Raw genomic sequence first — 57,671 nt, 5'->3', positions numbered from 1 at the left:
CATCGCGAAACGAATCTGCCGAATACTCGACGCGCCGTTTCCTCCGGTGGTCAACGAGAATAGTACCGCCGAGATCACACACATCGAGTTATCCTCGGAGAAGGCAAGGAAGCAGTTGGATTGGACACCGTCGTATGGGTTCTTCCAAGGGCTGGATCGCACGGTCAACTGGTACCGTGACTACTTCTCACAACTCCAGTTACAGGCATCTCCACTCGTCGAGGGCTGAACCGGCCGACTGCTCAGTCGGCCGGCCCATTTTCCAGCGTCCCTCCGGGACATCGCCCAGTAGGGCGCTTGATTCGGACGCCTCTATTTCCTGGAGTCGTCTCGTGAACTCTGGACGGGCGCAGGGATCGGCAATGGGGCACGTTGCAGAGGTTTGTGGTGCATGGCCAGCAACACCGCTTTCCTAGGGCTCGCCTGGTAATCACCGCGAAAGCTCTTATAGTAGATCATCACTTTCCTCACATACTCCCGCGTTTCCGGATAGGGTGGAATCGCGCGATACCGCTCCACGCGATGCTCCCCCGCATTGTACGCCGCGACCGCAAACCGCACGTTCCCATTAAACCGATTCAACAGGTAGCGCAAATGTCGTGCGCCGCCTCGAATGTTGTCCCCCGTATCATAGAGGTTTTCTACCCCGTGTCTGATGGCGGTTTCGGGAATCAACTGCATCAATCCCACGGCCCCGGATCTCGAAATGACGGTGGGATTGAAGTCCGACTCCGCCTTGATCACCGCAAGGAGCAAGGCCGGATGGAGTTGGAATTGGAAGGCATAGCGTTGAACCGCTGCCTCGACCTCTTCTGCTGAAACCCGTGATGAGAAGCGATGCACCTGCGAATCAGCCCGCCGAAATCGTTGCTCGGTCGGGACATTCGTCATTTCGAAGACCCCGTTCGGCCCGACGGAGCCATAGATCTCGCTGTCTGCGGAAGCGGACTCCCCGGCCACCAACGCTCCTGCCAGCGCAAGAGGAATCGCCCAGGTGGCGCTCATCAGTCCTCCCTCGGCACGCTCAACAGCATGGCCTGCGCACAAGACTTGCCGCTCGTGTTGGGTCGATGCTCTGTCACCCATTGTGTCCTCCCATTTCTCCCACCGGCACACCATTACCCCGGGGGAATCGCCCGTCTCGAACCTCAGACCAGAGCGCAGTTTTCATGCCATCGACCTGACGCGTACAAAATCGGGCAGCACCAATAACTTCATGCGGTTATCATGTTCACACACCGCCCCTCCGTTTTCCGGAAAGAGGACCCGGACTGTTTGCGTCACCACTTGGCAAGATTTTGTTCGTTGGCTCGTTGCTATCGATTGCCGAAATGTCCTGCCATTGATAGGCAAGCAGGTCACACACACATCAGTCCCCTGTCTCAAGAGAAGGGGTGAGGGATCGCCTCCTTCCGAAACCCTGCGATCACCTGGACGAGCGCAGGGCGCGCGTGCCCCTCGCGGAGATGCAGGCTGTTGTTTGAACCTGCAAAGTGACGTGTTAGAATCGATTCCGAACGGACACCTTGATAACCTGATACGTGCAGCCACAGAGAGACACCCGCGCTGAATTCGCCCACCTGACCTTCATCAGCACGTACGATGCGCATTGCACAATCGACACTCTTGGTCTGCGGCTTACTGAGGATTTTCCAGCCGATCTTGGGTGCACAAGACGTAGTTCACCCTGATGACCCGACTGACAGGATTCCTCCCCGATGATCAAACTGCTGTTAGTTGAAGATAATGCTGTCGATGCCCAGCTCACACAGGACCTCCTGGCCGAATGGTCTCACGACCAGTTCGAGATCACGCATGCCCCCGTCCTGGCGGAAGGTCTCGTCAGATTGAGCCGGGAACGGTTTGATGTCGTCTTGCTCGACCTGTCACTGCCCGACACCCATGGATTGAGTACCGTCACCCAGGTCTTAGCAACCAGTCCCGGCGTACCGGTGGTGGTGCTGAGCGGACACGACGACCATCCGCTCGCGCTCAAAGCAATTCAGCACGGGGCGCAGGATTATCTCGTCAAAGGAGAAGGCGGGACTGATTTTCTCGCACGCGCGATTCTCTATGCGATCGAGCGCAAACGGGCGCAAGAACGCCTGACCTATCTTGCCCAACACGACCAGCTCACCGGACTGATCAACCGCGCCCTCTTTCGTGACCGACTGGTCCATGCCCTGGCGCGCAGCAAACGCAAAGATCAGCCCTTAGGGATCATGCTGCTCGATCTCGATCGATTCAAATCCGTCAATGACACGCTGGGGCACGATGTCGGCGATCAGCTGCTGAAAACCGTAGCCACGCGACTGGTGGCGTGCGTCCGTGAAGTGGATACGATCGCACGGATGGGCGGGGATGAATTCACCGCAATCCTGGAGGGCATTTCCGGAGTGGCCGATGTACTAGTGGTGGCCAACCGCATCGTGGAGTCCATCAGCACGCCGTTCGAGATCGGGCCGCATCGCATCTCCATCGGGGTGAGTATCGGCATCACGCTCTACCCGTCAGACAACGAAGACATCGACGAACTCCTCAGACATGCTGACAAAGCCATGTATACCGCCAAACACCAAGGCGGGAACCGCTATCACCTTCACTCAACGACCGAACAACCGCCCTCCAACGCCCCCGCTCCAGCACAGTAACGACGCACCGCTGAAAGCGACGCGCTTCCCACCGTCACGTCACAACGAGTACTGCTCCAGGGCGCCCACTTACCGCCCGATCTCGGCCAGCGGCTCCTCCGTCACGACCAACGACCCTCGTGGATTCGGCAACAACACATTGGATCCGGCCAGATCCTCACGAAGCGGGGTCGGATGCGTATCCGGAGTCATGACCAACCCCCAGTGCTGATTGTCCCGACAGGTATTGTCGAGCAGCAACGCCTCCGCATGGTGGAACAGCAGAATCCCACTGAGCATGTTGCTGTGGCACAGGTTGCGGACACATTCCGGGTGGCTTCCTGGATCTCGCACGGCTAGACCGAAATGATGGTTCCCATAACACTGGTTTTGCACCAGACGAGGCTGCGCGCCCGCAAACACAAAAATGCCTGACTCACGGTTGCAACAAACCTCATTGTCGAGAAGCGTCGCACGGGCCTCAGGACCGTAAATCACCACTCCGGACAACACGCCTTCGGTCGCCCGACATTGGGTAATCGTGCAGACGGAGTCCAGGACATTGATGGCGGAATGTTGATCGCTACCCACATACCGGAAGGTAATGCCGCTGATCATGCCCGATGGCACCCGCTGCAGGTAGAGCGGTCCGCCACGCCGACTGTAAATCTGCACCTGATCACGCCCGGCGCCGATGAGCAGTACGGGGCGGTCTGCGACAAAGACCTTGTCTTCATAGACTCCGGGGCGCACATAGACTTGATCGATCTCGCCGGCCTCTTTCAGCGCCGCGCTCGGCCTGATGTACGCATGGGGATCCCGGCCGTCGACGATTAACGTCCGGCCCCCTTTGGGATTGGGAGGCGGCTCGCTGAGCGGTTCCTTCGGTCTGTCCACTGACCCTGGTTCTTGCGGTCTTTCCATGCCGGTTTTGTAATCCCTTCTATCCTTCAGACCGGCGAGCCATACCCCTGACCGGTCTGACACTAACCGACAACAGCTGACAGCGGGGGATCTGTCAACCTGCTCCCGCGCCGCCCCTTACCTGGCGTTTTCCGTACACTACTGTCTGCTTTCGGCCCCTGCTCTCGCGGGAGTTCCATACTACAGCGCCTTCGATTCCCGATGAACCCCCGAATTTCACAACAGATTCGCCCCTCACGTGCGGCTGGTGCGTTTCTTTCATATCGGCGGGGACAGCACCACCGTGTGAACCCGGACGCTGCTAACCGGGAAGAAAGAAGGGCACCCATGACTCTGGCTCATATCAACCTCGGTTCGGTACGAGGCATCTGTGTCGGCTTGCTGTTGCTCGGCAATCTCACCGCCGCACCACAGCTGTTCGCCGAGCCCCCCCAAACGCCTGATGCCTCACGGCGCCTCTATGATCGCATCATGGAAGAATTCCACCACAAGGACTATGTTGCAGCGCTTGCCGGATTCCGGTTCTTCCTTGAACTTCACGAACAGTCGTCCTTGTCCGCCAACGCGCAATATTGGCTTGGCGAGTGTCAGTACCGAATGGGGCGTTACAAGGACGCGCTGGGGTCATTTTACGATCTCATCTCCTACTACCCGATGAGCCAAAAAGCGGCCGCCTCGACCCTGAAGATCGGACAAATTTATACCAAGCAGGGCGATCGAGAAAAAGCGCAAGCGATGTATGAACGGGTGACCGATCAGTACCCCAATACCGCAGAAGCTGAGGTGGCGCGTAAAGCCTTGGAGACCGCCGCCGCGAAGCATGAACCGGTCGCCGGCGAGCCTAGCTAATCAGGCCCCCTCCCCTTGCGGTCCATGCCTGCGTTGCGGTCACGGCGCCGCTAGTCCGGGTCGGCCAGATCCAACAGCGTAACCAGACCGGGAACGGTGTAGGCATGCAGCGGGCTCAACCGCACGAGTTGCACCCCGGCCGCATGAAGCGCCGATTCAAAGAGTGACTCATGCGACCCGTCAGGGGCCTCATCCGGAACCGGCCGCTCGACCTGCACGACCTTCTCGACCAAGCGACTCCCCGGATGCACCAGCACAAAGGTCGCACGCTTCAGCGCAAGTTCCCGTAGAGTCTCCACAGGCGGTGTTCCCGAAGGGAGACGCAAGTCCAACAGGCTCCAAAGAGGAATTTGCGTGAAGAGTAAATAGCGGTCTTCCACCGCCAACCGTAACAGGTTGTAGAGTTGCGCTTCCTGGTCGGTCATCAAGGGCTTGGCGGCAAAGCTCATACCGGCAAGCGCCCCCGCCGGGGACGAACCAGAGGCGCGCCTCCGCCCAAAACTCTCCCACGCCAGGCTTCCAAGAAAAGCCAGCGCTCCAATACCCAGGATAGGATAGAGTAATTCCACGACGTTCCGATCGAATCACCGGGCGGGACGCGCCCATTTCGTCAGCATGTGAGGCGTTCCCGGAACGACCGCACCGAGCAACACGGGGTGATGAGCACCCGTCACCTGCGGGACATTGGTGCATTGTCCGAGATACGTGTCATGAGCCAGCAGGGCAAACGCCGTCGCTTCAAACGCCTTACTGCTCCATCCACATTCATCAAACGTCAGCACCGGCGTCGGCGCAAATACCTGCCGGAGGGACGCCATGATCGCGCGATTGTACACCCCGCCACCCCCGACGATCACATCATGGATCTCGCCGGTAATCCATCGCCTGGATGAACCAATCGCCTCCGCGGTCCACGCCGCACACGTTGCGAGCAGATCATCTACGGACAGGCGCGCCTTCCGTTGCTTCGTGATGAGCCGACGCACAAACGGCGCGCCGAACTCTTCCCGACCGGTCGACTTGGGCGGGCGCCGTTGCAGAAATGGGTGGGCCATCAGCTCGGTGAGCAGAGGCCGGCTCACCGTTCCCTTGCGGGCGCGTCGCCCACCGGCGTCGTAGGGCAGATGCCCCTCTGTCGCTTCGTGCACAATCGCATCCAACACCATATTCCCGGGGCCGGTGTCGAACGCACGAAGCTCGGCCACCCCACCGCCTGGGGGCAGATAGGTCACGTTGCTGATTCCGCCGATATTAACCACCAAACGCCCCCGACGTGCATGACCGAAGGCCACCGCATGCGCATACGGTACCAACGGAGCCCCCTCGCCACCCGCCGCCATATCACGCGGCCGAAAATTTGCGACGGTCGTAATGCCGGTGCGTTCGGCGATGACAGCCGGCTCACCGATCTGCAGGGTGGACCGAACCAACCCGATGCCTGGCTCACGCCTCCCCTTCGGCAAGTGGTGTATCGTCTGTCCGTGGGATCCGATCAGGTCGATATCCGCCGGCTGATGCTTCGCCCGCTGAATCACGCGGAGCGCGGCTTTGGCGAAGAGTTCGCCCAAGTAGGCGTTCATGTGGCAAATGTCGTCCACGCGCCCCTGGAGCGAGAGTTCAACAATCCGCTGCTGGAGTGAGCGGGAGTACGGCAGGGATGTAAATGCCAGGGGAGTGATCCGGGGCTGCCCACCGCGCCGGACAATGCTCACTAGCGCCGCGTCCACCCCATCTGCCGATGTCCCGGACATCAGTCCGACAACTTTCATCGCGCCCCTCCTCCGGCACACAACCGCGAGACATTTATTTTCTCTTCGGTTCGCTACGCTAATCGAAACCCCGGCAACGGGTCAAGCATGGTACGCATCGCCCGCGTACGATCTCCGCCGGTCTTCGCGTTGACTTTGCAGAAATCGGGTGTTACCGTCCGCCGGATGTTTCGCCTGAGCCTCCTGACCATGTTGCTTGCATATGCGCTGCCCTGTGCATGGGGCACCTCCGCCACGGCGTTTGCTGCATCCGCCCCCGAGCCACTCAATGTGGTCGTGACACTCCCGGTTCTGAAGGATTGGGTGCAACAGATCGGCGGCTCGCATGTGCGCGTCATCTCGCTCATGACCGGGTACGAGAGCGAGCATACCTATTCGCCGAAACCAAGCGATCTGGTCGCGATTCGCAAGGCCGCGCTCTTATTCGAAGTCGGGGCCGGACTCGAAGTCTGGGTGTCCTCGCTGGTGAAGAACGCCGGTAATGGTTCGTTGCGAGTGGTGACCACCTCCAAAGACATTGCGCTGATCCAGGATCATCCTGAACCGGCAGGGACCACTCACTCGCACCAACACGCATCGGGGAACCCTCATGTCTGGCTGGATCCGGCTGCCGCAGCCACGATGGTCCAACACATTTCGGATGCCATCGTGGCCGCAGACCCGGCCTATGCCACCGACTATCGGACCAACACTGCGACGTACCTTCAGGCACTGGCCCGCGTGCAGGAAGACACAGTGGCCCGGCTCCGCTCATTGTCGAACCGGACTGTGATCGTCCACCACCCGGCTTGGCCCTATTTTGCCCGGCGTTACGATCTGCACATCGCCGGCACGATCCAGACACAACCGGGGGGAGAACCTTCCGCTCGGCATCTGCACACCTTGATCGAGACCATTAAACGAGACCACGTCCGCGTGATTATCTCCGAGGTACAACTGAATCAGAAGGTTCCACAGTTACTGGCGCGGGAAACCGGCTCGCGCATTGCCGTCTTGACGACCTTGCCCGGAGGGTTACCCGGAACCGAGACCTACCTCGACATGCTCCGCTATAATGTGCTCCAATTGGCCCAGGCACTGGAGCAGACTTAACCGCCACGCCTATCCGGACAGCGACTGACGAACCAGCATTTTCACCGTATACCGCCGCGCATGACCCATCCCATTATTCGTTTCGACCATGCCACCTTCGGGTTTCCCGGCGTCGTAGCCCTGGAGGACATCTCCCTGACCATTCCGGAATCGGAATTTGTCGGCGTGATCGGTCCGAATGGATCCGGCAAGACCACCCTCTGCCGCGCCGTGCTGGGACTGATGGCTCCGCTAAGCGGCACACTCCGCGTTTTGGACTGTGCCTGCGAGGAACTCCGCTGTCACCATCGAGCCCTCATCGGCTATCTGCCGCAAAAGGGCATGATCGACCGGAACTTTCCCGTCACCGTGCTGGAAGCGGCCATGATGGGCCGATACGGCGCACTCGGCCTCTTCCGTCGACCGTCACGAAAAGATCGAGACATCGCCCGGCAGGCGTTGGCGCAGGTCGGCATGGATCATCACAGAGACTCCGCCTTGGGCGCCCTATCCGGCGGACAGCAGCAACGGGTGTTCATCGCGCGGGCGTTGGCGCAGCAGCCTCGGATACTCTTGTTGGACGAGCCGACAACCGGGCTGGACCTCACCGCCCAGCATAGTGTGGTGGAATTGATCCAGCAGCTGCATCAAGAACTGAAGCTAACCATTCTCATGATCACCCATGACATCAACATGATCCGGTCGCGGGTGGACCGGCTGGTACTGCTGAAGACAAAACTGTTTGCCGCGGGGCCGCCGCAAGACGTCCTGCAGCCAGACATTCTGAGTCAGGTGTACGGGAAAGAACTGGTTATTACCGACAAGGACTTCGTCATCGTTGAGGATTACCATCACCACTGAAGAACCGACGATGTATCGGCCGGCGAAGGTCTATTCGCATAGACCTAACGCCGCTATTGGACCAGTCATCGAACTCACTCATTCACGAAATCACCACGGCACCACAGACCAAGATGCTTGAACTGCTCGCGTACGACTTCATGCAACGCTCACTCCTGGCCGCCGCACTGGTCGGCGCCGTCTGCTCCGTCATCGGCGTCTTCGTCGTCTTGCGCGGACTCGCATTCGCAGGGGCCGGGACCGCCCATGCCGCGTTTGCCGGTGTCACCCTCGCCTATCTCCTTGGCCTTCCGCCGCTCAGCCTCGCAATTGTGTTCGGCCTGGCAACGGTCTGGATCACGGGCTGGGTCGAGGAAAAGGGCCGCATGAAACTGGACGTGTCCATCGGCATCCTCTACACCGCCACCATGGCGCTGGCCATTCTCTTTCTCGGGCTCATGAAGTCGTACAACCCGGAGGTCTACGGCTACCTCTTCGGCAGCGTCCTTTCCGTGACCACGGAAGAGCTCATGACCATCGGCGGGTTGAGTGTGGTGGTGTTGGGAACGATCCTCCTGCTCTCGAAAGAACTGTACTTCATCGCGTTCGACCAAGAGATGGCCGCAGCGTCCGGCGTGCCTGCACGGCAAATCTTCTATCTCCTCCTGACACTGGTAGCGCTCACCGTGGTGATTGCGCTGAAAACCGTCGGGGCCATTTTGGTGTTTGCGATGATCCTGATCCCCGCTTCCACCGCCTACCAGCTCACGCACAGCCTGACCCAGATGACGCTCTATTCGATGCTCATCGGCATCTTCTGCGCCGTAAGCGGCGTGCTGCTCTCCTATGCCTTCGATCTTCCTTCCGGTCCGTCCATTGTGCTGTTGGCCACGAGCCTCTTCTTTCTCGCGGTCTGTTGTTCGCCCAAACGGTTGCACCGAATTCAGCCGACATAACACAACCGGGCAGGGCTATACTGCTCATGTACAAGGACAGGCAAGGCCAGTGATCATCGTCAGGGACGGGAGAGTGTTTAAACGAAACCCGATGGAGGCGGATGGACTACTCGACTTGGGGATCCGATTTCTTCCGGGACCAGACCATACCGGTCTGCTCTTTTGCGCTGAACCCCAGTCGCTCATAAAACCCGGGCATGCGCGTGCAGAGCCAAAACAGTTCAACCTGCTGAAGGGTGGAATGCTCGAGAATCCGTCGTACGATCTCGGTGCCGATCTTGCGCCCCTGATAGTCGCGATCGACGATCACGTCCCAAATCGACGCCCGGAATACATAGTCCGTCAACACGCGGCCGAAGCCGACCAGACGCGGGCCGTCCCAGGCCGAGATGACCACGTCGGTCTTCGCCAACATGGCCTGTGCCTGCTCCAGCGCACGATGCTTGGCCCAGGGAGCCTGCCGGTACAAATGAATCAGTTGTGCAGCGTCGAAATCGTTGCGGTCGGAGAATGTGATGGGATGCTGATCGGTCTTGAGAGCGGGAGGCATCTTGTACTAAATTAATCCCTCCGAACGGGGTGAGTCGGTTAACCGTAGTGTAAGGGGAAGACCATGGGAACGCAAGTGCGAAGCTGTCCGAAATGTTTTCAATTGATGTGGCTCAAACAGGATCACTACGACGTCCTCGACGAAGAAACGGTCCGCGCGAAATGTCCGCACTGTGGCGCGACCGTCCGCTTCCAGCTGGTCACCGCCGGCGCCAATGCTGCCGGCCCGAAGATGGGACATTGACCGTTCCCGCCATGTTTAATGGCTGAATAGCTCGATTGAACATGGCCGCTATGATCGTCACATCCCCCGCCCCGCCCCCTCCAGTTCCGGCTGGCTGCCCGGCAGAATCTTGACCAACGTTGCGCGATACTCTCCCATCCGCTTCTCCTCGGCCGGACTGACTTTGATCTCTTTGTCCCGATGCATGCGTTCCACCTGATCAAGAACGGCCAGCAACGGCTGTACCACACCCAGCACATTGCCAACCTCGAACGCTTCGAGCGACTCAATGAGATACTCCTGCAGGCTCTTAAAGGGAGACCGCCCGCTCTGCTCACGAAATCGCAGGAGGGCCTGCTCGAACGCGTCAATGGCCTCCGGTTTCGGTTTGATCCCGGTCGGCACCGATGCGAGATGCACCACCGCCGGCAATTTAGACGCGTACCCTTTGAGCTGAGCGATCAACTCACCGATCCGATCAAGCACGGCACTGGTTTCCATCGTTCGTCTCTCCTCACCTTTGCCGATCGTCATGTTCGGCATCGTCGTCATACTGGCTCAGACCGATCGCCGGCAATGTCTAGTGCCCCGTGGCTGCGCGCAGAAGATCCTGCACGTGCTCCATATCGGGCGGACAAGGCACATCGAACTGATGGTACTCCCCGCCGGTGGGATGCGTAAATCCCAGCGTGCGCGCGTGGAGCATGACACGTGGAATAGAAACCCCCGCAACCGACATCACTTTGGTCCCGCCGTAGGTCTTATCCCCCAAAATCGGATGATCGATCGACGTGAGGTGCACCCGCAATTGATGAGTGCGTCCGGTTCTGGGAGACAGACGGACATGGGCCGCGATCTTGCCGTACCGCTCATCAACCTGATAGTCGGTCGCCGAGGCTTTCGGCTTGGTCGTCCGCGCGGAAAACTTCTTGCGCTCTTTCGTATCGCGCCCGATCGCGAGCTCAATCAGGCCACGCCCTTTCTTGGGGACCTGCCAGATCAAGGCTTCGTACTCCCGGGTGATGGTGTGGAGCTTAAACTGCGCAGCCAGCGCGCGATGCGCCTGGTCCGTTTTCGCGATCACCATAACGCCTGAGGTTTCTTTGTCCAATCGGTGGACGAGTCCTGGGCGTTCCTTGCCTCCGATGTGCGACGGAGTGACTCCAGATGTTGCAAAATGATGCAGGAGCGCGTTCACCAACGTGCCGGACCAATTCCCCGGTGCCGGGTGCACCACGAGGCCGGCCGGCTTATGGAGTACCAATAAATCCGCATCTTCATGGAGAATGTCAAACGGAATGGCCTCGGGCTTGAGATCAAGCGGCTCAGGCCGCGGCACCTCCAACCTGATGCGGTCGCCTGGCTTGATCTTCTGGCTTGGCCGAACCGTTTGGCCATTGATGAGAATGCGCCCTTCTCCGATCAAGCGCTGCAGTGCTGAGCGAGAAAAGGTCGGGTCGCGGTTGGCAAGGAAGACATCGATCCGTTTGGACGATTCTCCTCCGGTCACGACAAATTCAACCGGAGTACTAGTAACCCTATTCACGTGGTGACTGCCTGACGTAGACCGACATGCAAGGACATAGGCTGCCACACGGGACCGTCAAAAACAAGGTCGTTACTCAGAGCCCTCATGCTCTGCACATCTCACACACACGTCGTCCACAGCCCATCCACATCTTACACTCATTCTTCGTCTCATTGAGCCCCAACACACACGCGCTGCTGCATGTTCATTTCTGTCGGTGGTGCGTTGAATTTGACACCATGGCCCTGTGCATTCCTCAGGTGCCTCATGATGCGACACTCACTCAATGGAAAAAATTCATGCTGTTAGCGGAACACTGAGGTGGCGTTCTATAGGCACCCGAATTGCTTCTTCATAGGGCGAGTGTGACGTACCACAACAAGGAGCTTGCGACGAATCAATGGCTACTGATTTTATCCACAGAATCCTCAGATCGCTGCGAGGCACGCCTGCTCCCGGCCCAGTCGTTCCACACTCCATTGTGGACAACCAACCCAGTCCTGAGGTATCGATTCCTCCGCGTGAGCGACGCCTCGATACTCGGTTTGCCGTCAAGACCCCCTGTCGCTACGAACTTGTCGCAAGGCAAGAAACAGAGACCTCCGCCATTCTCGGGTACGCCTATTCGTTGAATGTCAGTACAGACGGCATTCTCCTCCTGCTTGATCAGAAACCTGCTCGTCGACAATTGCTGAGCATTCAGAATCCATCGCTCCAACGACAGCGCTCGCTGACTCTGTTTGAGGTGCGATGGACGACTCATCTCCCGGTTGGAACCACCCACCCGCGCTACCTGGTCGGTTGCCGTCTGGCATTCGGTCGATTTCCGTACTTTCTCGTTCAACGTCAACACTTGGACCGTGATATCTCCGGCCTCTTGCTCTAGCAACCGAATCGTTCGGAGCGGCTCCCCAGACAGGCTTCCATCGTTCTCGAGGCAGACGAGTTACGGCGCGGCCTGGGCTTCATACCTCTAGAAAGAAGCAGGGTTAGACACGAGAGGGATTGCAGAAGAAATCGTGGTGCGGCCTGTAATCGCAGCAGGGAGTGAGGCCCCCACCTGCCGCAGCCTGTCACGCTGCGAAACGATCAGTGTCGCGGACCGTGTGAACGGCTGGAATCGAACTGAGAGGGCAAGACCGAGCGCTGTCCTCCACAAAGCGAATACTCAGCGTTCCGCCGGATCGTGCGAGATAGGTTGAAATGCCATAGATGAATAACGCAATGCCGGTCATCTCCAGCGGCTCCTCAACGCCCACCAGTAGCGCATAGGAGAGATCCGTCCAGGTATGGCTGACATAGTGATACCGCGCTTCGAGCATTTCGATGCCCAGTGCTCCAGCGACATACAGGCTTCCGGCCGACACAAACGTCCATCGCGTGGTGACCGGCAACCGCGTCAGGAATCCGAGATAACACAGACCGACCAGCCCGACAAACGCAGCGCCCACGATCACCCAGGAATAATAGAAGATGCCCGTGGGATGGAGTCCGTCGAATGCCGTCATCATTTCGTGAATCTGCGCCGCCTCATCAAGAGAGAGGTAGAAGAAAATCAGGGCAAGACCGGTCCAATGCCGTACATCTCTTCCTCCGGCTCGTCGCTCACGTCCAGCGACGACACTCAGGAGCAGGGCACTAAACAAAAGAGCCACGGCAGAATACCAGGCAGGGAGATTGGCTTCGTTGACCAGATTGAATTGTCGTTCGAGCCCCCATTGGTGCGTGTAGCCGCCCACATGCTTCAGATATTGACTCACGAAGTGGGTGATTGTCAGGCAGACGATGATGCCGGCCAGGATACGCAAGAGAGTTTTTGGTTTCACGTCGAGCGTCATGGGAACAGGCTTTCAACCTCCGTACATGAAGACACAGCGCTCCCGCTGGCGATTACTGGAAGTATAGCACTCGTCTCAGAACTGACTCACACTGACTGGGGGCGGAGCGCACCCCGCCCTCGGTCGCGTACCGTGTGGGGGTTCAGCGAGAAACGAAGGCACGAAGGGTCTGAGCCAGGGCCGTGAAATCCTCCGGTGGAGGGACGCCAAACTCCCGGTAGTTTCCGGCCACGGGATGCCTGAATCCTAAGGTACGTGCATGCAGCATCACTCGCGATACGTCCTCACCACCCCACACGCCCACCCGCTCGCCCCCATAGGTCTTGTCTCCCAGGATGGGATGACCGAGGCTTTGAAGATGGGCCCGGATCTGATGCGTCCGTCCTGTGTGGGGGTGCAGAAGAAGATGCGCGGCCAGTACGCCAAACGTCCCTTCGACCCGGTAATCTGTTACCGCAGGCTTAGGATGACACGTCTCGGCAGACGTCCGTTTTGCATTGTGTCGATCCGGGCCAAGCGCAGTGGCGATCCGACCTTCCGATTCAATCGGCACGCCCACAACCAGGGCTTCGTAGCGACGAGCAATGGAATGCTCTTCAAACTGCGCCGCAAGGACACGATGTGCGTCTTCTGTTTTGGCCACCACCATCACGCCAGACGTGTCTTTGTCTAAACGATGTACGACTCCTGGCGCCCCCGTCTCACCTCTGCGTGCGCAATGATCCAGTAATGCATTGAGCAGCGTGTTGGACCAATGGCCCGGGGACGGATGAACCACGATCCCGGCAGGCTTATTCAGCACCAGGCACGTATGATCCTCGAACAGAATCTCCAGCGGCTTCGCCTCACCATCGATTCGCAACGGTGCCGCCTGGGGAGCATCGATGAGGATGACATCTCCCGCTTTGATTCGCTGGCTCGATTTGGCGAGCTGATTATTCACCCGCACCCAGCCGGCAGTAATCATCCGCTGCAAGGCCGCGCGCGAAAGCTTCGGTTCACGGTGAACGAGGAACACGTCCAACCGTTTCGGTTGCTCTCCTGCGGAGATGATGAATTCCGTTTGCATAGGGTCGTTACGCTACGGCAGGGCGCCAACCGAATGCAATCCATGCTGCTCCCCCCATAGATACGCACCTCAATACGTGCATTCTCCGCATTGGACACCCCCCGGACTCAAGAGTAGGATGAATCATCGTATGATCTTGCGGGCACGCTGGTTCGTACGGGCAAGGAGCTGAGGCGATGCCTTCGGTACCTTCCCACGACCGGTTATTTTCTCAGGAGGCCAGCGGTAGCACCGGCACTCCGGCTCACCACTCCGACCCCTTTTTCAGATTCACGTTCATTTCGTTCTCCTCGTTCACTCAACGATTGGTCTCGTTCATTTGCGCGCGGCACCCCGCACTCAGAGTCCAGATCGCATCGTGCAACTCATCGCTCACGGGAGGCGACGGCCAGACCGAAGCACCCGTGCGCCTAACAAGGAGGTTCCCATGACATCCTCACTTACATTGCGGCGGATCATGACCTTCCTGGGAGTCACATTGGTCGGTGCGGCCGTCCTGTCGCCGAATCCTGCCCTGCCCGAGAACGCACCGATCACCCTACCGATTGAAACGGTGGCTCACTACATACATGCCGTGATTGAAGCAGACCGGGATGTGTATACCAGACATGTCGTGGAACGTTTGCAAACGAAGGGTGTCGTCGTGGCGTCGGAGAATTGGGAACAGAAGAATACCTTGCCCCTACCGGCCCAGTTCCTGATGGAGTCCGGACGGTATATCGCCAAGAAGGGCCTCGGCATCCAATACCGATTGATCAGCTTATGGCCGATTAACAAACATAACGTCGCCATGAACGAGCTGGAGAAGACCGGCCTCGGAACCATCCTAACGCACCCCACTCGCCCCCACACAGGATTTGTGAAGGTCGGCGAGACACGCTATTTTCAAGCCGTGTATGCCGATCTCGCGGCGACTCAGGCCTGCCTCGGTTGCCACAATGCGCACCCCGACAGCCCAAAACGTGATTTCAAACTGAATGATGTGATGGGGGCAATCGTGATTACTATCCCGGTCGGGCAATAACGGCGCGAATGTTCAGCGCTCTGAGCCCAGGCGACTCGATAATACCGGCAGGAGGGACCAACGCTCCTGCCGGTGAGAACCGGTCTGGTCGTTCAACCTAACCGCCTGTCGAGTCACTCTCAGAGAGGGGTATGGATTAGGGAGTCGGTGCGGTTCTGATTTCGCGATGTTTCAATCGATCAAGCTCTGCGTCCTTGTCAGCAAGTCGCCGCTTCAGTACTTCGATCTCTTCTTGTAGTTGAAGAATGATCCCTTCCGACTCCACCTGCCCAGAGCTGGATGCTCTCGGCCGAGGGGCATCAGACTCACGTGCTGAAGCAGGGACGTGCGATCTGCCCTCCTGAAGGGAGGCCGTCGCCGAGCCTGTCTGCGTCAGATAGGACAGAAATGCCGTATGATCGAGAATCATTTCGCTTGCGGAGGCTCGATGCCCAGCCGACCAATTGGCTTTAGTCCCAACGACAAATCGAGGTGAGTCGAACGCCAACACGCCACCGCTGCCTTGGACGGAATAGAGGGGATTTGCCCGGACGCGCGCAAGGTCTTCCGAATTCTCCGCAAGCGAAAGATGGTGGTTGGCGATCACCAGATGGAATTTACCACTCTCCACAAACATGGCCCCTGACGTAGTCGCACGACCGCCCGCTTCTTGCCCCAGAAGCACAAAAACGATCCATTCACGGGTGGTTGTCTCTTGGAATGCTGTGCGAACAGCGGGAAGAAGACGGTTGATCTCTTCAAATGCAAACACCGGCCGCGGCGGGCGTGCGTTATCCATAAGGCCGACTCGTTCTTGAAGGACCAATCGGCTCAAGATGGCAGAGAGGTCCTCATCCCTCCAAGCAATCGGATGGTCGTATCGAGGAGAGGAACTGCCAACATCTTGCAAAGAATCGATCCGCACAAACCAGGACGAGTCCTGTTGGATAAGACGACTCGTTAACGTGGGGCCGGCACAGCCAAGACAGAGGAGGAGGACGAGACCGATGACAAGCGGATCAGAATTAACGAACTTGGTACCAAACACCTGATATCCCCCGACGGATCAGGGAGGTGCAACATCTGAAGACTGCGCGAAGTATCGAGAAGAGAGGTTAGGCGTGCCCTGACTTCTTGGCACGATCAGCGATCTTCTTTCGGAGACGGGCCTTTTCGAGGCTGATCTGAGCTTCTTTCACCTCGGAAGGAAGTCCACCAGCCTGGAGTCGCTGCTCGGCCTTTTCAACGGCTTCTTGCGCACGACCGACATCGATATCTTCGGCCTTCTCGGCGATCTCCGCCATCACCGTGACTTTGGATGGCGTCACCTCAGCATAGCCCCACAGAATCGACATGTAATGCCATGCTTCGTGAGTCTTATACCGAAGTTCTCCAATTCGCAGGCTGGAGAGAAGATGGCAATGTCCCGGCAAGACACCGAACTCACCCTCACTGCCTGGCGCGATGACTTCATCGACCTCCTGGCTCAAGAGCAACTTCTCCGGTGTCACGACTTCTAATAAAATCTTTCCAGCCATTGTCCTTTTCCTGCTCTCTAACGAAAGGGCTACCGGTCAGGATGCCCTGCCGTACGCGCATCGGCCGAGCACCGTCTGAGCGTGCGCGGTCTGCGAGCACAAGGGCACCTGACTGCTAGACCTTCACTCCCATCTTTTCCGCCTTCGCGACTGCCTCCTCGATGGGACCGACCATGTAGAAGGCCTGCTCAGGCAGGTGGTCGTATTTCCCTTCGAGGATTTCCTTGAAGCTCCGCACCGTATCCTTGAGCTTGACATACTTCCCCGGCGCTCCGGTGAACGCTTCGGCCACATGGAACGGCTGGGAAAGGAAGCGCTGAATTTTACGCGCGCGCGCCACGGCCATCTTGTCGTCTTCAGACAACTCATCCATACCGAGAATGGCGATGATGTCCTGCAAATCCTTATACCGTTGCAACACGGACTGGACACCACGAGCCACCTTGTAATGCTCTTCTCCGATGACTTGCGGGTCGAGAATGCGCGACGTGGAGTCGAGAGGGTCGACCGCCGGGTAAATACCCAACTCAGCCAACTGCCGTGACAACACCGTCGTCGCATCCAAGTGCGCAAAAGCCGTCGCCGGGGCCGGATCGGTCAAGTCGTCGGCCGGCACGTAAATCGCCTGCACCGAGGTGATGGATCCCTTCTTCGTCGACGTGATCCGTTCCTGCAGCGCGCCCATTTCCGTGGACAGGTTGGGCTGATAACCGACCGCTGATGGCATACGACCAAGCAACGCGGACACTTCCGATCCCGCCTGCGTGAACCGGAAGATGTTGTCGACGAACAACAACACGTCCTGATTTTCCTCGTCGCGGAAGTACTCGGCGACCGCCAGACCAGTCAAGGCAACCCGGAGACGTGCTCCCGGTGGCTCGTTCATCTGGCCATACACCAGCGCCGCCTTGGACTTGGTATAGTCGTCGGGATCGATGACCTTGGATTCCTGCATTTCGTGCCAGAGGTCGTTACCTTCACGAGTGCGCTCGCCCACGCCCGCGAATACCGAGAATCCACCGTGGTGGAGCGCGATGTTGTTGATCAGCTCCATGATGATGACGGTCTTGCCGACGCCGGCTCCGCCGAAGAGACCGACCTTACCGCCCTTGCTGTAGGGCTCTAACAGGTCGACCACCTTGATCCCGGTCTCGAGCACTTCGGTCTTGGTGTCCTGATCTTCCAAGCGCGGCGCAGGCCGGTGAATCGGGTAGGTTTTCTTCGCTTTGATCGGACCCTTTTCATCGACCGGCTCACCCAACACGTTGATCAGACGACCCAGGGTCTCACGACCGACAGGCACAGAAATCGGGGCGCCGGTATCCTGCACATCCATGCCGCGAGTCAGACCGTCAGTCGTCGACATCGCGATGCTGCGCACGCGATTTTCACCAAGATGCGAGGCGACTTCGAGCGTGATCCGCACGGCCGGCTTGCCGGCAGCCTTATTCTCTTCCTGCGTCACCTTGAGCGCATTGTAGATATTCGGCAATTGACCGGGAGGGAATTCCACGTCGACCACGGGGCCGATGACTTGAATAACTTTTCCTGTGCTCATAAGGCTCCTCTTGTCGTCAATGATGCACCCGGCACATTACCGTGATGCAGCATTCCTCATTCCACAATTTATTTCAGGGCTTCTGCGCCGCCCACGATGTCCATGAGTTCTTTGGTGATCGCCGCCTGGCGGGTCTTGTTGTAATACAAGGTGACTTTCTTGATGAGCTGCCCGGCATTGCGAGTCGCACCGTCCATGGCAGCCATACGGGCCCCGTGTTCCGCCGCCGCTGACTCCAGGAGGATACGATAGGTCTGAATTTGAAAATGCTTCGGGACCAAGGCATTCAGGAGTTCGCTCTCGTCGGGCTCATACAAGTAACTCCCCCCAGCTGCGGAGTGCTCAGCGGCAGTGGGCGCCGCACCGAATTCGGCGGCCGCGTCGATAGGGAATAGCTTTTCAACGATCACTCGTTGCTGGATGGCAGACTTGAACTCGTTGTAGACAACATAGAGTTCGTCAAAGGTGCCTTTCACAAAATTTTCGGTCAAATCCCCACCGATGTCGATGGCGTGCTCGAAGCTCAGTTTATCGAAGATCCCCGTCCACTCCTGTCGGATCGGCCAGGAACGACGGCGGAAATAGTCGCGCCCTTTTCGGCCAATGATGCTGAGATTGACCGAAAGCCCCTGCGCTTCGCATTGCCGGATGAACTCTGAGCTCTTCCGCACAATATTGCCGTTGAATCCGCCGCAAAGTCCGCGATCGCTCGTGACGACGAGAATTTCGATTTTCTTCCCCTCGCGCTTTTGAAGGAGAGGATGGGACGTACGATTGACGCGCTGGCTGAGATTGCTGAGCACCCCGCGCATCTTATGGGCGTAGGGCCTCGCAGCCAAGATGCGATCCTGCGAACGCTTGAGCTTCGCGGCCGCAACCATTTTCATGGCCTTCGTAATTTTCTGCGTATTCTTGAAGGCGGCGATTTTCCGCCGGAGAGATTGTAAGCTCGGCATTCTTGTACGCTCTCAGCAATCAGCGCTCAGGCTTCAGCTCAAGGCTGAAGGCCTGATGGCTATTTTGCTCCGTAGCCCATTTTCTGTTTAAAGGTCGTAATGATTTCTTTCAGCTTGCCGCCGATCTTGTCATCAATTTTTCCGACCGTGGCAATGTCTTTGCGCATGTCCTGGTGATTCTGCGCCACGTAGTGGAGCAAGTCGGCCTCGAATTGCAGGACCTTGTCCACCGGCACGTCGTCCAGGAATCCATTGACACCGGCATAAATCGACAGCACCTGATCGGCAACCGGCATCGGCTTGTATTGCCCTTGCTTGAGCAATTCCACCATGCGAACTCCGCGGGCCAGCTGCATCTGGGTAGCCTTGTCGAGTTCGCTCCCGAACTGCGAGAAGGCGGCCATTTCACGATACTGGGCAAGATCCAGACGCAACGTACCGGCGACCTGCTTCATCGTCTTGATCTGCGCGGATCCGCCGACCCGGGACACCGACAAGCCGACGTTAATCGCCGGACGAATACCGGAATAGAACAAGTCGCTACCGAGGTAAATCTGTCCATCGGTAATAGAAATGACGTTGGTCGGAATGTAGGCCGACACGTCACCGGCTTGCGTCTCGATGATCGGAAGGGCCGTCAGGCTACCTCCACCGAGCTTGTCGCTCAGTTTCGCTGCGCGCTCCAACAACCGGGAGTGCAGATAAAACACGTCGCCCGGATAGGCTTCACGACCCGGCGGACGGCGTAGCAAGAGAGACAACTGACGATAGGCCACCGCGTGCTTCGACAGGTCGTCGTACACAATCAATGCGTGCTTACCGTTGTCGCGGAAATATTCACCGATCGCGGCGCCGGCAAAGGGAGCCAAAAACTGCATGGGCGCCGGATCGCTGGCCGTTGCCGCCACGACCATGCTGTACTCCATGGCGTGATTTTCTTCGAGAGTTTTCACCACGCGCGCCACTGTCGAACGCTTCTGACCGACGGCGACGTAGATGCAGAAAACCCCGAGGCCCTTTTGATTGATGATGGTATCGACGGCGATGGCGGTTTTTCCGGTCTGCCGGTCTCCGATGATCAACTCACGTTGACCGCGACCGATGGGGATCATGGCGTCGATCGCTTTGATGCCCGTCTGCAGCGGCTCACGCACTGATTGTCTGGTATTCACACCGGGCGCCACGACTTCGATACGGGAAGAGTGTTGTGAGTTGATCGGGCCCTTGCCGTCGATTGGCTGACCGATCGCGTTTACCACCCGTCCCACCAAGGCTTCACCGACCGGAATTTCCGCAATACGACCCGTACGTTTAACCGGATCGCCTTCCTTGATTCCGACATCGTCGCCCATGAGCACCGCGCCGACATTGTCTTCTTCAAGGTTCAACGCGATCCCATAGAGGCCGCCCGGAAATTCGAGCATTTCTCCGGCCATCGCGCCATCCAACCCGTAGATTTTCGCAATGCCGTCTCCGACCTGAATCACGGAACCAGTCTGGCTGACATCGACCTGTTGGTCGAAGCCCTTGATCTTCTCTTTAATGATGGAGCTGATCTCTTCTGCCTTGATCTGCATGGCTACTCCTTGGTCAACACACGCTGCATGGCGCTTAGTCGGCCCCGGACCGTGCTGTCTACGACGGTGCTGCCCAGGCGGATGTGGAGGCCGGCGACATGTTCAGGTTCTGTATGGAAGGTGACATCGACGTCGCGCTTCAAAAGATCGCGCAATCGGGTAGTGATTCGCTCCTGCTCGGTCACAGGCAAGGCATGCGCGGAAGACACGAGGACCTGTTGCGTCCCCTTGGATTCATCCACGAGCTTGGCGAAGGCCTCGGCGATGTCCGGCAGGAAACTGACTCGATTTTTCCGCACCAATTGATCGAGAAATCTTTTTCCGACCGGTGGGCACCCCAATCGAGTGGCCAGTTCAATCAGCACACCCAATTTGGTGTCTTCCGGGAACACAGGAGAGGCGATGGCGTGGCGCAACGCAGCAGACTGCGTGAAGGCCTCTCCGAGCCCGTGCAACGCCGCGCGGGCGGGCTCGATGCTGGGTGTATCAAGAAGTTCGAACAGAGCTTTTGCGTATCGACGTGCGACGGCTGTCTTAATCACAATGGACTATCCGCTACGGTTAACCGTGTTTTGATAAAACGGGAAGCTTGCGTGCGGTGGGCACGACAAAAAGCGCGCCAAGTTAGCATTCAATAGCGGGTACTGTCAAGAAGAGATGCGTAAGATCGGAGCGTAAGAAGGATGGGAGTAGGGCACAGACCCGCCCCAGTCCTGCCCGACGTACGATAGCATTAAGTGCACCGATCGTCTTGATCAGCGAAGGGGTGGGAGGAAATCGGACAAGGCTCACTACCTAGGGTCGCTGAATAATACCGCCGCCGAGCACACGGTCACCTTGATAAAACACGGCGGACTGCCCGGGACTAAGCGCGCGCTGCGGCTGATGAAATCGGACCTGAATCGTGCCATGCCCAGACGGCAGAAGTGTGGCGGGACTGGATGGAGTGGCGTAGCGAATCTTCACTTCCGCCTCAACCGGCTGCCGGCCGATGGTGTGATCAAAAAGACTGAAATCGGCGACCTGACAATCCGACTGCACCAATTGATCTTCCGCGCACAATACCACCTGGCCTGACTCAGGCACGACCTTCTGCACATACAACCGCTGCCCCACCGCAACACCCAAGCCCCGACGTTGACCCGGGGTATAGAACGCGATGCCCTCGTGCCGGCCTAAGACCTTGCCGTCCACACCCACAAAGTCTCCGGGCTGCTTCGCCTCCGGCATTTCCTGCTCAATGAAGGTGCGGTAGTCGCCATGACTCACGAAACAAATCTCTTGGCTTTCCTTGAGCTCCTCCACGGGCAATCCAAGCGATTCGGCCTCTTGCCACACATCCCGCTTCTGCATGTGGCCGACCGGAAAAAGCAGCTGCGGCAGCCAGGCAGGATTGATCCGATAGAGAAAATAACTTTGGTCCTTGCGCGCGTCGAGGGCCCGGTGCAGCGACCACTGCCCATCGCTCTGCTGTACGCGGGCATAGTGTCCCGTTGCCACATAGTCCATGCCTCGCTCTTGCGCTAAGGCATACAAGGAGCGCAATTTCACCCGTTCATTGCACCGCACGCAGGGATTGGGCGTGGTGCCGGAGGCATAGCCGGCAACAAAATCATCGATCACGCCCTGCTGAAAGACTTCTCGACGATCGACTACTTCATAAGGAATACGTAGACGCTGGGCGACATATCTCGCGATACCGATCTTGCAGCACCCCCGCTCTTCCCAGCGCTTGGATACGGCGACCTGGTCATCCTCATGCTCCCATACTTGGAGCGTGACACCATGGACCTCGTACCCCTGCTGCACGAGCAGAGAGGCAGCGACGGAGCTATCCACTCCGCCGCTCATCCCGAGCAATACGGTCTGACCTGTCATAGATGATACCGGAAAACCAATGGGCCGAGTACTTAGGTCTCTTGCGTTTTGACTTTGCCGCGATGGGCCACGAGGTCGCGCACGCCGGGATCCTGCGGAGCACCGAACTCAGAGGACTCATCCTCCGTCCACTTCTCAGCGCCCATATTACTCATACCGTGGAAATGCGCGCCTTCCTCAATCATGATCGCCGGGCTCTGAATATCTCCGATGAGAATCCCGGGCTTCTGAATCTCCACCTTCTGAAGCGCAGTGACCGATCCCTTCACGCGCCCGCTGATCGAAACGGACCCGGCGGCAATCACGCCCTTGATGATGGCGCTTTCTCCGACGATCACCGCTCCGCCCGTATGCACTTCTCCTTCGACACGACCATCGATACGGACGGTCCCATCAAAGGTGACAATGCCCTTGAAGCTGGTGCCCTTGCCAAGGAAGGTAAACTTATCGTCCTCCGCGACAGGCTGTTTTTTGGTCTCACCCCACATCGGCATCCTCCTTCGCACACTGCACAACTGCTCACGGTCGGGGCGCAGACTGATTGAAACCTTGCTGTGCCCACCTCTGGCTTACAAGGCACACCGCAATCTGTCCAACGAATTCGTCGTTGAGCCGAGTTATCCGTTGACCAACTTGACGCCCTGGCCTCGCGTGGCGCCCTGCCCCTGCGGCTCGCGCGTCCCCGACTGGCTCATTTCCAACGTACCGTTGAAAACCACCCCTTCTTCCATCGCGAGCAACGGCGCCTTCACGCCGGCATTCACCACGGCAGGTGCGCGCAGCTTGACCTTTTCCCGCGCGCTGATGTCACCGGTGATCTTCCCCTTGCACACCACGGTACCGGCCGTAATCTTGGCGGTCAGGACCGCATCCTCTCCGACCAGCAAGACACCCTCCGTATGAATTTCTCCATCCAGATTGCCATCGATTCGCACAGTGCCGTTATAGGAAATGACGCCCTTGAAGCTAACGCCTTTCCCGACAAAGGCGTTGATCTCTTCGTTCCCTTCACGCGGTGCCGTGGATTCCAGATTGTCCATTTCAGTTCCCTCACTTTGTCCGGCTTGACGCTTTCCTTCTGGCTTGTCCTTACTAATCCATGCCATTTCTTACACCTCCCACAAATAACAACAACTTACCTCCCGACCGGAGGACGTGCACGCTACCGTCGACTGATCTCACTCCCAGCTCTCAAATTCTGACGGCATTCTACTCCGGTCAAACAGAGAAAATCTGCTCTGAAAATGTGGCGGCTATCCATTAAGCAACCGCTCAACTACCCCGTCTAATTCTTCCGGCGAAAAATAATGAATCACGATCTTACCGCCCCGTCGCCCCTTCTGAACATCCACCCTGGTGCCCAGACGTTTCTGCAGCCGCTCTTCAAGATCGGACCGTAATGGCGCACGAACCGGACGCTTCCCAGGCTTTCTCGCCTCCGCATGTTCCTGCACCAACCGCTCTGCTTCGCGGACGGACAGCTGCCCGCTCACAATCTGCGTGGCCAAACTGAGCTGAGCCGCCGGGGTCATCAGCCCGAGAATAACTTTGGCATGGCCCGTGGACAACTGATCGGACTCGATCATGTGTTGTATCTCTGATGGCAGCGACATCAATCGCAACAGGTTCGCCACGGACGACCGGTCGCACGCCACCTTCTGAGCGATCGCCTCTTGGGTCAGCCCGAATTCATTGAGCATGCGTTGGTAGGCCCGAGCAGTCTCCATGGGATTCAGATCGTCGCGCTGGAGGTTTTCCACCAACGCCAACACCATCGATTCCTGATCGGACACATTTCGCACGAGCGCTTGAATCTTCTGCATTCCCGCTAACTTAGCAGCTCTCAAGCGACGTTCACCGGCAATCAACTCATAGATACCGTCACCTTTCCGTCGCACCAGAATCGGTTGCAGCAAGCCATTCTGCTTCAACGAGGCGGTCAGCTCGGCCAGTTCGACTTCTGAGAATTGCTGACGTGGTTGAAAGCGGTTTGGAACAATCGCTTCGAGCCGCAATTCCTGCACGTCACCACGCTCCGGCTCCGCCGTTGTTCGGCCGGTCGGCAGCAGTGCGTCGAGACCTCTACCGAGGGCTTTTTTCTCCATGGACGACAAACTCCTTGGCTAAGGATAGATAGGCTTGGGCACCGGCTGATGCCATGTTGTACAAGAGAGCCGGACGACCGTAGCTCGGCGCCTCGGCCAACGTCACATTGCGCGGAATCATCGTCTGATACACGCTCTCCCCGAAATGCCCACGGATCTGCTCGACGACCTGGCGAGCAAGCGAGTTACGCGCATCGTACATCGTGAGGACAATACCCTCGATTTCCAGCCCTGGATTGAGAGACTGCCGAAGGCGCTGGATACTCTCCATCAGCCGACCGAGACCTTCCATCGCATAGTATTCACATTGCACCGGAATTAGCACTGAATGGGCAGCGACCATCGCGTTGATGGTCAGAAGCCCGAGGGCGGGCGGACAATCCAACAAGATCGTGTCGTATCGGTCGGCCACCTCAGCCAAAGCTTCCTTGAGGCGCTGCTCCCTGGCTTCCATATTCACCAGCTCCACTTCGGCGCCGGCGAGATGGGAATTCGATGGGACAATCGACAACCCATTGACCCCAGTCTGCATAGCTAGAGACTCAATACTGTCTTTACTAATCAACGCATTGTAGATCGTCTTCGTGAGCGCCATGGCATCGACGCCAAGCCCGCTCGTTGCGTTTCCCTGCGGGTCAATATCGACAAGAAGAACCGATCCTCCCTCGATTGCCAACGCTGCGGCAAGGTTCACGGAAGTGGTCGTCTTCCCCACTCCACCCTTTTGATTTGCGACAGCAATGATTCGAGCCATGTAGTTCCCCTATCCGCCAAAACAAATATGTTTGCGCCTCAATGTTCCACGTGGAACACCACATCATCCAATGGACTTTGCAAACACAGACAGCACTCGATGCCCGTACTTCGCAGGAAGCTCATACTCGACTTCCTCGACCAAAGCAAGGCCGACAAGTCCAAACCTTGGCCCAACCCTCTCCGCACGGTACAAGACAAGCTTTCCGGCAGGTTTAAGCAGTGCCGAAAGCTCCTCTCCAAGGTGATCCACTTTAAAAGCCCTCACCACAATGTAATCAAACCGCCCCTGAACATGGATTCGATTGACGTAATCTTCCAGCTTGGCCGTCGCCACAGTCACGCCTTGCAGGCCGAGCGATCCGATGACATATCGCAGAAACGACCCCTTTTTTTCACTCGGCTCCAGCAGCTCAACCGACAATTGAGGGCAGACAAATTTGAGGGGAATCGCAGGGAATCCAGCTCCTGACCCGACATCAAGCAACTCACTTTTATCATTAATATCAATGACTTTCAGGCAAGCAACTGAATCAATAAAATGCTTCACCAGAATCTCTCTATCATCGTCGATAGCCGTGAGATTGATGGCCCTATTCCATTTTTTTAGCTCACTAAGATAGCGACAGAAATAGGAAACAGAAGAATCAGGGATAGAAAGAGAGAGATCTGCCGCAAAAGACTGAAGAGATGCTGCGAATTGAACTTCGTCGTGTTCCACGTGGAACACTTACGCGAAAACAACCGGGGCGGTCAAGCAGGTTCTTCCCTGAAACGTGGCGCGCTGGCTAATGAAGAACCATTTCGACAACCCTGCACCGCAGACTCAAAGGGATGGCTGACGCCGATGCCTTTCGATGGCGACCAGCAGGAGAGAAATAGCGGCGGGCGTCACACCGGAAATACGAGAAGCCTGTCCGACCGATGCAGGCCTTACACGCTTGAGCTTCTCCCTGACTTCGCCTGAAAAACCAGTAATTCCGTCATAATCAAACTGATCGGGGATGGCGCGATGCTCCAATTTCTCCGATCGCTGAATTTGCTGCAGCTGCCGCTTAATATACCCCTCGTATTTCACTTCGAGTTGAATCGCTTCCACAATATCAAGATCGTCGATACCTGCGCCGCCGAAGACTGCCACCATTTTTTCGTATGTCATCTCCTGACGCCTGAGAATCTCGGCCAAGGATTGCGTCGGAGCTACCGCTCCTATCTCTGCCTCCTCCATAAGCCGCCTCACATCAGAGGTCATTTTTGGGCGCGTCTCCTTGAGGCGACGAACCTCCCGCTCCAGAGTAGACCGCTTCACCTCGAGCTTCCCGTGCACCTCATCAGACACCAATCCAATACGGTGCCCGATATCCATCAGACGAAGATCCGCATTGTCATGGCGCAGAAGAAGGCGGTACTCCGCCCGCGATGTGAACATCCGATAGGGCTCTCTGGCATCTTTCGTAATTAAATCATCAATTAACACACCAATATAGGCCTGCGATCGATCCAGCACGAGCGGCCCTTCACCACGCAGCCGCAAGGCAGCGTTGATTCCCGCCATGATTCCCTGGGCACCGGCCTCTTCATACCCGGAGGTTCCATTGATTTGGCCGGCGTGGTACAGCCCCGCCACTAATTTCGTCTCTAGCGAATTGTGGAGTTGGCGTGGAGGAAAATAATCATACTCGACCGCATACCCCGGCTTGAGCATTTTCGCCTGCTCAAGACCAGGAATGGTCTTCAGCATGGCTGCCTGTACATCGACCGGGAGACTGGTTGAAATTCCATTCGGGTAAAATTCGTTCGTATCCAAACCTTCCGGTTCGATAAAGATTTGATGCCGGTCTTTGTCGGCAAATCTCACGACCTTATCCTCGATCGACGGACAATACCGGGGACCGACAGAATCAATCACCCCACTGAACAACGGCGATCTATCGATATTTTTCGCAATAATATCATGCGTTTGCGAATTCGTGTACGTCAAATGACAAGGCACCTGCGGCAGGGACACGCGTTGCGTGCGGTAAGAGAACGGTGGCGGGGGGTCATCCCCCGGCTGCAATTCCATCACAGAAAAATCGATAGAATCGCGATCAAGGCGGGGCGGAGTTCCTGTTTTTAGCCGACCGACCTCAAAGCCAAAATCACGCATGCAATCAGAGAGATGCTCCGCCGAGGCCTCCCCGGCACGACCGGCTGGAAAATGATTCAGACCAATATGGATCAACCCCTTCAGAAACGTTCCCGATGTGAGGACGATAGCCTTTGCATGAATGTGCGTCCCGGCATCCGTCACGATACCGGTCACAGCCCCGGCCCGGGTAAGAATGCGATCCACCGTCCCGCCACGAATCTCGAGTGCCGACTGTGAACGGAGCGTGCGCTGCATGACGTCACGATAGACCTTCTTGTCGCATTGCGCGCGCAAAGCGCGGACGGCCGGGCCCTTACTGGTGTTGATCATGCGAAACTGGATACCTGCCTGGTCCGTATTCCTCCCCATCTCTCCGCCCAACGCATCGATCTCCTTGACCAGATGTCCCTTGGCGATGCCGCCGATCGCGGGATTGCAGGACATCTGAGCGATCCGGTCCGGATCCATCGTGAGCAGGATCGTGCGGGCCCCCATACGGGCTGCCGCCAGGGCCGCTTCACACCCGGCATGGCCTCCCCCAACGACGATGACATCACACTGTTCTGTCACGACAAAAGCCCCTTCATTTTCCGATACAAAACTCGGAGAAAATCCGTTCCAGAATTTCGTCGGTGGTAATGGCGCCGGTGATTTCTCCCAAGGCGTCGGCGGCAATGCGAAGATCCATGGCCACCAATTCGCCGGCACATCCTGCGTCTACCGACTGCCTGGCCTGCTCAACAGCTTGCAGGGCGCGTTCGAACGCGGTGGCATGCCGGAGATTGGTGACCAGAACCGCCTCTTGGGGCTCCAAATGACCAGGCATCAACCGGTGACTGATCGCATCACGCAAGCCATCCAGCCCGATCTGCATTTTTGCAGAGATTTCAAGCACACCGGCGTTCACCGGGCAGGCACGGCTAAGGTCTTCTTTCGAGATACGAGACGGCAGGTCGCACTTATTCACGACCAACAACGCCTGCGCGGCCTCCTGACGACGGAGCAACAGCCGATCACTCTCCGTCAACGGTTGAGAACCGTCCAACAGAATCAGCGCCAAATCCGCGTCTTCCCATGCGAGGTGGCTCCGACGAATGCCTTCGGCTTCGACTGGGTCGTCCGTTGCCCGGATACCGGCCGTGTCGAAGAGCCGAACCGGAATGCCATGGATACTAACGACCTCTTCCAACATGTCCCGCGTCGTGCCGGGGATCGGCGTGACGATCGCTCGGTCGCTCTGCAGCAGGGCGTTCATCAAGCTCGACTTCCCGACGTTTGGGCGCCCCAGAATCGCCACTGCGGCGCCTTCTCTCCAGATTCGTCCTTCCTGCCCGGACCGCACCAACCGCCGCAGCTTGATCACGGTCTCATCAAGAAGGCGCAGAAGCTCGTCCTGGCGAACGAATGCAATATCCTCCTCCGCAAAATCCAGCGCGGCCTCGATATGCGCCAACGCCACCACCAAGGCCGACCGGATCTCCTCCGCCTCACGGGACAACTCGCCGCGCCGTTGCGATTGGGCAATCGCCAGGCTTCGTACAGTTTTCGCGCGAATCGTATCGAGCACGGCCTCGGCCTGCGCAAGATCCAGCCGTCCATTGAGAAAGGCTCGTTTGGTAAACTCGCCCGGCATAGCCAACCTGGCCCCTGCCGACATCAAGCCCCGGCACAACTGATCCAGCACCACCGGCCCACCATGGCACTGCACCTCGACAACATCTTCTCCGGTATACGAATGCGGCCCTTTCATCAGAACCACGAGCGCCTCATCAAACACCGCATGCGGGCGTGATTCGGTCTCATGAGGAACGGCACGAGCTGCACCCGGCGAGCCAACATCTGCCAGCGCCATGACATGAGTTCGAAGGGCGTGAAGGGATTTGCCGGACCGGAGGTGAACGACTCGAGAAGCGATATCAAGGGCGTGAAGTCCGCTGATGCGGACAACCCCGATTCCCCCTTCGCCGGGAGGGGTGGCGATAGCACAGATCGTATCGTCCAGCGCGCCATGCATGACGCACCCAATCGTGTGGAATTACTCGGATGGACTCGTGCGCCGCTTGCCGTTGCTCTTCTGTTCCTTCGCGTCGTCCCCGGAAGCCGCATCGGTCTCCACCGGCGCCACCTGCCACTTCTTTCCGAACAGCCGCTCGGTCACCACCTGCTGAGTGATCGTCAGCGTATTGTTCGTCAGCCAATAGAGGACTAATCCCGCGGGGAAATTCACGAACAGGAACGTCATGAACACCGGCAGAAACAGCATGATCTTCGCCTGCATCGGATCCATCGTAGTCGGAGTGATCTTCTGCTGAATGACCATGGTGGCGCCCATGACGATCGGGAGCACGTAGTAGGGATCCTGCACGGACAGGTCATGAATCCAAAGCATGAACGGGGCCTGCCGAAGATCGATCGTCATATACAGAATATTGAACAGCGCCACAAAGACGGGCATCTGCAGCACCATCGGCAAACAGCCGCCGACCGGATTCACCCGATGATCTTTATAGAGCTTGATCAGTTCCTTGTTCAGCCGTTCGCGATCGTCTTTGAACTTTGTCTGCAGGGCCAGCACTTTCGGCTGAATGACCTGCATCTGCTTCATGGACTTATAGCTTTTGTACTGCAACGGCACGAACATCAGCTTGATCAACATGGTCAAGAGAATGATCGTGATCCCATAGTTGTGCGTAAATTCGTGGAGGAATCGCAGGACATAGAATATCGGCTTGGCAACCGCCTTGACTAACCCCCAACTCCCAAAGACAAACCAGCCGAAATCAATCGTGTCTTCTAAGCCGACATTTAAGCGCTTCAGCGTGTCGTATTCTTTGGGTCCGGCGTACAGTTGCATCGCCATAGACGACCCGTTCCCGGGTGTGGCAAAGCGAACCCCGGCCGACACCAGCTTGTCCCCTTCCTTCTTCGCGAGGGCAGCGGCAGCCTTCTGCGGCATCAACACACTCAAGAAATATTTATCCTGTATGGCAGACCACTTCACATCCCCTTTGCGCTCCGCCTCGCCATCCGGCGTTTCCTTCAACACCTTGTCGTCGACCAATGACGCCGAACCCATGAGCCCGATGAATCCTTCACCCCACTCCACAATACCGAAATTGGTACCCAGGGTGACGTCCACCGGAGTCGTCAGTCCTTGCGTGCGGATCGCAATATCCACCAAGTAAGAGCCATGGTGGAAGGTCAATTCCTTTTCAACGTCAACATTCTTCTGGGCATCGTGGTACCGGAAGGTGAGATGACCGACAGGATGCGCACTATCGAGATGCGTGAGGTCCTGAGTCACTTGATAGAGGGCAGATCCAAGGTCGCTGGTCACGGCCTGATCACTGGTCACCAGGCTCAGCGGTCCTTTGAACCGTCCTCCGCTATATACCAACTGCACAGGAGCCGAGCCCTGCTCGACAGCCGCGCTGTACCGCTTCAACTCCCAGGATTTGAGCACCGCGCCGCGATTACTGAATTTCGCACGAAAGAGCTCCGTATCGACCTCGATCGTTTGCTCTTCACTTGCGACTGCGGTCCCATTGCCGGAAGTAGCGGACGCAACATTCAAGGAAGAGACCGGCGCAGAACTCCCAGACTTCGTGGGGTCTCCCGTGGTACCGGCAGGGGCGTCGGTGATGGTGGCCGGATTGGGGTTCGTGGCCATCTGCACCGGCTCCGGAGGCGGCAACAGGCCCATGCCCTTCAGCAGGTAGTCGTAACCGATAATCACGGCCAGGGACACGATGAGGAAAATGATGACGCGTTTTTCCATGGAATTTATGTAGAGAACAGAAGCGGAAAAGTTATTGTCACGAGGGTTACCGTACCGGGTCTACTCCACCGGGATGGAAGGGATGACATTTCAGCAAGCGCCTACCGGCCATAAACAGCCCCTTGAGAACTCCATACCGCTCGATGGCCTCCTGAGCATACACGGAGCACGTGGGATAAAACCGGCACGCAGGTCCGAGCAATGGAGACAGACAGGCACGATAGGCCATCAGTAAGATGATGCAGAACCGTCTTAGGGCGAGGGTTCCCCAAAACGGGCCAGCCGCTGTCTTTGTAATGTGCCTCGCCATACGTTCTGCAGCTCCGCAAACGACAGATTCAGGCACTCTCGTTTCGGGAACACCAGAAATGCATGACCTGGAACTAATGCCGACCGCACTGCGCGACCCAATTCCCGAAACAGACGCTTGGCCCGATTCCGACGCACCGCTGTCCCGAAGCGGCGCCCGATCACAATCCCCAACATCGCATCCTGGGACAGGCCCGGGCAAATCTGGAGATTAAAGAGTCCTGTTGAAACCCGTCGGCCGCTTTTCTTGATGTACTGGATGTCCCGGCTACGCTTCAAGAAAAACGGAGCAGCCTTTTGCTCTGCCGACATAACACACCTGCCTGTGGGTCACCAGTCCAGACCAGGCCTCAACGACCAGAGGCCACCTGTCGAGACTGTGCGTCGCCGCATTTTTACTACGACCAGGCCAAGACGACAGGACCCACTCCAGGTGTACCATCCCCCCACCTGGAGGTTGCCTACTTGCAGATTGCCTAGCGGCAGGAAAGAATCAGACGGTGAGACGAGCGCGGCCTTTGGCTCTGCGACGAGCGATAACTTTTCGCCCGTTCTTGGTGCTCATGCGCTTCCGAAATCCATGTTCCCGCTTGCGCTTGAGGTTCGAAGGCTGTTTAAAAGTGAACGACATTACGCACTCCTTCTCGAGAGATCATTCTTCACTGAAGAGGCCGCATTATAGGGGCCGGCCCCGAGGCTGTCAATCAATCTGCGCACGCCCAATCACCGATGCAGGGGAACACGAGAGGAGCTTCGGGCCAGCGCACTAGAGCAATTCCGGAATGCACGGAGAATGCGTACACGGATGCGCTTGAGGCACTCTTGCCCCTCCATGACAAACCTGCCACAGAAATATCCCGGGACCGAACCCGCCACAATTATCCTAACCGATTGTTCTAAAAAGACAATCGTCTCTATACAGAACAATTCTATTCCTGGCATTCAGATTGCGTTACGAGAGCTCGGAGTGGTGGGCGCATGGTAGGTCCATGAAGGTCGCACCTGAGACTGACCCAACGAAGATCAAATGGACTCGGGCTACACGGCAGTGCACGGTCTGCGTGCACCAGGTGCAAAAACGAGAAGAGCTCGCGAGAACAACAGCCTCCACGATAGAATGATCCGATGAGACCGTCGAACCACACGTACCCCACCTTCTGCTGCCTAGTCCTTACCGGACTCCTGGCCATGAGCCTGGGCGGGTGCGTCGAAACAGTCCCCGATGAATTGGTGGAGGCCCTCGAAAGCATCGACCGGGACCTCGTCACGCTGCGGGCGTCCAACATTACCCCGGAAGCGTATTCAAAATTCTCTCGCCAATGGCTCTCCTTGCGAACCCGTATTCAATCCGAGGAAAATATCGTTCGGTGGCCTTGGGAAGAAAATGGGTTGGAGACCGACCTGGAAAACCTGCAGATCGAAGGGTCACGGCTCGTGGCCGTCGTGAACACACGCCTCCAAGAGCAACGCACCGACGCCGAAACCAAATTGGCCAAGGTCGAGCAACGCCTCCGCCTCTTGAACACACGTGTGGGGGATATCGGCAGCCGTGTGGTACTCGGCGAACATCCGGTCGAAACCGAACTGCTTGTCCGGCAAGCCCGCCTGTTCATTGAACAAGGACAGTTCGCGCATGCCATTCAGGCCTCAGATCTCGCCGGGAAGAGACTGCTCACCCAAACCGCCCTGCTCACCAACGAATTGGGACGGTACGCCGATGACGACCTCATCGCAGCGTGGCGAGAATCTGCCCAACGAACCATCGAGTGGTCCCGCACTCATCGCGCGCAAGCCATCGTGATCAGCAAGGCCGATCGAGTCCTGTCCTTATACAAGAACGGCCGAAAAATACTGACCTATCCGATCCGCTTAGGATCGAAAGGCATCCGCGCAAAACAGCACTACGGCGACGGCGCGACACCCGAAGGCGAATATCGCATCCACCGCAAACGCGGCTCGGGACAGACGCCTTACTTCCGCGCCCTGATTCTCGACTATCCCAATGCCGACGACCGGCGCCGCTTCGAGGCCGCACAACAATCAGGGTTGATTCCCAAAGGTCAGCATATGGCCGGCCTGATCCAGCTCCATGGCATCGCGCAAGGCATTACGGATCAACCCTACGGCAGTATCCTGTTGGATAATCCGCAGATTGCCGTGCTCTTCGACCACGTCTCCGTCGGAACGCCTGTCACCATTGTCGGCGCATTGGAATCACAAAACTCCATTTCTCTCGTGCTCGCCGATTTAGGCGATCAGGAGGAGGAGACCTAGCTCCTCCTCGCGACTGCTTCGACCGCCGCCCGGTTCCCCCGCTCCCCCATCCATTCACACACCGATACATCCTTCGATGTGTCCTCGTTTGCCTTTTTACACACTCGAACCTAAGATACGAAAAAGCCGAGGTCCATCGATTCGTTCCTCCACTAATAACGGAAGAGAGCGTGTTATGCCGACCCGTCCCACTGCAGCGCCCCTGCTGGACACCCAGCCCATCAGCAAAACGCTTGACGACCTGGCAAACAGCCATACGATCGAGCGCATCTGGACACGAGACCATACCCTCTGGAAGCCCAGTCCGACTGAAATTGAGAACCGCCTGGGCTGGCTGACCGTCCTCGACCACATGCAGGACGGGCTCGCCGAATTACGAAACTTCGCGCAGGCCGTCCGGGAAGCTCGTACCACCGACGTCGTGCTGCTCGGAATGGGCGGAAGCAGCTTGGGGCCTGAAGTTCTCCGCTGCACATTTGGTTCCGCCAAAGGCTCGCCCAAACTCTGGGTATTGGACTCCACGGTCCCGGGCTGGGTCCGGCAGGTCACGAAAGCGATTCAACCGGCACGAACCCTCTTTCTCGTGGCCAGCAAATCCGGCGGAACGATTGAAGTCATGTCACTCTTCGCTCACTTCTGGGAGCTTGTCCGGCGAACTAAAGGCAATCGAGGCGGAGCCCAGTTTGTCGCCATCACAGACCCCGGCACCGGACTCGAACAGCTCGCGCGCGAGCGCGGATTTTGGCGCACGTTCACCAATCAACCGGACATCGGCGGACGATACTCCGTCCTCTCCTACTTTGGCCTGGTCCCTGCTGCACTGTTGGGGCTCGACGTAGGCAAACTCCTCAGCCGGGCGCTCGCCATGCGTGAAGCCTGCCGACACACCACTGATCCAAAAGACAATCCGGGAGCGGCCCTGGGAGCGATGATGGCCGCCATGGCCATGGCAGGGCGGGACAAGGTCACGCTGCTGACCTCCCCCACGCTCAATTCGTTTGGACTCTGGGTAGAACAACTTCTCGCCGAAAGCACCGGCAAGGAAGGAACCGGAATTGTGCCCGTGGCCGGTGAACCCCTGGCCTCGCCGACCGCCTATGGAGCCGATCGGTTCTTCGTTGCACTTCGACTCACAGGCGACCGCAATGCCGCGCTGGATCGATCCATCCTCACCCTGCAACGGGCCGGGCATCCTGTATTTCGATTGAACCTGACCGACCGCTACGACCTGGGAGGGGAGTTTTTCCGTTGGGAGTTTGCCACCGCCGTCGCAGGACACGCCCTCGGCATCCAACCGTTCGACCAGCCGAACGTGCAGGAGAGCAAAGACAACACAGGACGCGTTTTACGCGAGGTTGAAGCGCAGGGACGACTCCCCTCGCTGCCGATGCTCACGCCCAAGCAAGCCCTGACTCAATTGCTCGAACAGGCCGCGCCGCATCGCTACCTGGCCATTCTGGCCTACACCACACCCAGCCCTCAGCTGGACGCCTCCATACGAGCGTTGCGCAAGGCGGTCATGCGGCGCCACCAGATCGCCACCACGGCGGGTTATGGCCCCCGCTACTTGCATTCCACCGGACAACTCCACAAAGGTGGCCCGAACAGCGGCCTGTTCCTCGAATTTGTGGACAACATGAAACCTGACGTTCCGGTCCCTGAAAAATTCTATTCGTTCGGCACCCTGGCCCAGGCGCAAGCCATCGGCGACCTTCAATCGTTACAGACGCATCAACGTCCGGCCGTCCGCATCGCTCTTGGGTCCAATCCCGTACGCACCATCCGAAGCCTGATTGCCATGCTCACGCCGGCCAGAGCCGGTCGTCGTAAACCCGCGGCGAAAAAACGTCCGCTAACCAAACGCCGCCCTCACCGTTGACGTATGCCTCAGGCTCCAGACATCCACATCTTCCCTGATTCCCAGAAACTGGCCCGTGCTGCGGCAGAGCGCTTCCTCGACGTGGGGCTGCAGGCCATCGCCGAACGGAATCGCTTCCTGGTGGCTCTCTCGGGTGGCTCAACTCCGAAGACGCTGTACTCGATCCTCACCAGCGAGGAATACGCCCAACAACTCGACTGGAGCAAGGTGCACTTTCTGTTCGGCGACGAGCGCAACGTACCGCCGACACATGCCGACAGCAATTTCGCCATGGCGGACGCCATGCTCTTCAGGCCCTTGCACATCTCCCCGGCACACATTCATCGGATCCATGGCGAGGATTCGCCCGACACCGCCGCAGTTCAGTACGAAGACACCCTGCGAGGCCTCACTGCGGCCGGCACCGGACAATGGCCGCAACTAGATCTCATCCTCCTGGGAATGGGCGACGACGGCCATACCGCCTCCCTCTTCCCCGGCACCACAGCACTGACCGAGCAGACGCGTTGGGTGGTTCCCGGCACTTCGCCTCAAGGAACTCGGGCACGGATGACCCTCACCCTAGGTGTGATCAATCACGCGAGTGTGATACTGTTCCTCGTCACCGGACTCAACAAAGCCACCGTTGTCCGGCGCATTCTGAAGCCACGACTCGGCGATCCCGTCCCATACCCTGCGGCCTTGGTTCGACCTGAGACCGGACGACTCTTGTGGTATCTTGATCGCGCCGCGGCATCAGAATTGGCTGCAGCTACACACGATTTGTCATCGCGAGAGGCACCATGATCCTGGCAGGCGATATCGGAGGCACAAAAACCAATCTGGCGCTCTACGATTGGACGACCGAACGGGTCGAGCCGATCCTCGAAGATAGTTTCCACAGCGCAGACTATAAGACCCTCGAAGAAATCATTGAAGAATTTCTCAGTACACCGCTCCCCAAGCCGCCTACAGAAGATGAGCTTGATGATGCGCCCGTTGAAGCCACAACAGAAGAAAACACGGAGACACCGGAGCTCCCCCCCGAACCCATCAAATTAACGGCGGCGTGCTTCGGCGTGGCGGGACCGGTGATCGATAATCGTTGCCGCACCACCAATCTTCCCTGGGTTATTGATGGCGCCGCACTCGCGGAACGATTCACCATCCCTCAGGTGCGACTGCTCAACGACCTCGAAGCAACCGCCCACGGCCTCCTCCTCCTCCGTGCCGAGGAGATCACGGTGTTGAACGCCGGAACTCCACCCAAGAAAAAGCAGGCCCTCGCCCTGATCGCGGCCGGTACCGGACTCGGGGAATGCATTCTCTATTGGGATGGAACCCGCTACCGCCCCATGCCGTCGGAAGGCGGGCACACAGACTTTGCGCCGAACAGCGACAGCGAAATCGACTTGCTGCGCCACCTGCGTGGCAGCTATTTGCACGTCAGCTACGAACGCATCGTATCCGGGCCGGGCCTCCATGCCATTTACGAATATCTGCGCGACACCAAGAAAAATGAACCGACCTGGTTGGCGGAGAAGATCAAAGCGGGCGATCCTGCCGCCGAGATTTCCAACGCCGGCCTCAAGGGACAGGCCGAAATCGCCACACAGGCCTTGGACTTATTTGCCTCGATTTATGGCGCCGAAGCCGGCAACCTCGCGCTCAAGGCGCTCACACTCGACGGAGTCTACCTTGCCGGGGGGATTGCGCCCAAATTGCTGAAGAAACTACAGGACGGTTCGTTTATGCGCGGGTTCACAAACAAGGGCCGCTACAAACGGATCATGACCCAGATTCCGGTGAAGATCGTGATGAACGACAAGACCGCCCTGCTTGGCGCCGCCTCGATGGCGGCACAACTCACATCATTGACCTCACCATGAAGCCATCCATCATGACACCACTTGATCTCGATTCCGAAAAGAAGCGAGCGGCGCTGAAAGCCGCCGAGTATGTAAGCAACGGGATGGTCGTCGGGCTGGGAACCGGTACGACCTCGAAACATTTGATCATCGCCCTCGGAGAGCGTGTCCGCGCAGGGTTGAACATCCACGCCGTACCGACATCCCACGACACAGCGGCCTTGGCGAGGCAGTCCGGCATTCCCCTCATCGACTCCGACAACGCGTGGATGATTGATGTGGCCATCGACGGAGCCGACCAGGTCGATCCCGCCTTGAACCTCGTGAAAGGCGGCGGAGGCGCATTGCTCAAGGAAAAAATTGTGGCCGCCGCAGCCAAGCGCTTTATCGTCATGGTCGACCACACGAAACTCGTCCCGGCGCTCGGCGGCAGTTTCCCCTTGCCGATTGAAGTCGTACCGTTCGGATGGGGCAGCACGGCACGGAACATCGAACAAGCCTCAGGAGGCAAGGCGGTCCTACGCGAGCGAAACGGCGTCGTGTTCCAGACCGAAGCAGGCCACGTGATCCTCGATCTGCACATGCCGGAGATCAACGATCCAGCCACCCTCGAAATAGAACTCAACCAGATTCCCGGCATCGTTGAAACCGGACTGTTTATTGGACGGACCAGCATCCTGATCGTCGGTCATGCACGGGGTACGGACGTCACCCTTACCGCGGAGTCATGAAGGGCGATCGGGCCGACCCGCCGGTGACTCGACGACAAGCGGCGCTACTGGCTACACGAGTCCTTCGCAACGCAGTGGTATGGCTGGGAGTCTGGCACGGCGCCTCTGCATCGTTCTTCGTCCCTACGGCCTGGAGCCGACCGAATCCACCACACAACCATCGACAGTCGAATCAACACACCATGGGTGCATCTATGACGACTCACGATCCATACAGACTTCCGCGCCATATCGTCCCGTCTCATTACGACGTGCGTATCGAACCGGACCTCCAGGCACACTCGTTCACCGGCCACGAGGTCGTCACACTGACAGTAACCGAGCCGACGACTGAGATCCTCTTGAATGCGACCGAATTGGACATCTCGACGGCGACATTGTCCGGCGAAGGAACGCCGCCGCGCGCCGGAACCGTGCGGATGGACGAGGAGCACCAGCGATGCCACATTACCTTTCCATCGGTCATTCAACCCGGCGCCTGGAAATTGAGCCTCGCCTTTCGCGGCATACTGAACGATAAATTGCGCGGGTTCTATCGGAGCAGCTACAAGGATGAGCAGGGCGTCATGCACAATCTGGCCGCAACCCAGTTCGAAGCGACCGACGCGCGCCGGGCCTTCCCCTGTTGGGACGAACCTCAATTCAAGGCCGTCTTCGCCGTTACCCTGGCGATCGATCCCGCGATGACCGCCATCTCGAATACCCGGATCGTGGACGATCGACAAGAGGGCGGAAAGCGAGTGCTGCGCTTCGCGGAATCCATGAAGATGTCCACGTATCTTGTGGCCTTCATCGTCGGGAAACTCGAATCGACAGCCCCCACCATGGCTCAGCAAACCCCGGTCCGCCTCTGGTCCGTGCCCGGCAAACAGCACCTCACTCCGTTCGGCCAAGACATCGCCGTCTACTCGCTGAATTTTCTCGCCGACTACTACGGCATCCCCTATCCGGGCGACAAGCTGGATCTCATTGCCATCCCCGACTTCGCGTCCGGAGCGATGGAAAATCTAGGCGCAATCACCTTCCGTGAAACCGCCTTGCTGCTGGACCAGCGCACGGCCACCCACGCGGAGCAGGGACGAATCGCGGATGTGGTCGCGCATGAAAATGCTCACATGTGGTTCGGCGACCTCGTGACCATGGCCTGGTGGAACGGGCTCTGGCTCAATGAGGCCTTCGCCACATTTATGGAAATGCTGGTGGTCGATGCCTGGAAACCGGAATGGGAACGCTGGACAGCCTTTGGCGCCTCACGCGCCGCCGCCCTGTCGGTGGATGGCCTGCTCAGTACGAGACCGATTGAGTTTCCCGTGCGCGCGCCCAAAGAAGCCGAAGCCATGTTCGACGTGCTGACCTATGAAAAGGGAGCCTCCGTCCTACGCATGCTGGAACAGCATATCGGCCCGACGGTGTTCAGGGACGGCGTCCGCCACTACCTGACGACGCATGCCTATGGGAACGCAGAGACCACCGACCTCTGGGTCTCGCTCGCGCATGCCTCACAACAGAATGTTCCGGCTCTCATGAACGAGTGGATCTTCTCGCCGGGATATCCCTTGCTCTCACTTGCCGTCGACGCGGCTTCTACTCTGACCCTCACGCAACGTCGCTTCACTTACGCCGAAGACTCTGCGGCAACATCGTCCGGTGCCCCTGCGCAACTCTGGCAGGTTCCGATTCAGTTACGCATCCACAGTGCGCGAGGCGTTGAAACCAAACGCGTGTTGCTCAGCGATCGAGAGAGCCGCATCCCGTTACCAAAGGATTGGACATCGATACTGGCGAATGAGGGCGGGCATGGGTTTTACCGCGTTCGCTACAGCACAGCGCTCCTCAACGGCCTGCAACAGACCGGCCTCCAGAGCCTGGCTCCCGTGGAACGCTTTAATCTCCTGAACGACACGTGGGCCTCCACCGTCGCCGGTATGGTGACACCGGCCGATTATCTCAGCTTGACCGAACAGTTCCGTGGCGAACAGGATCCCCACGTCTGGGCCGTGATGCTCGGATCGTTCTCCACCATGAATCATCTGCTGAGCGAGGAGGATCGCCCGCTGTTGGCCGCCTTCGTACGTAATCGTCTCACCCCGACATTCCAGGAATTGGGATGGACGCCGCACGCCGACGAGCGGGATCTGGTGAAAGAACTACGTGGTGACGTGATTCGCGCCTTGGGCACATTGGGGCGTGACCCCAGCGTCCAAACCCAGGCGCTGGAAGCGTATACGGCCCTGCATCAACAGACTCGACCGATTGACCCCAATGTCATCCCGGCACTCGTGTCCATCCTGGCCTTCACAGGCGATGACACGCGTTATGAGGAATTTCTCAACCGCTTCCATAAGGCCTCCACCCCGCAGGAAGAGCGCCGCTATCTCTTCTCCCTCGCGGCCTTCCGACTACCCGCTCTGCTGGAGCGCACCCTGGCGAAAACCCTCACCGACGAGATCCGCACTCAGGACGCACCGTTCCTCGTCAGCAGCCTGCTGCACAATGTCTATATCCGGGAAAAGGCCTGGGAGTTCGTGAAGAGTAATTGGGAACAGATGGACCGGCAGTTTCCCAAGAGTGGACTACGCCGCATGTGCGGAGGAATCACCGGCCTCTCAACCCCTGAATTGGAGCGAGACGTCAGAGCGTTCTTCACCTCCCGAAAGATCGATCTGGGCGGCAAGACTCTTGAACAGTACCTGGAACAACTGCATATCGCCGTGCGATTTCGGGAACGCGACCGCGACGCCATTCGCACAGCGCTGGCACGGCCGGCGGTATAGCGAGAACAGACGGCCGACCTCATCACGCCGGCCGTCACTCGTGCCGGAGCACGCTCAACGGAGGCTGTCCGAGCAAGCGGTAGGTACTGAGGAATCCTACGACCAGGGTGAGCATGATGGTGCAACCCAGCCCGATGCCCAGCAACGAGGGTTCCAGCGACCAGGGCAATTCCAGGATATAGCGCAGAATCGCCCACGAAAAGAGACTGGCCAGACCGACGCCGATCACCCCCGCCACACAACCCAATAGGGCATATTCCGCTGCAAACGACCGGGCAATCAACGTACGGGTCCCGCCGAGCGCTTTGAGAATCACCGCCTCATAGAGACGACGATACCGCGTGGCCGCCAGGGCCGCCGACATGACCAGAGCCCCGGCCAACAGGCAAAATAGAGCCACCGCACGAATCGCCAGAGAGAGACGGTCGAGCACCCGCGCGAAACTGCTTAACACTTCGCCGATGTTAATGGCCGTCACATTGGGAAAGGCGGCGACCACAGCCGATTGAAGCGCCACTTCATCCTGTGGGGACACCCGCACCGTCGCGACATAGGTCATCGGCGCGCCATCCAATGCGCCCGGTGAAAAAATCATATAAAAATTCGTGGAGAAATTGCCCCATTCGACCTTTCTGATACTACTCACCTCAGCCCGCATGATCGTTCCCTGGATATTGAGGTCCAGAGTGGTGCCCACATCAATGCCAAGGCTCTTTGCCGCCTCTTCTTCGACGGACACCTGCGGGCGCGCGAATACTTGCCCCGTCTTCCACCAGGTGCCTTTGACAATTGTATTGTCTTTAGGCAGTTGATCCAGAAAGGTCAGCACATACTCACGATTCACATACCAATTCTTCCGCTTCTCTTCTCGCGATTGACCGGGCTGGTCCTCCTGTTCGGACTCCCGCTCAGCCGTAACCGCCTGCCCATTGATCGCATGCAATCGAGAGCGCACCAGCGGAGTCAGATCAGGAACCGCATCGCCGGTGCGCCGGTGAATCAAGGTAGAGAACCCCTCAGCTTGATCCGGCTGAATATCGACAAAAAAGAAGGTCGGCGAATCGTTCGGTCGGTTCTCGCCGACTTGACGCACCAAGGCTTGTTCCAGCAACGCGATCGCGAGAATGACCATGACGCCAACACCGATGGAGACCATCACTCCAAGGGTTTGCCCCCCCGGGCGGTGAATGTTGCCGAGAGCCTGTCGCAGAGAAAGTGCACGCGGGCTGGGCAATGCCCGTATCCCGAAGAGGAGTGCCTTCGCGGTCACGGTTAACGCCACCACAGCGACCAAGAGCCCACCGATGAAGAGACCTCCGATCGTCAGTGACCCGGCCTGCCACACCGAAAGCCCTGCCAGGCCAAGTCCGATACCGGTCGCGGCGATGGCACGAACGGGATCGGCAGTAATCAGCCGTACGGCCCGGGCCCAGACCGATGCGTCGTGGCGACCAGCAGGGCGGAGTGCGCCCTCCACTTCACGCCTGAAGATGACCGCCGGCTTGATGGTTCGAATCGTCAGGAGCGGCCACAGACTAAACAGCAGCGTGGTCAGTACCCCTAAGCCCAATCCCTTCGCAAGCGGCGCCAGCGCCGTCCACGACAGCACGGAGGTAAACTCCACCTGCTGCAGGACATCCGTCGCGAGCACGGTGGAGACCGCCTGCGGCAACACAGCTTGCAGCAGGAGTCCTATTCCAATACCGACCGCGCTGCCCAGCACCCCCAATCCAACCGCCTGCCCCAGATACGAATAGATGATGGTCTGTGTATCCGCGCCCAGTGTCTTTAGGATCGCAATCGACTGAAGCTTTTCCCGAACGAACGCCTGAATCGACAGAGCCACGCCAATCCCGCCAACAAACAACGCCGTCAATCCCACCAGCCCCAAGTACCGAGACAGCTGATCGAGAAACTGCTTGAGCTGTGGCTGCGCATCCCGATAGGAAGAGAGCCGTGCGGACTCCGCGGAAAGGCGGCCGCGGAGCTCATGGAGCAGCGGGGTCAGGGCCATGGAAGCGGGCAACTTGAGGAGATGCCGTTCGCGAAGACGACTTCCCGGCTTAACAAGGTCGGCAGCCAGGAGACCATCTTGGGAAACCAGGACCCGCGGCCCCAAGCTGAACATATTCGCCATTCGATCCGGCTCGGTGTGAATGACGCCGGTAATCCGGAATGACGCTTGTCCGATCTTGATCGCATCACCCACGACCAGCCCCAAACGAATCAGCAGACTTTCCTGAACCACGGCTCCATGGCAAGCTTCCCGACAGCTCGTTCCGGCCTGATGCAAGAGTTCCAGCAGGGGTTGATCAGGATCAACCCGTACAGTTCCGTACAGAGGATAGCCTGATTCGACTGCTTTCAATTCGACCAACTGCGTCACATTTTCCGCGCCCTGGGCGCGATCAACTCGAGCCACCATCGCGACCAACTCACTCACTCGTGTGCGCTGAATCCCGCGCGCTGCGAGGCGCTGAAGGACGAGCGACCCTGCCTCACTAACAGGTCTGGACAGGCGAATCTCCAGGTCCCCACCCAGCAGGCCGCGCGCTTCTTTCAGAACTGCTCGCTCAACATTACTAGAAAAGAGAGACACCCCGACAACCGCCCCGACTCCCAAGGCAATGCAGCCGAGAAAATACAGAAAGTGTCGCCAGGCCGAACGGAGTTCCCGCCAGGCCATCATGAGCCAAAAGGGAATCATGCTTCGAGGTCAGGTGTCCTATGGTGAAGTGACGCGAGGTGATCTGACTCCACCCGTCCATCCCGGAGCGTGATCACACGTTCCATGGATGCGGCCAAGTGCCGGTCGTGGGTGACTAAGACCAGAGTCGTCCCGGCATCGCGGTGTAAGGCCATGATCAATTCAATCACCTGCTGGCCTGTGGAGGAATCCAGATTGCCGGTAGGCTCATCGGCCAAGAGAATCGGCGGGCGACAGGCAAACGCGCGCGCCACGGCAACCCGTTGTTGCTCTCCCCCCGAAAGCTGGACCGGATAGTGCGACAGTCGATGTCCCAACCCGACCGCATGCAGCAATTCCGCCGCTCGCTTCGGAGCCTGTGAATCACCCGCAAGTTCAAGCGGGATCGAGACATTCTCCAACGCCGTGAGCGTGGGAATCAGATGAAACGATTGAAAAATATACCCGACATTGGCCAGGCGCAGTCGTGCCATCGCCTGCTCGCCGAGCGCCGTAATCTCGACCCCGTTCAGCCAAATAGTGCCGGATGTCGGTCTGTCGAGCCCCGCAATCAGGCCCAATAGCGTGGATTTGCCGCTCCCGGAAGGGCCGATAATCGCCACCGTTTGCTTTTCCGGAATCTCTATCGTGACATCATCAAGAATGGTCACCGTCTGACCACCTGCGTCCAGCTGCATCGTTACCTGTTGAGTCGCAATCATAGTGTGGAGGATTCCTCAATGGAGTACCCGCAATACGATTTCATATTATACTGTACAGATGCTGACCTGCTCGGAGCGTTTGAATTTTGTCGTGCGCCAGGGAACGGCCTGCCTCCTGGCACTGATCCTCGGCGGACTATCAGGATGCGATCAATCAAGTACGCCCACGGCTTCTTCCTCAGCCGACAACCTTGCACCCGCAACTCCCCCCTCCTCCGAGCGGACACCTCTCCGCGAAACGCCTCCGGCGACATCAATCCCGCCGGCTGACAATCGGCCCCGTATCATCGCGTTTGGAGACAGCTTGACCGCCGGCCTAGGAGTCATCCCGGAGCAGTCGTACCCTACCCAGCTTCAGAAACAACTCGATGCCCTGGGCTATCACTACCAGGTACTCAATGCGGGGGTCAGTGGGGACACGTCAGCAGGAGGACTTCGCCGTGTTTCTTGGGTCCTTGCCGGCAAGCCACGGGTGGTAATTCTCGAGTTGGGCGGGAATGACGGACTGCGCGGCCTCGGTCTGCCTGAAACCCGATCACACCTCGACGCGATCATCAGACAGTTACAGGACGCCCGCGTGCAAGTGATCTTGGCGGGAATGAAGCTCCCCCCAAATTACGGCGAAGAATATACCGCTCGATTCGAAGCAATGTATCGGGATCTCGCGCAGCTCCATGGGCTTCCACTCATCCCATTTCTACTTGAGGGCGTAGGAGGGGAGAAGTCGCTCAATCAAGCCGACGGCATTCACCCGACAGGGGACGGGTATCGTATCGTGGTCGAGAACGTGCTCAGGAGTCTGCTCCCCGTGCTAAAAGACACCTCGACCAACTCGTCAGCGAAAAAGAAAAAGACGTGAAACATCCTCTCCGCGATATCACGCGGAGGAACATTTCACGCCACAAGACTATGAAGCTGGTTAGCTCTTCTTGAAGAAGGTGTCGTAGACCCCAAAACCCAAGATCAGAGCGATCAAGGTGTAATACAGGCCCGTGATTCCACTGTAGTCCGGTGGACCTTCGCTCACATTGGCAAACGCACTGGTTGCCTGAAGCGCCACAATTCCACCAATCAATCCCGCCATCAGCTTGTTCATGATTTCCCCCTTGTAATCAAGGAATACCCAAAGAGGCCCGCATTGTACTGAAGGGAGCGGGGGTGGCGCAAGGGGGTTATAGAAAGAAGCGCGTGGGAGGGAGCGGTCTGGGAGGAGGACCTTCTTTGCAGCCGAGTGGCCACTCAGGACTTCCCTAACGACTTCAGCATCGACGACACATCTCGACAGGTATCGGAGAGCCCTTCTAATCGACGGCCCTTTTCCGTCAATAACCCTGCGATCGTCTTCACCTCGAGCTCGAACTGCTCGATTTGACGGGCCACGTCCGCTGTCTTGCTCGCCGCCACCTTCTGCTCCGTCACCTCACGCTGGAGGTCTCGACAAATGCCCTGGAGCGATTGTACTTCTTTCACTGAGGCATCCAAATCCTGCTTGAGGCGAGCCACAACCGCGTCTCTACTCCGAACATCCGCATCAAGCTCAACTTGCGCGACTTCGCTCTCCCGCCTGCGCTCATCCATCTGCTGGATCACCTGCGCCCAGGCCGATACGAGGCCCGGTCCGATATTGGGCTGCTCTGGAACCGGATGACCGGCCTGAATCGACTGAAGCACGCGTTGCATCCATTCCGTAAACTGATTCAATTCGCTCAACTTCACATCATCGGTTGACACCGCTCTAGCAGTCGGCCTCTCTGGTTCGAGGCGGGGAGCGGTGACCCTGGGCTTGGGAACGACTCGTGACGTCGACCAGCGCTGATACTCAAGAAGCGCAGCCACACCGTGTCGGCAAATCGGCGGCTCGGATAACGTGCACGAACACTTGGCTTCCAGATGGCCATCGATCAGACGAATGGTCTGTTCATACAATCCGGAGTTGCCCATGACCGACGACGTCAGCTCCGTATCGGACGCATCCGTCATTTGCACACGGCGTTCCGTCTGATATTGCTTTCCGATTTGAAACGCGTTGGGCTCCACCACTGAGCTAATCATGGCCGCTTCCAACAAACTCAGACGATCGGCCGAACACGCGATTCTCCCCTTCATAGTGCCACCTGTGGAATTATTGGTACCGCCGAGTCGTCCTTGCAGCCTACCGAGTGATCGCCGGAGTGTCATGGAATCACCACCTTTGACGTTCGTCTGTCCAACGAAACCTGAGTGTAGGACAGATTCTCGTGAACGGCCATCCCGCAGGCGGGGGGAATTGGGAAAAATGAATCGAGGCCGCGTAGTTGTGCGGCCACTGAAGACTCTTATCGGCAGCGTCGCGGAGGTCCTTGAGCCCCCTGGGGGGTAAGCCACACATAATCCGCAATCCCTTGTTGCATGGCCTGATAGAGCTCTGCGGCCCGTTCCCGTTCAAACGTGGCCATATACACCGTCACCTGCTGAAGCCCCTCTGGAACTCGTCGAGCCACACGATCCGGCACCGGCACCCCATATTGCACATGGCCTCCGCCGGTATAACTGAGCAGCGGACCCTGGCCGGGGCTGGCCTGGGCGCGTAACCGCTTCATCGCCGCAGCCAAGGTCTTCGCCATCCCCTCGTCCCTGACCATAGACGCTTCATACATGGTCTGATAGTCCTCGGGAGCCCCACCGCCGTGGCAATCCTGGAGTTGAGATAAAATCCGGGACCGGTAGGCAGGCGTATCCACAATCGCCTCCCCCTCCATGCCCCATTGACGCCATTCGGGCTGTTCCTTCGCTTGGACCAAGCCCTGCTTCACCACCTGCCGAATCAGGCTCTTCGGCGGATTCATGGCCAAAAGCGGAAGGTGTTGATCTTTCGCGAACTGCACCAATGGTTCGTAATCTTCGAAGGCTCCGCCCCAATTTTGTTTCCAGGCGACCTGTTCCAGGAACTCCACGCGGCTGCTCTGCGCTGAGCTCACGTAGCCGTCCAGAGCCGGTTGACCATCCCACCCAAACATTTCCATCGCAAGCCATGGCCGACGCCCCCGCCCCATAAGAGAGTGAAGCACCGTCAACGCCGCATCAATATGCGATCGATTGTGATGTTCTTCTCCCAGATAGATCACATCGTACGTGGCCAGGCCCTCCAACCACGCCTGCATCGGCACCGGGAGGCCGGTCTTGGCATCCACGACCTGACCCACCGCCCATTCATTCCACAGCTGATTCGTGGCCAGCAACGAGTGGTCCTTCGCCTGGCAGCCGACCATCAGCAGGAGACAACTCAGCAGCGTAAGCAATCGGCTTGGCACAAGAACGGCCTCCCGATGAATCCATGTCAGGACTGTAGCCATATCGTCTACCTAACACAGGGTACCGAACGTCGCAAGGCCGCGCTCTTGACTCCTTCCTGATCGGCCCGATACCCTGCCGAAACGCATCCAATAGCCTTCATCACCACATGCGAGCCGAGAGCCACAAACCGCTGACCGATTCATGCACGTCACCCCTGACAGCCTGACCGCCTTTCGAAAACAGGTCACATCAGCACGGTCACTGGATGCCACTGCCTGGGAGACTTCACGCCACCTCGTCCACGCAACGCACTGGCCAAGCACCTTTCGTGCGCTCCAGAAGGCCATTGAATCCTCGGCCGTCTCGAATGACATCAAGCAGGCCCTGGTCGCAGCCTTGCCGCCGGAGCACGAGATCGCAACCCGCCCCGCCTCCGCCGAATCGCTCAAGCTCCTGACGGGACTCTCGCCCACAAAAGCCTTGCGGGCTCTGTGTACTTTCTTCGGTGTGCGCTGGAACCAACCGACGAAATGGTCATTGCCGGCAGTCACACCAGACTCCGTCGACGAATTTATCCGCCGGCACCAGAATCCCTTTGACCTGCTGACACAGGAGTCTCCGGCTTCCGTCCTGGATCTGGGAGCCGGGGACCTCTCCCTTGCCGAAGAACTGGCCACGCTGTATGGGCCCCAATTAGCCGTGCAAAGCAGGCCCCTGATTCTACACTGCCTTGACCGGCTGGATCCCGTCTCGCAGCTGGGTGGCCCCTTGCACGCCCATCCGATCCGCCTGAACCGTCTGCGCTCCAAACCTGGCCTGGACTTTCGCTTTTACGGCGATCAAGACATGTTTGCACTCGACCCGCTCGAACAAGACCAACGTCTTGCCGGACGGTATCTGATCGTCACGTGCTGGGCGCCGGCCACCCCGACGTTTGCCTATGAACCTACGCGCCTCTCTCCAACCTGCCTGGCTGAAGAGCTGCGGCGCACAAAGGGAGAGTCCCGACAAGTCCGGCACGGCAAGGAGTCCGCCCTCGAAGTGCACCACGGCGGGCGGAACCTGCTCTTTCCGGCGTGGAAATTCGATATCCGCGGCCCGCTTGCCCTCCTGGAGTTGATGGCCGCACGCGGAGCGTTATGCGTCCTGGGAGCCGTTGACTCTCAAGTGTTTTGGGAGATCCTGTCGCAATTGATCGATGATCCGCAGGTCAGACCTCGTGACCTCATCCTGTCTACGCAGAATTTGTCCGAGGTCTTCGGAGACATCTACCACAAGCTCGCAGCGCTCCCGATCGGCGGATCCTGCCTATTATCCGACCTCACCCCCTTGCGTCGGACCTTTCCTTCGGTGCTACACACCCCTGCCGGCCAGACTGCACCCTACCGATTCCGACAGGTCATCATTCAACGCGGCGCTCTGTTCGAAGGCGTTCCAGCCAGCAGCACCGCTCGACGGTTTGAGGGGATGGTGGAAGAAACTCCCCCCTGGTTCCTTACGCTCGTTCCGGAGTCAATCCAGACCGCGTGACAGGCGCACCAACGTCGCGTTACCGCGGCCGGCCATACAACTCCCGCCTGAATGTCCGTATAAATTGACGGTCTCCAGACCCTTTGTTAGACTTCTGGCATAACACCCCTGGTGCCGACTGTCACCCTCTTCGAAACATCCCAACGTGAATTCTGCCCAATCTATCAAATCGTTACAGGACAATATCGCGCAGGTCATCAAGGGCAAGCCGCAGGTGATCGAAATGGCCGTGGTCTGCCTCCTGGCGCGCGGGCATCTCCTGATCGAGGATGTCCCCGGCGTCGGCAAGACCACGCTGGCCCATAGCCTCGCCCGCTCCCTCGATTGCTCCTTCAAACGCATCCAATTCACCAGCGACCTGCTACCATCCGATATCGTCGGCATTTCCATGTTCAATCGCCAGAAACAAGCGTTTGAGTTCATGCCGGGCCCGCTGTTTGCCAACATCGTCCTGGCCGATGAGATCAATCGGACAACACCGAAAACTCAGAGCAGTCTGCTCGAAGCCATGAGCGAAGCCCAAATCTCCGTGGATAACCAAACCTATCCCCTGCGTCAGCCGTTCATGGTCATTGCCACACAAAATCCGGCGGAATACCACGGCACCTTTCCGCTTCCGGAATCTCAGCTCGACCGATTCCTTATGCGACTTCGCATCGGCTACCCGACTCCGGATGAGGAAAAGAAAGTGCTGGATCGCCCCCAGCTACTGCACCCGGCCGACGACATTCAACCGGTACTCAGCGCGCAACATATAGTCGATCTTCAAGCGCAGGCGGAAAAGGTCCGGATGGAAGACAGCCTGATGGACTATCTCCTCGCCATTGTGTCCGCCACCAGGCACACCACGCTGCTGTCACTGGGCGTGAGTACGCGAGGGGCTCTCGCGCTGTGCAGAGCGGCGAAAGCCCTGGCCCTGGTGCGAGACCGGACCTATTGTCTCCCCGAAGACATCAAGGAACTCGCACCAACCGTCCTCTCACACCGCGTCATGTTCAGTCGCACCCAGGGGATGCGCACCAACACCGTCGAGCACACAGAACGGGTCATTCAAGACCTGCTTGAGACGATCCCGGTTCCCGTGTAACAACTGCCGGGCACCGACACCTGGCATCGCGCAACGTCACGATCAGACCATCCGGTACGCAGCCAATTATCACCATGGCAGCCAAGAGCCTCCAGACGCTGGTCCGTCGACTCTTCCGCGACCGCACCATCCGCGTCACCACGGAAGGCACCCGCTTCCTCTTGTTGACCTTGGCGGTTGGGATCGCCGCCGTCAATACCGGCAATAATCTGTTCTACCTGCTGCTGGCCATGATGCTGAGTCTGGTCGTGCTGTCCGGGTTGCTGTCGGAACAATGTGTGCGGCGACTGGATTTCCATCGTCACCTGCCGGACTATCTGTTCGTCAATCAGCCGGCCACCGCAACACTTCGAGTCGCCAATCACAAACCACGTATCCCGAGCGTCTCGCTCCGGCTGTTCGATGTGGTTGCCGGGAACGATCTCGATCGTGGCATTCACCTCACGCACCTTGCGCCCGCATCATCAACCCTCTGCTCATACCCGCTACTGGTGCGGCAACGCGGACCATACCGGCTAGACGGGATCCGTGTCGTCACTCCGTTTCCCTTCGGCCTCTTTGACAAGAAATCGTTTTATCCACTCGAAGCGACGCTCATCGTTTGTCCGGAGATCATCTCCCTTCCGCCACTCCAACTGCAGACATTGAATGCCCTGGGGCAGGATCACGCCCTGGCGCGGCGAGGCCCCGGAAATTCTCTGTACAACTTGCGCGAGTTCCGACACGGAGACGATTCTCGCGCCATTCATTGGATGACCACGGCACGGACCGCAAAACTCATGCTCAAGGAAACCGAGGCGGAAAATCGACGATCGATCACGCTGGCGATCTTAACCGTCGCACCGGACGAGGCGGCACACAGGTTCGAGCGGGCGCTCTCGATCGCCGCCTCCCTTATTGATCACTATCTCAAAGACGGGTACCAAGTCCGCTTGGTACTGGGCGACCAACAGGATCTTTGGGCCTGCGGGACCGACCAATCCCTGCCTCTGCTTCACGCCCTGGCGCTCTGCGAACAAGGGGCACCGGCAACGTGGACCGTCGTTCAACAAGCCATCGCCCAAGCGCTTGGAGAAGGGCACGAGGGCCCGACGATTCTACTTTCTCCCTGGGCGGATCCGGCACGACGCAGCGAAATGCCATCGGTCGACTACATCATGTCTCCTGAGTCACACAGGGATCTCTTCGATGACGCTGGATCGAGCGTTTCGGCTTAGCTCCATTCTGCTGGCGGCAACCGGATTCGCGAGCCTGACGCTCTCGATTCCCTTACCGTTCTGGCTTCTCACCTTGGCAGGCGCCGCCTTCACCGTGGCGCTGCTGCGCGTGAATCCCACATCGGGCGTCTCCGGAGTCGTCCAGCATCTCCGCTTCTCGGCCCTGACATGGAATATTTTCCTCCTCCTGGCCTTCGCAGGCTTCTGGATCGATCTGCTGCTGGTCGCGCAGGACCTCCTCCCGGCCGGGATCCATTTCCTCGTACTGCTCCTGGTGAACAAACTCTGCAACCTCGACCAGCGTCGAGATTTTTTGCACCTCTATGCCATTAGCCTGATTACCCTCCTCGCCTCAGCCGCCATGACGACCCAGATTTGGTATGCCCCCTTCTTCTTGGTGTATCTGGTGGCAGGCGTCTGGACGTTGCTCCTGTATCACTTGCTGCAGGAGCGGGAGGAGGGTGTCAGCCACCACGCAATCGGCACTCACTCCGGAGAGACGCACTCGCCACTGCCGCGCATTACGCCCCGCTTCTTTTGGACTACCAATGCCATGGCAGCCGGCGCATTCGCCCTCACCGTACTCTTCTTCTTTTCGATTCCGCGGGTCGGGGTTGGCCTCTTGCAACACTCCCATGGGGAAAGCCTGCGCACGACAGGCTTTTCAGAACAGGTCGATCTCGGAGTCATCGGCCCAGTGAAGCAAGACCCCAGTATCGTGATGCGAGTGGAACTGCCGGACAGTCTTGGAACTCCATCTACACGGGAACCGCTCTATCTACGTGGCGTGGCCTACAACCGGTATGACGGAAAATCCTGGAGCAATAACCTGCCACTCCGTCGGATGCTCACGGAACTCCCTCAAGGGACCTTCACAGTTCGAACGCCCGGCACTAAACCGCCTCCCCAAGCACAGGCACTTCGCCAAGAGATTCTGCTGGAACCGCTCGATACGGCCGTGCTGTTCGGCGCCCCGCTTGCCTTCGCGGTCAAAGGTAATCTGCTCTCAGTCCAATCCGATCTCATGGGCTCCTTGCACCTGGCCTCGCCGTCCCATACCCGCGTTCAATACACCGTCTACTCCATGCCAACCAGGCTCAATCCGGCGGAGAGTGCCACCACCGCGGTGCTGTATCCGGAGTTTATTCTCCAGCAATACTTGCAGATTCCCTCCGTGAGCCCACAGATCGTCGATCTTGCCCATCGGGTCACTCAGCCGGCGACCAGCGTGTCCCAAGCCATCACCCTGATCCACAGGCACTTGCTAGCCAACTATCGCTACAACCTGGATGTGCCGTCGCTCCAATCGGCTCACCCGCTTGAAGATTTTCTCCTGACCCGAAAAACAGGATATTGCGAACATTACGCCACGGCGATGGTGGTCATGCTCCGCACCCTCGGAATTCCCGCCCGATTGGTCACGGGGTTTCTGGCGACGGAGTGGAACGAGTTCGGTGGCTACTACACGGTTCGACAACGGGACGCCCACGCCTGGGTGGAAGTCTATTTTCCAAAGTCGGGCTGGATCACGATCGACCCGACCCCTCCGGCTCCCGAGAGCATTGGACACACCTGGTGGCAATCTGCCGGGCAGGTGATGGACTCGGGCCGTCTTCACTGGGATCGCCTCTTTGTCCACTTCAGCGCAAACGATCAACTCACGGTCGTGCAAGGCATTCGGGAGAGTGGAGACGCCGTTCGGACAAGACTCTCAGAATTCCTCCACACCCTCTCCGCACAGAGCTCGGCGACGTTCACGCAATTCATGTCCGCCCTCACACGAGGCGGTATCCCGGAAACCGCCCTCTTCATCATCCTGGCATTGGGCGTGGTCTATGCAGGAACACTGCTGCTGCGCTCCGCTCGAAACAAGGCGTCACAGCCGGATGTTCTTTCACCCCATCAACGCGCCGTCGTCATGCTCTACACCAGCATGTTGGATTGCCTTGCCCAACGCGGCATTGTGAAATCAGCCAGCACCACATCCAGGGAGTTGCTTCATCAAGTGCAGGAGCGTTGGTCGGAGGCCTCGCCGGCGGTTCACGCCCTCACGCAGCTGTACACACAAGTCCGATTCGGCCACGCCCCATTCACAGCCGAGGACCATACAGTGGCTGCAGGCCTGCTGCGCAGGCTCCAGACACTGGACCCATCGACCACTCCCGCACGACAGCCATAATGGCCATCGATGCCCACACGTTCCGAGACTTCGCGCAGGAAAAGAAGCGTGAAAGGAGGGACGAGACCATGGGCCATGCGGCGTGCCTCCCACTCACACACAGGCCACACACAGGAAACCTGACCGGGCAGATGAAACTGGTGGCCTAACGGCAGCTCTGACTTGGGCAGCCGAAGTTAGACTACCGTTGCGGAACGCCCTAGGGATAAAGAGGGTGCTGAGAAGAAGTGTAAATTGGAGCGGGAAACGGGATTTGAACCCGCGACCCTCGCCTTGGCAATTCTGAAATGAGTAATTTTGTAAGGGCTTGATTGAGCCGTGGTTTCCCCTATTTTCCCTGGCAGTGACTCAGTTTAGGCGCTGTCTATTAAGTCGATAGGTTCTGGCAAGTTTGATACGTTCTGACGAGTTCTAGCACAAATCTAGCACACAGCTGTGGGGTGAACCCCTTCGCTGAGACAGTTGGGAATAAGCATGTCTACATTGGTGTTCCACACTCCATCTTGATCCCGCAGGTTGGTCTTCTGGTAAGTGATACACCGTGGCCGTTCCTTGCTCGGACGGAACAGAGACAGTCGTAAATTGCGCTGCCATTACTGATGCGGACTGGCTCCCAGAGATTGAGTGGCATGCATGAGCAGTTCAAGAAGGACTGCTGATCTGTCGTGGAACACAATCTGTCAACAGATGCCCGACCATTTATTCAACCAATGAACGGATTCGCTTCGCTGCCAAACCGATCGCGTGGCTCAGCTGTCATCCCCACGAGGCGAATCCCGTACCCAGTACACATCGGCCGAACGGGAACCGCGTGCGGCATCGTGAGATCATCTTCTACTTCATTGTGACGCCCTCGCGAAGTATGTAGCCATTCTTTAAAAATCATCCCGCTCCTCCGTCACCCTCGCCACCTCCGCCCGTGACGCTGTTGGCAATCATCCGCCAGGAAATACTGGGATTAAGCGTGACTAGGGCCATATGTCCGTATTGGCAAGACAGTAACATTCTTGTATACGTTTACAGTCTTCATACGTAGTCATTCGAGCGAACCGGTTCGTGCCGCGCCAATCGGCCGCCACCGGAAGAGGGGTCGATGAGACGCCGCGCGATCGTGACCACGCTTTTCACAGCCCTGCTCGCAATGAGCCTGTCGAGCCTGGGAGTCGGCGTCCTGCAGGCTCAGATGGTCCTCTTCGGGCCGACCACATACACCCGCACCGCCGGGGCACCTAACCAGTTCACCGATACCTTCACATTGCCGGCCGGGCACGACCGCCCCGTATACCATCCACATCGTCAATGGCAATGCGGACGGGACCAAGCGGGTGTCCTCTGGGACCATCAAGCTGAACGGCAGCCAGATTGCCGGGCCTAACGATTTCGGTCAAAACGTCGCGGTGATCGACCGGGCCGTCACATTGCAAACGAACAATACACTCGAAGTCCGCCTCACCAGCGCACCCGGAAGCGTTCTCACGATCAGTGTCTTGGATACCGGCGCCGGGTCTCAGCCAGCGGCCATGACGCCGAATCCGCTGAACCTGGCAGCCGGTACGACCGGCACGTTGACCGTCACCTTAGCGCCAGCGCCCACTGCCGCCGGATCGTTGATGGTGAGCAGCGCGAATCCCGCGGTGGCCACCGTGCCGGCCTCCGTGTTGTTTACGGCCGGTCAACCCACTGTATCCATCACCGTGACGGCCATCGCTGCTGGTTCGACAACCGTGACCGCTACGCTCAATGGCGGGAGTGCAGCTAGCCAAGTCACCGTGAGCCCCGCCATGCCCACCATTACCGGCTTCGCCCCGACCAGCGGCCAGCCGGGGACATCCGTGACGGTCACCGGCACGAATTTCATCAATGTCCAGACAGTTACCCTCAACGGCGTCTCATCCACGTTTACGGTGACCAGCCCGACGACGCTTATAGCGGTCATTCCACCCACGGCTACGACCGGTTCCCTCACGGTACAGACTCTTGCCGGCACGGCCACCAGTGCGACCAGCTTCACCGTGATCCCGGCCCCGACCATCACGAGTCTTCAACCGGCTACGCTGTCCATGCTTCAGGGTAGCACCGGAACCCTGACGGTCAGCCTTGACGCCGTGCAAACGGCCGACACAGCGGTGACGCTGGCGTCCAGCACTCCAACAGTGGCCACGGTGCCGGGCAGCATCACGGTTCCAGCTACCCAACTCAGTGCCCCGATTGCCGTCACCGGGGTGGGACTCGGTCAGGCCGATATCACGGCCTCACTGAACGGTACCAGCGCGACGAGCACGATCACCGTCGCACCCGGGTCACCAAGCCTCACCAGCGTTAGTCCCTCGACTGGTCCGGTCGGAACTGTGGTAACCCTCACCGGGACCAGTTTCAATCCGCTCTTAGCGAGTAATCAGGTGATGATCGGTGGGAGGCCGGTGGTTGTGTCGTCGGTCAACAGCGCCGGAACCACCATGGTCGTCACGATCCCGACCGGCGTGACGAGCGGCCTAGTCACGGTCACCACGCCAGGAGGTACGGCAACGAGTACGCAGGGCTTCACGATCGTGAGCCCCGATTTCACGGTGTCAGCCTTGCCTGATCCGCTCACAATTCCAGCCTTCGGCCAAGGTTCCTTCTCAGTTGGCCTCACCGGCACCAATGGATTCAGTACGCTTACCGCACTGGCTGTGGCGAATCTTCCGGTGGGAATGACCGCACAGTTCTCGTCAGATGCTCTGGCGTCCGGCCAGGCAACCCTGCTCACATTGACCACCGGTGGGACGACACCGGCGGGGACCTATCCCATCACGATGACCGCCACGAGTGCGATTGATGGTGTGGCGACGCCACGGTCCGTGACGGTAAACGTGCAAGTGTTGGCCACCGGGTTGACCACCTTGTCCGGTCAGATTCGGAATGAAGATGCCGAACCGGTCAAGGGAGCGCTCATTACAGTAGGTGGTGCGCAGGTAAGTACCGATGAGGGCGGAAATTTCCTCCTGCAGAATCCACTGGCCGGTGCCAATCAACTCCTGCTGATCGATGGGACGCCGGCATCCACGCCGGGTAAGAATTTGCCGGCGATTCCCCTCACCGTCACCATCATCGCCGGACAAGCCAATGCGCTCAGGTACACTCCCTATTTGCACTTCCAGAAGACGACGGGATTGGTGAATATTGCCAATAGTGCCGTCGAACGCCTTGTCACTGATCCGGACCTGCCTGGCTTCCAATTGCGCATTCCAGCTGGTGTCACGATTGTCGGGTGGGATGGCCAGCCGAACACCCAGATGTCCGTGCGCCGCGTGCCGATGGACCGTCTGCCGGTTCCCCCGCCTCCCGCCGATCGTGTCGCCGGAGCCGCCTATATGGACTACTTCGACAAAGTTGGAGGCGGCACACCGTCTGAACCGATTCCTGTGACGCTGCCGAACGACCTTGACCTGCCCCCAGGCGCGCAGGCGGAACTGTGGTATTTCGACGAAGCACCGGACGGCTCCCGGCCCAATCAGTGGGCGCAGTACGGCACGGGCACGGTGTCGACCGACGGCAGCCAGATTGTGCCGGATATCGATCCCGCCACCGGGAAGCCCTATGGGCAGCCGCGCTTTTGCTGCGGGATCAATATGGCCGCGATCTTAGAAACGGCCCGCCA

General features: G+C 58.3%; 53 protein-coding genes (2 of these 53 cut by a window edge). 21 read left to right on the top strand and 32 right to left on the bottom strand.

Going from position 1 to position 57,671, the window contains the following annotated elements:
* Positions 1 to 229: the end of an NAD-dependent epimerase/dehydratase family protein gene (locus tag V9G17_11330; GenBank protein MEI2753184.1), read on the top strand. 779 nt of this gene lie to the left of the window's left edge; 229 of the gene's 1,008 nt are visible here — the last part of the coding sequence; its start codon lies beyond the left edge, outside the window; it ends in the stop codon at positions 227 to 229.
* Between the two features lie 83 nt (positions 230 to 312).
* Here the strand turns inward: V9G17_11330 and V9G17_11325 are convergent, their stop codons facing one another.
* Positions 313 to 1,005 (bottom strand): lytic transglycosylase domain-containing protein, encoded by a 693-nt coding sequence (locus tag V9G17_11325; protein ID MEI2753183.1) that lies wholly within the window; start codon positions 1,003 to 1,005, stop codon positions 313 to 315.
* Between the two features lie 713 nt (positions 1,006 to 1,718).
* Between V9G17_11325 and V9G17_11320 the strand changes: the two genes are divergently transcribed.
* Positions 1,719 to 2,651 (top strand): GGDEF domain-containing response regulator, encoded by a 933-nt coding sequence (locus V9G17_11320; GenBank protein MEI2753182.1) that lies wholly within the window; start codon positions 1,719 to 1,721, stop codon positions 2,649 to 2,651.
* 69 nt (positions 2,652 to 2,720) lie between these two features.
* Here the strand turns inward: V9G17_11320 and V9G17_11315 are convergent, their stop codons facing one another.
* Positions 2,721 to 3,554, bottom strand: a complete 834-nt coding sequence (locus V9G17_11315; protein MEI2753181.1) for a right-handed parallel beta-helix repeat-containing protein — start codon at positions 3,552 to 3,554, stop codon at positions 2,721 to 2,723.
* 327 nt (positions 3,555 to 3,881) lie between these two features.
* On the opposite strand from V9G17_11315, the gene ybgF reads away from it, so the two are divergent.
* Entirely contained in the window at positions 3,882 to 4,403 is a 522-nt protein-coding gene (ybgF, locus tag V9G17_11310; GenBank protein ID MEI2753180.1) for a tol-pal system protein YbgF, read from the top strand.
* A gap of 50 nt (positions 4,404 to 4,453) precedes the next feature.
* Here ybgF and V9G17_11305 read toward each other — a convergent pair whose 3' ends face one another.
* Together V9G17_11305 and V9G17_11300 are read right to left on the bottom strand one after the other, a co-directional pair.
* Entirely contained in the window at positions 4,454 to 4,972 is a 519-nt protein-coding gene (locus V9G17_11305; GenBank protein MEI2753179.1) for a DUF2726 domain-containing protein, read from the bottom strand.
* Between the two features lie 15 nt (positions 4,973 to 4,987).
* A complete protein-coding gene (locus V9G17_11300; protein MEI2753178.1) occupies positions 4,988 to 6,172 on the bottom strand; it encodes an anhydro-N-acetylmuramic acid kinase in 1,185 nt (394 codons plus the stop codon).
* A gap of 87 nt (positions 6,173 to 6,259) precedes the next feature.
* Between V9G17_11300 and V9G17_11295 the strand changes: the two genes are divergently transcribed.
* From V9G17_11295 to V9G17_11285, 3 genes are all read left to right on the top strand, one after another.
* Positions 6,260 to 7,264, top strand: coding sequence for a metal ABC transporter substrate-binding protein (locus V9G17_11295; protein ID MEI2753177.1), 1,005 nt, complete (start codon positions 6,260 to 6,262; stop codon positions 7,262 to 7,264).
* 60 nt (positions 7,265 to 7,324) lie between these two features.
* Positions 7,325 to 8,104 (top strand): metal ABC transporter ATP-binding protein, encoded by a 780-nt coding sequence (locus V9G17_11290; protein ID MEI2753176.1) that lies wholly within the window; start codon positions 7,325 to 7,327, stop codon positions 8,102 to 8,104.
* 113 nt (positions 8,105 to 8,217) lie between these two features.
* Positions 8,218 to 9,039 (top strand): metal ABC transporter permease, encoded by an 822-nt coding sequence (locus tag V9G17_11285; GenBank protein MEI2753175.1) that lies wholly within the window; start codon positions 8,218 to 8,220, stop codon positions 9,037 to 9,039.
* 106 nt (positions 9,040 to 9,145) lie between these two features.
* On the opposite strand, the gene V9G17_11280 is transcribed toward V9G17_11285, so the two are convergent.
* Positions 9,146 to 9,589: a GNAT family N-acetyltransferase gene (locus V9G17_11280; protein ID MEI2753174.1), complete on the bottom strand. Its 444-nt coding sequence runs from the start codon at positions 9,587 to 9,589 to the stop codon at positions 9,146 to 9,148.
* Positions 9,590 to 9,652: 63 nt separating this feature from the next.
* On the opposite strand from V9G17_11280, the gene V9G17_11275 reads away from it, so the two are divergent.
* Entirely contained in the window at positions 9,653 to 9,832 is a 180-nt protein-coding gene (locus tag V9G17_11275) for a hypothetical protein (protein ID MEI2753173.1), read from the top strand.
* A 57-nt stretch (positions 9,833 to 9,889) separates the two neighbouring features.
* On the opposite strand, the gene V9G17_11270 is transcribed toward V9G17_11275, so the two are convergent.
* Both V9G17_11270 and V9G17_11265 read right to left on the bottom strand, forming a co-directional pair.
* Positions 9,890 to 10,312, bottom strand: a complete 423-nt coding sequence (locus tag V9G17_11270; protein MEI2753172.1) for a hypothetical protein — start codon at positions 10,310 to 10,312, stop codon at positions 9,890 to 9,892.
* A gap of 79 nt (positions 10,313 to 10,391) precedes the next feature.
* Positions 10,392 to 11,357, bottom strand: coding sequence for an RluA family pseudouridine synthase (locus V9G17_11265; GenBank protein MEI2753171.1), 966 nt, complete (start codon positions 11,355 to 11,357; stop codon positions 10,392 to 10,394).
* Between the two features lie 382 nt (positions 11,358 to 11,739).
* On the opposite strand from V9G17_11265, the gene V9G17_11260 reads away from it, so the two are divergent.
* Positions 11,740 to 12,225, top strand: a complete 486-nt coding sequence (locus tag V9G17_11260) for a hypothetical protein (GenBank protein MEI2753170.1) — start codon at positions 11,740 to 11,742, stop codon at positions 12,223 to 12,225.
* A 187-nt stretch (positions 12,226 to 12,412) separates the two neighbouring features.
* On the opposite strand, the gene V9G17_11255 is transcribed toward V9G17_11260, so the two are convergent.
* Both V9G17_11255 and V9G17_11250 read right to left on the bottom strand, forming a co-directional pair.
* Positions 12,413 to 13,165, bottom strand: a complete 753-nt coding sequence (locus V9G17_11255; GenBank protein ID MEI2753169.1) for a hypothetical protein — start codon at positions 13,163 to 13,165, stop codon at positions 12,413 to 12,415.
* Positions 13,166 to 13,319: 154 nt separating this feature from the next.
* Positions 13,320 to 14,246: an RluA family pseudouridine synthase gene (locus V9G17_11250; protein ID MEI2753168.1), complete on the bottom strand. Its 927-nt coding sequence runs from the start codon at positions 14,244 to 14,246 to the stop codon at positions 13,320 to 13,322.
* A gap of 427 nt (positions 14,247 to 14,673) precedes the next feature.
* Between V9G17_11250 and V9G17_11245 the strand changes: the two genes are divergently transcribed.
* Positions 14,674 to 15,270: a DUF3365 domain-containing protein gene (locus V9G17_11245; protein MEI2753167.1), complete on the top strand. Its 597-nt coding sequence runs from the start codon at positions 14,674 to 14,676 to the stop codon at positions 15,268 to 15,270.
* 136 nt (positions 15,271 to 15,406) lie between these two features.
* Here V9G17_11245 and V9G17_11240 read toward each other — a convergent pair whose 3' ends face one another.
* The 18 genes from V9G17_11240 to rpmH all read right to left on the bottom strand — a co-directional run bounded on the left by V9G17_11240 (position 15,407) and on the right by rpmH (position 32,463).
* A complete protein-coding gene (locus tag V9G17_11240) occupies positions 15,407 to 16,048 on the bottom strand; it encodes a hypothetical protein (GenBank protein MEI2753166.1) in 642 nt (213 codons plus the stop codon).
* Between the two features lie 316 nt (positions 16,049 to 16,364).
* The gene (locus V9G17_11235; protein MEI2753165.1) at positions 16,365 to 16,787 is read right to left on the bottom strand and encodes a F0F1 ATP synthase subunit epsilon; all 423 of its coding nucleotides are present in this window, start codon (positions 16,785 to 16,787) and stop codon (positions 16,365 to 16,367) included.
* Positions 16,788 to 16,902: 115 nt separating this feature from the next.
* Complete coding sequence (gene atpD / locus V9G17_11230) at positions 16,903 to 18,345, bottom strand: F0F1 ATP synthase subunit beta (GenBank protein ID MEI2753164.1); 1,443 nt, start codon at positions 18,343 to 18,345, stop codon at positions 16,903 to 16,905.
* A gap of 68 nt (positions 18,346 to 18,413) precedes the next feature.
* The gene (gene atpG / locus V9G17_11225; protein MEI2753163.1) at positions 18,414 to 19,301 is read right to left on the bottom strand and encodes an ATP synthase F1 subunit gamma; all 888 of its coding nucleotides are present in this window, start codon (positions 19,299 to 19,301) and stop codon (positions 18,414 to 18,416) included.
* 59 nt (positions 19,302 to 19,360) lie between these two features.
* Positions 19,361 to 20,878, bottom strand: coding sequence for a F0F1 ATP synthase subunit alpha (gene atpA / locus V9G17_11220; protein MEI2753162.1), 1,518 nt, complete (start codon positions 20,876 to 20,878; stop codon positions 19,361 to 19,363).
* A gap of 2 nt (positions 20,879 to 20,880) precedes the next feature.
* A complete protein-coding gene (gene atpH / locus V9G17_11215) occupies positions 20,881 to 21,420 on the bottom strand; it encodes an ATP synthase F1 subunit delta (GenBank protein MEI2753161.1) in 540 nt (179 codons plus the stop codon).
* Between the two features lie 253 nt (positions 21,421 to 21,673).
* On the bottom strand, positions 21,674 to 22,756 hold the full coding sequence (mnmA, locus tag V9G17_11210) for a tRNA 2-thiouridine(34) synthase MnmA (protein MEI2753160.1): 1,083 nt from the start codon (positions 22,754 to 22,756) through the stop codon (positions 21,674 to 21,676).
* A 32-nt stretch (positions 22,757 to 22,788) separates the two neighbouring features.
* On the bottom strand, positions 22,789 to 23,244 hold the full coding sequence (locus V9G17_11205; GenBank protein ID MEI2753159.1) for a polymer-forming cytoskeletal protein: 456 nt from the start codon (positions 23,242 to 23,244) through the stop codon (positions 22,789 to 22,791).
* Between the two features lie 129 nt (positions 23,245 to 23,373).
* Complete coding sequence (locus V9G17_11200) at positions 23,374 to 23,862, bottom strand: polymer-forming cytoskeletal protein (GenBank protein ID MEI2753158.1); 489 nt, start codon at positions 23,860 to 23,862, stop codon at positions 23,374 to 23,376.
* A gap of 147 nt (positions 23,863 to 24,009) precedes the next feature.
* Positions 24,010 to 24,861 carry a ParB/RepB/Spo0J family partition protein gene (locus V9G17_11195; GenBank protein ID MEI2753157.1) on the bottom strand — a complete coding sequence of 284 codons (852 nt, stop codon included), beginning with the start codon at positions 24,859 to 24,861 and terminating at the stop codon, positions 24,010 to 24,012.
* A complete protein-coding gene (locus V9G17_11190) occupies positions 24,839 to 25,615 on the bottom strand; it encodes a ParA family protein (protein ID MEI2753156.1) in 777 nt (258 codons plus the stop codon). The genes V9G17_11195 and V9G17_11190 overlap by 23 nt, the downstream gene beginning before the upstream one ends.
* Before the next feature lie 63 nt (positions 25,616 to 25,678).
* A complete protein-coding gene (rsmG, locus tag V9G17_11185) occupies positions 25,679 to 26,335 on the bottom strand; it encodes a 16S rRNA (guanine(527)-N(7))-methyltransferase RsmG (GenBank protein ID MEI2753155.1) in 657 nt (218 codons plus the stop codon).
* Between the two features lie 105 nt (positions 26,336 to 26,440).
* Positions 26,441 to 28,315, bottom strand: coding sequence for a tRNA uridine-5-carboxymethylaminomethyl(34) synthesis enzyme MnmG (gene mnmG / locus V9G17_11180; GenBank protein MEI2753154.1), 1,875 nt, complete (start codon positions 28,313 to 28,315; stop codon positions 26,441 to 26,443).
* Positions 28,316 to 28,328: 13 nt separating this feature from the next.
* Entirely contained in the window at positions 28,329 to 29,759 is a 1,431-nt protein-coding gene (gene mnmE, locus V9G17_11175; protein MEI2753153.1) for a tRNA uridine-5-carboxymethylaminomethyl(34) synthesis GTPase MnmE, read from the bottom strand.
* 21 nt (positions 29,760 to 29,780) lie between these two features.
* A complete protein-coding gene (gene yidC / locus V9G17_11170; protein ID MEI2753152.1) occupies positions 29,781 to 31,523 on the bottom strand; it encodes a membrane protein insertase YidC in 1,743 nt (580 codons plus the stop codon).
* Between the two features lie 46 nt (positions 31,524 to 31,569).
* Positions 31,570 to 31,833 carry a membrane protein insertion efficiency factor YidD gene (yidD, locus tag V9G17_11165; GenBank protein MEI2753151.1) on the bottom strand — a complete coding sequence of 88 codons (264 nt, stop codon included), beginning with the start codon at positions 31,831 to 31,833 and terminating at the stop codon, positions 31,570 to 31,572.
* On the bottom strand, positions 31,776 to 32,144 hold the full coding sequence (rnpA, locus tag V9G17_11160; protein MEI2753150.1) for a ribonuclease P protein component: 369 nt from the start codon (positions 32,142 to 32,144) through the stop codon (positions 31,776 to 31,778). Before rnpA ends, yidD begins: the two co-directional genes overlap by 58 nt.
* A gap of 181 nt (positions 32,145 to 32,325) precedes the next feature.
* On the bottom strand, positions 32,326 to 32,463 hold the full coding sequence (gene rpmH, locus V9G17_11155) for a 50S ribosomal protein L34 (protein MEI2753149.1): 138 nt from the start codon (positions 32,461 to 32,463) through the stop codon (positions 32,326 to 32,328).
* Between the two features lie 494 nt (positions 32,464 to 32,957).
* Here rpmH and V9G17_11150 point away from each other — a divergent pair, with 494 nt between their 5' ends.
* From V9G17_11150 to V9G17_11125, 6 genes are all read left to right on the top strand, one after another.
* Complete coding sequence (locus V9G17_11150) at positions 32,958 to 34,106, top strand: L,D-transpeptidase (GenBank protein ID MEI2753148.1); 1,149 nt, start codon at positions 32,958 to 32,960, stop codon at positions 34,104 to 34,106.
* Between the two features lie 175 nt (positions 34,107 to 34,281).
* On the top strand, positions 34,282 to 35,985 hold the full coding sequence (locus tag V9G17_11145; GenBank protein MEI2753147.1) for a glucose-6-phosphate isomerase: 1,704 nt from the start codon (positions 34,282 to 34,284) through the stop codon (positions 35,983 to 35,985).
* Positions 35,986 to 35,988: 3 nt separating this feature from the next.
* Positions 35,989 to 36,771 carry a 6-phosphogluconolactonase gene (gene pgl / locus V9G17_11140; protein ID MEI2753146.1) on the top strand — a complete coding sequence of 261 codons (783 nt, stop codon included), beginning with the start codon at positions 35,989 to 35,991 and terminating at the stop codon, positions 36,769 to 36,771.
* Positions 36,768 to 37,853, top strand: a complete 1,086-nt coding sequence (gene glk / locus V9G17_11135; protein MEI2753145.1) for a glucokinase — start codon at positions 36,768 to 36,770, stop codon at positions 37,851 to 37,853. The genes pgl and glk overlap by 4 nt, the downstream gene beginning before the upstream one ends.
* On the top strand, positions 37,850 to 38,563 hold the full coding sequence (gene rpiA / locus V9G17_11130; protein MEI2753144.1) for a ribose-5-phosphate isomerase RpiA: 714 nt from the start codon (positions 37,850 to 37,852) through the stop codon (positions 38,561 to 38,563). Before glk ends, rpiA begins: the two co-directional genes overlap by 4 nt.
* A complete protein-coding gene (locus V9G17_11125) occupies positions 38,560 to 41,337 on the top strand; it encodes a M1 family metallopeptidase (protein ID MEI2753143.1) in 2,778 nt (925 codons plus the stop codon). Before rpiA ends, V9G17_11125 begins: the two co-directional genes overlap by 4 nt.
* Positions 41,338 to 41,371: 34 nt before the next feature.
* Here the strand turns inward: V9G17_11125 and V9G17_11120 are convergent, their stop codons facing one another.
* Together V9G17_11120 and V9G17_11115 are read right to left on the bottom strand one after the other, a co-directional pair.
* Positions 41,372 to 44,044 (bottom strand): FtsX-like permease family protein, encoded by a 2,673-nt coding sequence (locus V9G17_11120; GenBank protein MEI2753142.1) that lies wholly within the window; start codon positions 44,042 to 44,044, stop codon positions 41,372 to 41,374.
* Positions 44,041 to 44,745: an ABC transporter ATP-binding protein gene (locus V9G17_11115; GenBank protein ID MEI2753141.1), complete on the bottom strand. Its 705-nt coding sequence runs from the start codon at positions 44,743 to 44,745 to the stop codon at positions 44,041 to 44,043. The genes V9G17_11120 and V9G17_11115 overlap by 4 nt, the downstream gene beginning before the upstream one ends.
* Before the next feature lie 58 nt (positions 44,746 to 44,803).
* Between V9G17_11115 and V9G17_11110 the strand changes: the two genes are divergently transcribed.
* Positions 44,804 to 45,604, top strand: coding sequence for an arylesterase (locus V9G17_11110; GenBank protein ID MEI2753140.1), 801 nt, complete (start codon positions 44,804 to 44,806; stop codon positions 45,602 to 45,604).
* Between the two features lie 60 nt (positions 45,605 to 45,664).
* Here V9G17_11110 and V9G17_11105 read toward each other — a convergent pair whose 3' ends face one another.
* The 3 genes from V9G17_11105 to V9G17_11095 all read right to left on the bottom strand — a co-directional run bounded on the left by V9G17_11105 (position 45,665) and on the right by V9G17_11095 (position 48,077).
* On the bottom strand, positions 45,665 to 45,841 hold the full coding sequence (locus V9G17_11105; GenBank protein ID MEI2753139.1) for a hypothetical protein: 177 nt from the start codon (positions 45,839 to 45,841) through the stop codon (positions 45,665 to 45,667).
* 143 nt (positions 45,842 to 45,984) lie between these two features.
* On the bottom strand, positions 45,985 to 46,851 hold the full coding sequence (locus V9G17_11100; protein ID MEI2753138.1) for a hypothetical protein: 867 nt from the start codon (positions 46,849 to 46,851) through the stop codon (positions 45,985 to 45,987).
* 209 nt (positions 46,852 to 47,060) lie between these two features.
* Complete coding sequence (locus V9G17_11095) at positions 47,061 to 48,077, bottom strand: ChaN family lipoprotein (protein MEI2753137.1); 1,017 nt, start codon at positions 48,075 to 48,077, stop codon at positions 47,061 to 47,063.
* A 142-nt stretch (positions 48,078 to 48,219) separates the two neighbouring features.
* Between V9G17_11095 and V9G17_11090 the strand changes: the two genes are divergently transcribed.
* The 5 genes from V9G17_11090 to V9G17_11070 all read left to right on the top strand — a co-directional run.
* Positions 48,220 to 49,548 carry a hypothetical protein gene (locus V9G17_11090; protein ID MEI2753136.1) on the top strand — a complete coding sequence of 443 codons (1,329 nt, stop codon included), beginning with the start codon at positions 48,220 to 48,222 and terminating at the stop codon, positions 49,546 to 49,548.
* A 145-nt stretch (positions 49,549 to 49,693) separates the two neighbouring features.
* On the top strand, positions 49,694 to 50,635 hold the full coding sequence (locus V9G17_11085; GenBank protein MEI2753135.1) for a MoxR family ATPase: 942 nt from the start codon (positions 49,694 to 49,696) through the stop codon (positions 50,633 to 50,635).
* Between the two features lie 74 nt (positions 50,636 to 50,709).
* Positions 50,710 to 51,852 carry a DUF58 domain-containing protein gene (locus V9G17_11080; protein MEI2753134.1) on the top strand — a complete coding sequence of 381 codons (1,143 nt, stop codon included), beginning with the start codon at positions 50,710 to 50,712 and terminating at the stop codon, positions 51,850 to 51,852.
* Positions 51,824 to 54,031, top strand: a complete 2,208-nt coding sequence (locus V9G17_11075) for a DUF3488 and transglutaminase-like domain-containing protein (GenBank protein MEI2753133.1) — start codon at positions 51,824 to 51,826, stop codon at positions 54,029 to 54,031. Before V9G17_11080 ends, V9G17_11075 begins: the two co-directional genes overlap by 29 nt.
* A gap of 1,325 nt (positions 54,032 to 55,356) precedes the next feature.
* Positions 55,357 to 57,671, top strand: the 5' end (the start) of a protein-coding gene (locus V9G17_11070) for an RHS repeat-associated core domain-containing protein (GenBank protein MEI2753132.1). 3,406 nt of this gene lie beyond the right edge of the window; 2,315 of the gene's 5,721 nt are visible here — the first part of the coding sequence; its start codon is at positions 55,357 to 55,359; the stop codon falls past the right edge of the window.

Origin of the sequence: Nitrospira sp. (assembly GCA_037045225.1) — a bacterium.
Classification (GTDB): domain Bacteria; phylum Nitrospirota; class Nitrospiria; order Nitrospirales; family Nitrospiraceae; genus Nitrospira_A.
Note: the sequence above shows the minus strand (reverse complement) of the source record. Positions and strands in the feature narration are given on the sequence as shown.

Coding starts and splice junctions, on each gene's coding strand:
- atpG (MEI2753163.1), bottom strand. CDS start 19,301: ATGCCGAGCTTACAATCTCTCCGGCGGAAAATCGCCGCCTTCAAGAAT.
- V9G17_11280 (MEI2753174.1), bottom strand. CDS start 9,589: ATGCCTCCCGCTCTCAAGACCGATCAGCATCCCATCACATTCTCCGAC.
- V9G17_11320 (MEI2753182.1), top strand. CDS start 1,719: ATGATCAAACTGCTGTTAGTTGAAGATAATGCTGTCGATGCCCAGCTC.
- atpD (MEI2753164.1), bottom strand. CDS start 18,345: ATGAGCACAGGAAAAGTTATTCAAGTCATCGGCCCCGTGGTCGACGTG.
- V9G17_11300 (MEI2753178.1), bottom strand. CDS start 6,172: ATGAAAGTTGTCGGACTGATGTCCGGGACATCGGCAGATGGGGTGGAC.
- V9G17_11195 (MEI2753157.1), bottom strand. CDS start 24,861: ATGGAGAAAAAAGCCCTCGGTAGAGGTCTCGACGCACTGCTGCCGACC.
- mnmA (MEI2753160.1), bottom strand. CDS start 22,756: ATGACAGGTCAGACCGTATTGCTCGGGATGAGCGGCGGAGTGGATAGC.
- yidD (MEI2753151.1), bottom strand. CDS start 31,833: ATGGCGAGGCACATTACAAAGACAGCGGCTGGCCCGTTTTGGGGAACC.
- V9G17_11075 (MEI2753133.1), top strand. CDS start 51,824: ATGACGCTGGATCGAGCGTTTCGGCTTAGCTCCATTCTGCTGGCGGCA.
- yidC (MEI2753152.1), bottom strand. CDS start 31,523: ATGGAAAAACGCGTCATCATTTTCCTCATCGTGTCCCTGGCCGTGATT.
- V9G17_11285 (MEI2753175.1), top strand. CDS start 8,218: ATGCTTGAACTGCTCGCGTACGACTTCATGCAACGCTCACTCCTGGCC.
- V9G17_11260 (MEI2753170.1), top strand. CDS start 11,740: ATGGCTACTGATTTTATCCACAGAATCCTCAGATCGCTGCGAGGCACG.
- rpiA (MEI2753144.1), top strand. CDS start 37,850: ATGAAGCCATCCATCATGACACCACTTGATCTCGATTCCGAAAAGAAG.
- V9G17_11275 (MEI2753173.1), top strand. CDS start 9,653: ATGGGAACGCAAGTGCGAAGCTGTCCGAAATGTTTTCAATTGATGTGG.
- mnmE (MEI2753153.1), bottom strand. CDS start 29,759: ATGCATGGCGCGCTGGACGATACGATCTGTGCTATCGCCACCCCTCCC.
- V9G17_11290 (MEI2753176.1), top strand. CDS start 7,325: ATGACCCATCCCATTATTCGTTTCGACCATGCCACCTTCGGGTTTCCC.
- V9G17_11090 (MEI2753136.1), top strand. CDS start 48,220: ATGCACGTCACCCCTGACAGCCTGACCGCCTTTCGAAAACAGGTCACA.
- V9G17_11100 (MEI2753138.1), bottom strand. CDS start 46,851: ATGAAGGGGAGAATCGCGTGTTCGGCCGATCGTCTGAGTTTGTTGGAA.
- ybgF (MEI2753180.1), top strand. CDS start 3,882: ATGACTCTGGCTCATATCAACCTCGGTTCGGTACGAGGCATCTGTGTC.
- V9G17_11295 (MEI2753177.1), top strand. CDS start 6,260: ATGGTACGCATCGCCCGCGTACGATCTCCGCCGGTCTTCGCGTTGACT.
- V9G17_11240 (MEI2753166.1), bottom strand. CDS start 16,048: ATGGATAACGCACGCCCGCCGCGGCCGGTGTTTGCATTTGAAGAGATC.
- V9G17_11315 (MEI2753181.1), bottom strand. CDS start 3,554: ATGGAAAGACCGCAAGAACCAGGGTCAGTGGACAGACCGAAGGAACCG.
- V9G17_11125 (MEI2753143.1), top strand. CDS start 38,560: ATGAAGGGCGATCGGGCCGACCCGCCGGTGACTCGACGACAAGCGGCG.
- V9G17_11110 (MEI2753140.1), top strand. CDS start 44,804: ATGCTGACCTGCTCGGAGCGTTTGAATTTTGTCGTGCGCCAGGGAACG.
- V9G17_11120 (MEI2753142.1), bottom strand. CDS start 44,044: ATGATTCCCTTTTGGCTCATGATGGCCTGGCGGGAACTCCGTTCGGCC.
- V9G17_11150 (MEI2753148.1), top strand. CDS start 32,958: ATGAGACCGTCGAACCACACGTACCCCACCTTCTGCTGCCTAGTCCTT.
- V9G17_11235 (MEI2753165.1), bottom strand. CDS start 16,787: ATGGCTGGAAAGATTTTATTAGAAGTCGTGACACCGGAGAAGTTGCTC.
- rnpA (MEI2753150.1), bottom strand. CDS start 32,144: ATGTCGGCAGAGCAAAAGGCTGCTCCGTTTTTCTTGAAGCGTAGCCGG.
- V9G17_11205 (MEI2753159.1), bottom strand. CDS start 23,244: ATGTGGGGTGAGACCAAAAAACAGCCTGTCGCGGAGGACGATAAGTTT.
- V9G17_11245 (MEI2753167.1), top strand. CDS start 14,674: ATGACATCCTCACTTACATTGCGGCGGATCATGACCTTCCTGGGAGTC.
- V9G17_11145 (MEI2753147.1), top strand. CDS start 34,282: ATGCCGACCCGTCCCACTGCAGCGCCCCTGCTGGACACCCAGCCCATC.
- V9G17_11190 (MEI2753156.1), bottom strand. CDS start 25,615: ATGGCTCGAATCATTGCTGTCGCAAATCAAAAGGGTGGAGTGGGGAAG.
- V9G17_11250 (MEI2753168.1), bottom strand. CDS start 14,246: ATGCAAACGGAATTCATCATCTCCGCAGGAGAGCAACCGAAACGGTTG.
- pgl (MEI2753146.1), top strand. CDS start 35,989: ATGCCTCAGGCTCCAGACATCCACATCTTCCCTGATTCCCAGAAACTG.
- glk (MEI2753145.1), top strand. CDS start 36,768: ATGATCCTGGCAGGCGATATCGGAGGCACAAAAACCAATCTGGCGCTC.
- V9G17_11270 (MEI2753172.1), bottom strand. CDS start 10,312: ATGGAAACCAGTGCCGTGCTTGATCGGATCGGTGAGTTGATCGCTCAG.
- V9G17_11105 (MEI2753139.1), bottom strand. CDS start 45,841: ATGAACAAGCTGATGGCGGGATTGATTGGTGGAATTGTGGCGCTTCAG.
- V9G17_11080 (MEI2753134.1), top strand. CDS start 50,710: ATGGCAGCCAAGAGCCTCCAGACGCTGGTCCGTCGACTCTTCCGCGAC.
- atpA (MEI2753162.1), bottom strand. CDS start 20,878: ATGCAGATCAAGGCAGAAGAGATCAGCTCCATCATTAAAGAGAAGATC.
- V9G17_11200 (MEI2753158.1), bottom strand. CDS start 23,862: ATGGCATGGATTAGTAAGGACAAGCCAGAAGGAAAGCGTCAAGCCGGA.
- V9G17_11095 (MEI2753137.1), bottom strand. CDS start 48,077: ATGGCTACAGTCCTGACATGGATTCATCGGGAGGCCGTTCTTGTGCCA.
- V9G17_11115 (MEI2753141.1), bottom strand. CDS start 44,745: ATGATTGCGACTCAACAGGTAACGATGCAGCTGGACGCAGGTGGTCAG.
- rpmH (MEI2753149.1), bottom strand. CDS start 32,463: ATGTCGTTCACTTTTAAACAGCCTTCGAACCTCAAGCGCAAGCGGGAA.
- V9G17_11325 (MEI2753183.1), bottom strand. CDS start 1,005: ATGAGCGCCACCTGGGCGATTCCTCTTGCGCTGGCAGGAGCGTTGGTG.